Annotated in this window: 51 protein-coding genes and 1 tRNA gene; 29 read left to right on the top strand and 23 right to left on the bottom strand. The window is 62.7% G+C overall.

Annotation, left to right across the window (positions count from 1 at the left end):
* The first annotated feature begins 78 nt into the window (after positions 1-78).
* Positions 79-1,644, top strand: a complete 1,566-nt coding sequence (locus tag AO692_RS11555; protein WP_054310213.1) for an FGGY-family carbohydrate kinase — start codon at positions 79-81, stop codon at positions 1,642-1,644.
* A 133-nt stretch (positions 1,645-1,777) separates the two neighbouring features.
* On the opposite strand, the gene AO692_RS11550 is transcribed toward AO692_RS11555, so the two are convergent.
* The 5 genes from AO692_RS11550 to AO692_RS11535 form a co-directional block, all read right to left on the bottom strand.
* Positions 1,778-2,134 (bottom strand): cupin domain-containing protein, encoded by a 357-nt coding sequence (locus AO692_RS11550; RefSeq protein WP_054310212.1) that lies wholly within the window; start codon positions 2,132-2,134, stop codon positions 1,778-1,780.
* Between the two features lie 369 nt (positions 2,135-2,503).
* On the bottom strand, positions 2,504-3,430 hold the full coding sequence (gene dapA / locus AO692_RS11545) for a 4-hydroxy-tetrahydrodipicolinate synthase (RefSeq protein WP_054310211.1): 927 nt from the start codon (positions 3,428-3,430) through the stop codon (positions 2,504-2,506).
* Positions 3,431-3,514: 84 nt separating this feature from the next.
* Complete coding sequence (locus tag AO692_RS11540; RefSeq protein WP_054310210.1) at positions 3,515-3,736, bottom strand: hypothetical protein; 222 nt, start codon at positions 3,734-3,736, stop codon at positions 3,515-3,517.
* 6 nt (positions 3,737-3,742) lie between these two features.
* Positions 3,743-3,904 carry a hypothetical protein gene (locus AO692_RS33130; RefSeq protein ID WP_161808064.1) on the bottom strand — a complete coding sequence of 54 codons (162 nt, stop codon included), beginning with the start codon at positions 3,902-3,904 and terminating at the stop codon, positions 3,743-3,745.
* Positions 3,905-4,061: 157 nt separating this feature from the next.
* Complete coding sequence (locus tag AO692_RS11535; RefSeq protein ID WP_054310209.1) at positions 4,062-4,781, bottom strand: type 1 glutamine amidotransferase; 720 nt, start codon at positions 4,779-4,781, stop codon at positions 4,062-4,064.
* 181 nt (positions 4,782-4,962) lie between these two features.
* Here AO692_RS11535 and AO692_RS11530 point away from each other — a divergent pair, with 181 nt between their 5' ends.
* A complete protein-coding gene (locus AO692_RS11530) occupies positions 4,963-6,273 on the top strand; it encodes an NAD(P)H-dependent oxidoreductase (RefSeq protein ID WP_054310208.1) in 1,311 nt (436 codons plus the stop codon).
* 7 nt (positions 6,274-6,280) lie between these two features.
* Here the strand turns inward: AO692_RS11530 and AO692_RS11525 are convergent, their stop codons facing one another.
* Together AO692_RS11525 and proC are read right to left on the bottom strand one after the other, a co-directional pair.
* Positions 6,281-6,613 (bottom strand): hypothetical protein, encoded by a 333-nt coding sequence (locus tag AO692_RS11525; RefSeq protein WP_054310207.1) that lies wholly within the window; start codon positions 6,611-6,613, stop codon positions 6,281-6,283.
* 13 nt (positions 6,614-6,626) lie between these two features.
* Positions 6,627-7,442: a pyrroline-5-carboxylate reductase gene (gene proC, locus AO692_RS11520; RefSeq protein WP_054310245.1), complete on the bottom strand. Its 816-nt coding sequence runs from the start codon at positions 7,440-7,442 to the stop codon at positions 6,627-6,629.
* A gap of 266 nt (positions 7,443-7,708) precedes the next feature.
* Here proC and AO692_RS11515 point away from each other — a divergent pair, with 266 nt between their 5' ends.
* On the top strand, positions 7,709-8,470 hold the full coding sequence (locus AO692_RS11515) for a WecB/TagA/CpsF family glycosyltransferase (protein ID WP_054310206.1): 762 nt from the start codon (positions 7,709-7,711) through the stop codon (positions 8,468-8,470).
* A gap of 59 nt (positions 8,471-8,529) precedes the next feature.
* On the opposite strand, the gene AO692_RS11510 is transcribed toward AO692_RS11515, so the two are convergent.
* A complete protein-coding gene (locus tag AO692_RS11510) occupies positions 8,530-8,796 on the bottom strand; it encodes a hypothetical protein (protein WP_054310205.1) in 267 nt (88 codons plus the stop codon).
* Positions 8,797-9,186: 390 nt separating this feature from the next.
* On the opposite strand from AO692_RS11510, the gene folD reads away from it, so the two are divergent.
* Together folD and AO692_RS11500 are read left to right on the top strand one after the other, a co-directional pair.
* On the top strand, positions 9,187-10,077 hold the full coding sequence (folD, locus tag AO692_RS11505; RefSeq protein ID WP_054310204.1) for a bifunctional methylenetetrahydrofolate dehydrogenase/methenyltetrahydrofolate cyclohydrolase FolD: 891 nt from the start codon (positions 9,187-9,189) through the stop codon (positions 10,075-10,077).
* A gap of 61 nt (positions 10,078-10,138) precedes the next feature.
* Complete coding sequence (locus tag AO692_RS11500) at positions 10,139-11,101, top strand: GlxA family transcriptional regulator (protein ID WP_152979812.1); 963 nt, start codon at positions 10,139-10,141, stop codon at positions 11,099-11,101.
* Between the two features lie 12 nt (positions 11,102-11,113).
* On the opposite strand, the gene AO692_RS11495 is transcribed toward AO692_RS11500, so the two are convergent.
* On the bottom strand, positions 11,114-11,866 hold the full coding sequence (locus tag AO692_RS11495) for a glucose 1-dehydrogenase (protein WP_082407327.1): 753 nt from the start codon (positions 11,864-11,866) through the stop codon (positions 11,114-11,116).
* Between the two features lie 126 nt (positions 11,867-11,992).
* Between AO692_RS11495 and AO692_RS11490 the strand changes: the two genes are divergently transcribed.
* Both AO692_RS11490 and AO692_RS11485 read left to right on the top strand, forming a co-directional pair.
* Positions 11,993-12,445 (top strand): MarR family winged helix-turn-helix transcriptional regulator, encoded by a 453-nt coding sequence (locus AO692_RS11490; RefSeq protein ID WP_054310201.1) that lies wholly within the window; start codon positions 11,993-11,995, stop codon positions 12,443-12,445.
* Positions 12,446-12,555: 110 nt separating this feature from the next.
* The gene (locus AO692_RS11485) at positions 12,556-14,208 is read left to right on the top strand and encodes a VWA domain-containing protein (protein WP_054310200.1); all 1,653 of its coding nucleotides are present in this window, start codon (positions 12,556-12,558) and stop codon (positions 14,206-14,208) included.
* Between the two features lie 340 nt (positions 14,209-14,548).
* Here AO692_RS11485 and edd read toward each other — a convergent pair whose 3' ends face one another.
* From edd to zwf, 3 genes are all read right to left on the bottom strand, one after another.
* A complete protein-coding gene (gene edd / locus AO692_RS11480; RefSeq protein WP_054310199.1) occupies positions 14,549-16,366 on the bottom strand; it encodes a phosphogluconate dehydratase in 1,818 nt (605 codons plus the stop codon).
* Between the two features lie 142 nt (positions 16,367-16,508).
* The gene (gene pgl / locus AO692_RS11475) at positions 16,509-17,204 is read right to left on the bottom strand and encodes a 6-phosphogluconolactonase (protein WP_152979811.1); all 696 of its coding nucleotides are present in this window, start codon (positions 17,202-17,204) and stop codon (positions 16,509-16,511) included.
* 2 nt (positions 17,205-17,206) lie between these two features.
* Positions 17,207-18,679 (bottom strand): glucose-6-phosphate dehydrogenase, encoded by a 1,473-nt coding sequence (gene zwf / locus AO692_RS11470; protein ID WP_054310197.1) that lies wholly within the window; start codon positions 18,677-18,679, stop codon positions 17,207-17,209.
* 258 nt (positions 18,680-18,937) lie between these two features.
* Between zwf and AO692_RS11465 the strand changes: the two genes are divergently transcribed.
* Positions 18,938-20,413, top strand: a complete 1,476-nt coding sequence (locus tag AO692_RS11465; RefSeq protein WP_054310196.1) for an aldehyde dehydrogenase family protein — start codon at positions 18,938-18,940, stop codon at positions 20,411-20,413.
* 183 nt (positions 20,414-20,596) lie between these two features.
* Positions 20,597-21,343 carry an SDR family oxidoreductase gene (locus AO692_RS11460; RefSeq protein WP_054310195.1) on the top strand — a complete coding sequence of 249 codons (747 nt, stop codon included), beginning with the start codon at positions 20,597-20,599 and terminating at the stop codon, positions 21,341-21,343.
* Positions 21,344-21,394: 51 nt separating this feature from the next.
* On the opposite strand, the gene AO692_RS11455 is transcribed toward AO692_RS11460, so the two are convergent.
* On the bottom strand, positions 21,395-22,231 hold the full coding sequence (locus AO692_RS11455) for an SH3 domain-containing protein (protein ID WP_054310194.1): 837 nt from the start codon (positions 22,229-22,231) through the stop codon (positions 21,395-21,397).
* 488 nt (positions 22,232-22,719) lie between these two features.
* Between AO692_RS11455 and AO692_RS11450 the strand changes: the two genes are divergently transcribed.
* Genes AO692_RS11450 through AO692_RS11440 form a run of 3 tightly spaced genes read left to right on the top strand, consistent with a single transcriptional unit; the run spans position 22,720 to position 25,271 of the window.
* A complete protein-coding gene (locus tag AO692_RS11450; RefSeq protein ID WP_054310193.1) occupies positions 22,720-23,103 on the top strand; it encodes a hypothetical protein in 384 nt (127 codons plus the stop codon).
* Positions 23,104-23,142: 39 nt separating this feature from the next.
* On the top strand, positions 23,143-23,817 hold the full coding sequence (locus tag AO692_RS11445; protein ID WP_054310192.1) for a response regulator transcription factor: 675 nt from the start codon (positions 23,143-23,145) through the stop codon (positions 23,815-23,817).
* Entirely contained in the window at positions 23,814-25,271 is a 1,458-nt protein-coding gene (locus tag AO692_RS11440) for a HAMP domain-containing sensor histidine kinase (protein ID WP_054310191.1), read from the top strand. The genes AO692_RS11445 and AO692_RS11440 overlap by 4 nt, the downstream gene beginning before the upstream one ends.
* An 18-nt stretch (positions 25,272-25,289) precedes the next feature.
* Here AO692_RS11440 and AO692_RS11435 read toward each other — a convergent pair whose 3' ends face one another.
* From AO692_RS11435 to AO692_RS11425, 3 genes are read right to left on the bottom strand one after another with little or no spacing between them, the layout of a single operon-like run.
* Positions 25,290-26,576: an FAD-binding oxidoreductase gene (locus AO692_RS11435; RefSeq protein WP_054310190.1), complete on the bottom strand. Its 1,287-nt coding sequence runs from the start codon at positions 26,574-26,576 to the stop codon at positions 25,290-25,292.
* A gap of 49 nt (positions 26,577-26,625) precedes the next feature.
* A complete protein-coding gene (locus tag AO692_RS11430; protein ID WP_054310189.1) occupies positions 26,626-26,994 on the bottom strand; it encodes a four helix bundle protein in 369 nt (122 codons plus the stop codon).
* Between the two features lie 51 nt (positions 26,995-27,045).
* Positions 27,046-28,479 carry a glutamine synthetase family protein gene (locus AO692_RS11425; RefSeq protein WP_054310188.1) on the bottom strand — a complete coding sequence of 478 codons (1,434 nt, stop codon included), beginning with the start codon at positions 28,477-28,479 and terminating at the stop codon, positions 27,046-27,048.
* A 140-nt stretch (positions 28,480-28,619) separates the two neighbouring features.
* Between AO692_RS11425 and AO692_RS11420 the strand changes: the two genes are divergently transcribed.
* Positions 28,620-29,348, top strand: coding sequence for an HAD family hydrolase (locus AO692_RS11420; protein ID WP_054310244.1), 729 nt, complete (start codon positions 28,620-28,622; stop codon positions 29,346-29,348).
* 130 nt (positions 29,349-29,478) lie between these two features.
* On the opposite strand, the gene AO692_RS11415 is transcribed toward AO692_RS11420, so the two are convergent.
* From AO692_RS11415 to aceA, 3 genes are all read right to left on the bottom strand, one after another.
* On the bottom strand, positions 29,479-29,907 hold the full coding sequence (locus AO692_RS11415; RefSeq protein WP_054310243.1) for a hypothetical protein: 429 nt from the start codon (positions 29,905-29,907) through the stop codon (positions 29,479-29,481).
* A 277-nt stretch (positions 29,908-30,184) separates the two neighbouring features.
* The gene (locus tag AO692_RS11410) at positions 30,185-30,427 is read right to left on the bottom strand and encodes a hypothetical protein (RefSeq protein WP_024926069.1); all 243 of its coding nucleotides are present in this window, start codon (positions 30,425-30,427) and stop codon (positions 30,185-30,187) included.
* A gap of 92 nt (positions 30,428-30,519) precedes the next feature.
* Entirely contained in the window at positions 30,520-31,809 is a 1,290-nt protein-coding gene (gene aceA, locus AO692_RS11405; protein ID WP_054310187.1) for an isocitrate lyase, read from the bottom strand.
* A gap of 253 nt (positions 31,810-32,062) precedes the next feature.
* Between aceA and AO692_RS11400 the strand changes: the two genes are divergently transcribed.
* The gene (locus AO692_RS11400; protein WP_054310186.1) at positions 32,063-33,505 is read left to right on the top strand and encodes an XRE family transcriptional regulator; all 1,443 of its coding nucleotides are present in this window, start codon (positions 32,063-32,065) and stop codon (positions 33,503-33,505) included.
* Between the two features lie 158 nt (positions 33,506-33,663).
* On the top strand, positions 33,664-35,091 hold the full coding sequence (locus tag AO692_RS11395; RefSeq protein WP_054310185.1) for a hypothetical protein: 1,428 nt from the start codon (positions 33,664-33,666) through the stop codon (positions 35,089-35,091).
* 42 nt (positions 35,092-35,133) lie between these two features.
* Here AO692_RS11395 and AO692_RS11390 read toward each other — a convergent pair whose 3' ends face one another.
* A complete protein-coding gene (locus tag AO692_RS11390) occupies positions 35,134-35,706 on the bottom strand; it encodes a TetR/AcrR family transcriptional regulator (protein ID WP_054310184.1) in 573 nt (190 codons plus the stop codon).
* A gap of 71 nt (positions 35,707-35,777) precedes the next feature.
* Here AO692_RS11390 and AO692_RS11385 point away from each other — a divergent pair, with 71 nt between their 5' ends.
* The 6 genes from AO692_RS11385 to AO692_RS11360 all read left to right on the top strand — a co-directional run bounded on the left by AO692_RS11385 (position 35,778) and on the right by AO692_RS11360 (position 41,833).
* The gene (locus tag AO692_RS11385) at positions 35,778-36,155 is read left to right on the top strand and encodes a nuclear transport factor 2 family protein (RefSeq protein ID WP_054310183.1); all 378 of its coding nucleotides are present in this window, start codon (positions 35,778-35,780) and stop codon (positions 36,153-36,155) included.
* Between the two features lie 151 nt (positions 36,156-36,306).
* On the top strand, positions 36,307-37,233 hold the full coding sequence (locus AO692_RS11380) for a DMT family transporter (protein WP_280138604.1): 927 nt from the start codon (positions 36,307-36,309) through the stop codon (positions 37,231-37,233).
* Positions 37,234-37,605: 372 nt separating this feature from the next.
* The gene (locus tag AO692_RS11375; protein WP_054310181.1) at positions 37,606-38,706 is read left to right on the top strand and encodes a polyamine ABC transporter substrate-binding protein; all 1,101 of its coding nucleotides are present in this window, start codon (positions 37,606-37,608) and stop codon (positions 38,704-38,706) included.
* A 189-nt stretch (positions 38,707-38,895) separates the two neighbouring features.
* The gene (locus AO692_RS11370) at positions 38,896-40,035 is read left to right on the top strand and encodes an ABC transporter ATP-binding protein (protein ID WP_054310180.1); all 1,140 of its coding nucleotides are present in this window, start codon (positions 38,896-38,898) and stop codon (positions 40,033-40,035) included.
* Positions 40,036-40,044: 9 nt separating this feature from the next.
* Positions 40,045-41,013, top strand: a complete 969-nt coding sequence (locus tag AO692_RS11365; RefSeq protein WP_082407326.1) for an ABC transporter permease subunit — start codon at positions 40,045-40,047, stop codon at positions 41,011-41,013.
* Position 41,014: 1 nt separating this feature from the next.
* On the top strand, positions 41,015-41,833 hold the full coding sequence (locus AO692_RS11360) for an ABC transporter permease subunit (RefSeq protein ID WP_054310179.1): 819 nt from the start codon (positions 41,015-41,017) through the stop codon (positions 41,831-41,833).
* Between the two features lie 31 nt (positions 41,834-41,864).
* Here the strand turns inward: AO692_RS11360 and AO692_RS11355 are convergent, their stop codons facing one another.
* Positions 41,865-43,844, bottom strand: coding sequence for an AsmA family protein (locus AO692_RS11355; protein WP_054310178.1), 1,980 nt, complete (start codon positions 43,842-43,844; stop codon positions 41,865-41,867).
* A 171-nt stretch (positions 43,845-44,015) separates the two neighbouring features.
* Here AO692_RS11355 and AO692_RS11350 point away from each other — a divergent pair, with 171 nt between their 5' ends.
* Positions 44,016-45,974: an acetoacetate--CoA ligase gene (locus AO692_RS11350; protein ID WP_054310177.1), complete on the top strand. Its 1,959-nt coding sequence runs from the start codon at positions 44,016-44,018 to the stop codon at positions 45,972-45,974.
* Between the two features lie 352 nt (positions 45,975-46,326).
* Here AO692_RS11350 and AO692_RS11345 read toward each other — a convergent pair whose 3' ends face one another.
* On the bottom strand, positions 46,327-50,253 hold the full coding sequence (locus AO692_RS11345; RefSeq protein ID WP_054310176.1) for a histidine kinase dimerization/phospho-acceptor domain-containing protein: 3,927 nt from the start codon (positions 50,251-50,253) through the stop codon (positions 46,327-46,329).
* A 267-nt stretch (positions 50,254-50,520) separates the two neighbouring features.
* On the opposite strand from AO692_RS11345, the gene AO692_RS11340 reads away from it, so the two are divergent.
* The 7 genes from AO692_RS11340 (at position 50,521) to AO692_RS11310 (ending at position 55,997) form a co-directional block, all read left to right on the top strand.
* Positions 50,521-50,973, top strand: a complete 453-nt coding sequence (locus tag AO692_RS11340) for a phasin (RefSeq protein ID WP_054310175.1) — start codon at positions 50,521-50,523, stop codon at positions 50,971-50,973.
* A gap of 544 nt (positions 50,974-51,517) precedes the next feature.
* Positions 51,518-51,594 (top strand) — tRNA-His (locus AO692_RS11335).
* Between the two features lie 273 nt (positions 51,595-51,867).
* A complete protein-coding gene (locus tag AO692_RS11330) occupies positions 51,868-52,125 on the top strand; it encodes a DUF768 domain-containing protein (protein WP_054310174.1) in 258 nt (85 codons plus the stop codon).
* Between the two features lie 554 nt (positions 52,126-52,679).
* Positions 52,680-53,222 carry a helix-turn-helix transcriptional regulator gene (locus AO692_RS11325; protein ID WP_054310173.1) on the top strand — a complete coding sequence of 181 codons (543 nt, stop codon included), beginning with the start codon at positions 52,680-52,682 and terminating at the stop codon, positions 53,220-53,222.
* A gap of 77 nt (positions 53,223-53,299) precedes the next feature.
* A complete protein-coding gene (locus AO692_RS11320; protein WP_244483336.1) occupies positions 53,300-54,451 on the top strand; it encodes an adenosine deaminase in 1,152 nt (383 codons plus the stop codon).
* Between the two features lie 127 nt (positions 54,452-54,578).
* Complete coding sequence (locus AO692_RS11315) at positions 54,579-54,959, top strand: OsmC family protein (RefSeq protein ID WP_054310171.1); 381 nt, start codon at positions 54,579-54,581, stop codon at positions 54,957-54,959.
* A gap of 51 nt (positions 54,960-55,010) precedes the next feature.
* On the top strand, positions 55,011-55,997 hold the full coding sequence (locus tag AO692_RS11310; protein WP_054310170.1) for an NAD(P)-dependent oxidoreductase: 987 nt from the start codon (positions 55,011-55,013) through the stop codon (positions 55,995-55,997).
* A gap of 50 nt (positions 55,998-56,047) precedes the next feature.
* Here the strand turns inward: AO692_RS11310 and AO692_RS11305 are convergent.
* A partial coding sequence (locus AO692_RS11305) for an exodeoxyribonuclease VII large subunit (RefSeq protein ID WP_280138603.1) occupies positions 56,048-56,504 on the bottom strand: 457 nt, incomplete at its 5' end.

Below are 56,504 nucleotides of genomic sequence, written 5' to 3'. Positions count from 1 at the left end.
TTTGCCACAGCCGGAACGGGCCTGTGGGTCCTTGGAAACATTGGCCCCGACGGCTACGCGACGGGTCCAGTCGCGCTGATGGCGCCGGTGCTCGCCGCCATCGATGTCGGCACCGGCAGCGCGCGCGCCGGCCTGTTCGACCGCGACGGCCAGTTGCTCGCCCGCGCCGAGCGGCCGATCGCCATGAACCAGGCCAGTGCCGGCCACTACGAGCAGGACTCGGAAAACATCTGGGCCGCCGCCTGCGAGGCGATGCGTGCCGCCCGGCAGGCTGCCGGCGTGGCGGCGGAAGATGTCGTCGGCATCTCGTTCGACGCCACCTGTTCCAACGTGTTCCGTGGCCGCAACGGCGAACAGGTCGGCGTCTCGAAGAAAGGCGGCGAGCGCTGGGACACCATCGTCTGGATGGACCATCGCGCCTTGGCCGAGGCCGACGAATGCACGGCCACCGGTCACCGCGTGCTCGACCACGTCGGCGGCGTTATGTCGCCGGAGATGGCGACGCCCAAGCTGATGTGGGTGAAGCGGCATCTACCGGAGGCCTGGGCGCGCACCGGCCAGCTTTTCGACCTTGCGGATTTCCTCACCTTCAAGGCCTGCGGCTCGCTTGCCCGCTCGCAGTGCACGCTCACCGCCAAATGGACCTTTCTTGCCCACGAAGAAGCCGGCTGGCGTCCGGATTTCTTCGAGGCTGTGGGCCTGGCCGACATTTTCGAACACGGTTCCCTGCCGGACCGCGCCAGCGCGGTCGGCAGCGATCTCGGCCCCTTGACGGAGGAGGCTGCCGCCGCGCTCGGCCTCACGGTGAATTGCCGTGTCGGCGCAGGTCTCATCGATGCCTTCGCCGGCGCGCTCGGCGTCATTGGCGGCCTCAACGATATCGACCGGCATCTCGCTCTGATTGCCGGCACCTCGAGCTGTGTCATGGCGATGTCGGCCGAGCCATGCGGTTTCGCCGGTGTCTGGGGGCCTTATTTCGGCGCTGCCCTGCCGGGCCTCTGGCTGAGCGAGGGCGGCCAGTCGGCGACGGGGGCGTTGCTCGACCACGTCATCCGCTGGCATGGCGGCGAACCCGATGCGGCCACGCATAGGCGCATCGTCGAACGCGTCATGGCCCTGCGTGCCGAGGAGGGGCTGGACCTCGCCTCCCGGCTGCACGTGCTGCCGGATTTCCACGGCAACCGTTCACCGCTGGCCGACCCGCATGCGCTGGGCGTCATCAGCGGGTTGACGCTGGACTCCTCCTTCGACAGCCTGACCCGGCTTTACTGGCGCAGCGCCGTGGCGATCGCGCTCGGCGTGCGCCACGTGCTCGAAGCCCTCAACGCCAACGGCTATGTCATCGACACGCTGCATGTCACCGGTGGCCACACCCGCAATCCGCTGCTGATGGAACTCTACGCCGATGCCACCGGCTGCACGGTGCTGGAATCGGAAAGCGGTGATGCCGTGCTGCTCGGCACGGCGATGTCGGCCGCGGCAGCAGCCGGACTTCATCCGAGCCTGGCCGAAGCCTGCGCCGCCATGCGCCAGCCCGGCCGTGAGCGGCGGCCGAACCCGGCTTCACGCAACCGTTTCGACCGCGACTACCGCGTGTTCCTGGAGATGCACCGGCAGCGCCAGGCACTCGACGCGCTGGGTTGAAATGTCAGAACTGCACACAAAAAAGCCCGCCCAGCCTAAGCTGAGCGGGCCTTGATGCCTGAGAGCGCTCGCTGACAGCCAAGCGCGGAGGGCCAGATAGCGTCGGCCGGCGGGCGGCGCAAGCCTGCTGTGCTTACGATCCGACAGTGACGACGAAGTGCTTCGTCACCGGCTCGATGATCTTCCAGGTTCCCTTGAAGTCGGCTTCCACGACGAACGCATCGCCTGGCCCGACTTCAACTGGCTCGCCTCCATCCGGAGTGATGATGATGCGGCCAGCGATCATGTGGACGAATTCGTAATCGGTATAGGTTGCATGATAAGTGCCTGGAGTCGCTTGCCACGTACCTGACAGAACCTTGCCGTCCCCGGTGGTGTGCTGGACGGCGGTCTTCATCGTCGGCTTTCCTTCGACCACCACCCAGCCCGGCAAGTCGCTGGCATCGGCGTTTTCCACCTTTCCGAACTTGATAACCGTCTTGCGTGTCATGGCGAGCCTCTCCCAATTGGATTTGCGGGCAAAGTGCCCAACGTTCGAATATCCGATACATCAATATCAGGCAACTTCGTTTCCTGTCGGTAAGCGAAACTCGGCGCGCTCAGAGGCCCTCGCGGACCATCTGTCCCGGCTCCGGACCAAGGTTTTCATTTCCGGTCATAACGCGAAAAAACCCGCCCAGCGTCAGCTGAGCGGGGGACCGTTGGGGCCAGAATGTGACATCGGTCCGCCGAAACAGTCGCAACGGCAGCCCTCACGTTTCATCGGGCGGATGGCCTGATGAGGCAAGGTCCGGATTCTGATATTTTTCTGAAATTTGCGGTCTTGAGTTGTGGGTAAAACACCCTGCTGCCTCGCCCTTTAGCGGCGCGTGGCGACGCGCTGGGGCTGGTCGAAATCGAACGGGAACAAAGCGGTGATCGCCTGTTCGACGGCGGCTTCGGTTTCCGGCTGTGCTGCCGTCAGCGGCAGGCGCACTTCCGGGCTCAGCCCGAGCAGGCGGTGCAGCGCGTATTTCACCGGCACCGGGTTGGTTTCCCGCTCCAGTGCCGCGATCAACGGTTCCAGCCTGCGCCGGATTGTCTTCGCCGACAGCAGGTCGCCGGTGCGGCAGGCACGGTGCATCTCGGCGCAGAGGCCGGGCGCCACATTGGCGGCGACCGAAATCGTGCCGGCGCCGCAGATCGTGTTGAAGGCAAGTGCGGTGGCATCGTGCCCGGAAAACTGCAGGAATTCCGCGCCGGCGAGCCTGGCGGTGCGCTCGGGCCGGTCGAGGTCGCCGGTGGCATCCTTGATGCCGATGATCGCCGGGAAGGCCGCCAGCCTGCGCACCGTGTCCGGCAACAGGTCGACGCCAGTGCGTGACGGCACATTGTAGAGGATGACCGGGATCGTCGCTGCCTCGGCGATCGCCGCGAAGTGGCGATAGAGGCCCTCCTGGCCGGGCTTGTTGTAATAAGGCGTCACGACAAGGGCGGCATCGGCGCCGCAGGCCGCGGCGGCGAGCGTCGCGGCGACCGTCTCTTCGGTGTTGTTCGAGCCGGTGCCGGCGATCACCGGGACCTGGCCGGCGACGGTTTCGACGCAACGGCGCGTTACGGACAGGCGTTCGTCATGCGTCAGCGTCGGCGCTTCGCCGGTGGTGCCGCAGACGACGACGCCGTTTATGCCCTGGTCGATCTGCCAGCGGATCAGGAAATCGAAAGCGGCCATGTCGACCGTGCCTTTGCGGAACGGGGTCGGCAGCGCCGCGATGGCGCCTTTGAAGCGGGTTCTGTCGATGTGCATGGGAGTTCTCTTTTGCTGGCCCGGTTTCGGGCCGGCCGGCGGCGAGCCTTTCTCGCGGGGCGCAGCGTCGCCGGCCGGTCCCGTTCAGTTGAAGAGCGAAAGCCGGGCGCTGTCCGGGGCGAGGCTGACGCAGCCGGCCTTGTGATCGCTTTCGGTCTCGGCGAAATGGATCGCCGATGCCCTGTCGGCGAAGACGCCGCCGGTCAGGCCGAGTTCATCGCGGGCGATCCAGCGCCCTTCGCCGTCGCGTCCGACCAGGAAACGGTGGGCCGCGGAAGGAGGCTCCGAAATCAGGGAATTGCGCATCGCCGATCACCCGATGAATTGATGGAAACAGGCAATCGCGGCAAAGAAGATCGCGATCACCAGGAAAAGCCGCACGAACATCAGCGGCTCGTCCCGCCTGTTCTGCATGCTGCGGGCGACGGCATGGGGCATGCGGTCGTCGTCATCGGGGATGTAATAGCTGTACATGTCTCGTTCCTTTCGCACCGCGCCTTGGAGCGTGTGCAGCCGGGAAGTTAGGAGCCTCGGCATAAGGGTTCGAGAGAGAAGGCGATGGCAAAAAATAAGGATTTCATAAGGGCCGCCGACAGCGGTCAAGGGGTCGTCCCTCTACGGCGATGACGCCTTACGATGCGGCGACAATGGCCATCAGATTGTCGTTCAGCCTTTTCGCCGCCTTGCGGAAATCGCCAAGCCGTGGCGCCATCTCCGCCTCCAGCTTCGCGGCGGCGCCGGCGCCCATGACCTTTTCCAGGCTCTGCTTGTATTCGGGGATCGCAGCCCAGTCGGCCACTGTCGTTTCCATGGCTTCCAGATGATACTGGAAACCATAGGCGTGCCGGCCCCAGCGGATCGCCTGCGTCGTGCAGGCGGCATTGCTGGCCAGGATCTCAGCGCCTTCGGGCAGGCGCGCAATTTCCGCGCCGTGCCATTGCAGGCAGTCGACCGAGGGCCCGAGCCCCGCAAAGATTGGATCGTTGCGGCCGGTCTCCGTCAGCTCGACCGATGCCAAGCCCACTTCCGGCTTGCCCATCAGGCCGACCGCGCCGCCAAGTGCTGCACCCAGCAGCTGGTGGCCGAGGCATATGCCGAGATAGGGTCGTCCGAGCTCGATCACCCAGCGCCGGATCGCCGCCTTCTCGGGCACCAGCCAAGGATGCGCCTCTTCCTGCCAGACATCCATCGGTCCGCCGAACACGGCGAGCAGGTCGAAACCATCGAAGGGAGGGATCGGCTCGCCGATATCGAGTTCAACCGGCACCCATTCATGCCCTTGCTCGGCCCAGAAGTCGCGGAAGATGCCGGGATGTTCGACATCGACATGCTGGAAGACGAGAATGCGCATGGATCGCTCCGTCAGGCTCACTCGGCGGGATTATTCCATAGACCGGCGGCGTTGGTTTCCCAATGATCCAGACTCAAGGTTCGGCAATCACAATGCGTGCAGCGGACTCGACGCCACGGCGGTTTGTTGACAAGGTCTGGCCGTTTCCGGCAAGAGCCCTGCGACCCATCGGAACCTGTTCATGACCAATGTCGCCCTGACCGGACTTGCCCGCGATCTCGCCAGGCGCGCCGACGAGGGCAGGCCCGTGCGCATCGGCGTCATCGGCTCCGGCGAAATGGGCACCGACCTGGTCACGCAAGGCATGCTGATGCCGGGCATCGAGGTCTGTGCCATCTCTACCCGGCGCCCCCACACGGCGCGCGAAGCGATCCGCATCGCCTATGGCGACGAGGCGATGGCGCGCGAAGCCGAAAACCAGGCGCAGGTCACCGCGGCGATCGAGGCTGGCAGGATCGCCATCACCTCCAACGACATGCTGGTCACCAACCCGCTGGTCGACGTCGTCATCGACGCCACCGGCAAGCCTGGCGTCGCCGCCGATTTCTGCCTGTCGGCGATGGAACACGGCAAACACCTGGTGATGATGAATGTCGAAGCCGACGTCACCATCGGCTGCCTGCTGAAGAAGGAGGCCGACCGGCTCGGCGTCGTCTATTCGCTCGGCGCCGGCGATGAGCCGTCTTCCTGCATGGAGCTGATCGAATTCGTGTCCGCGCTCGGCTGCACGGTCGTCGCTGCCGGCAAGGGCAAGAACAATCCGCTCAACCATGACGCCGTGCCGGACGACTATCGCGCCGAGGCCGAACGCCGCAACATGAACCCGCGCATGCTGGTCGAGTTCGTCGACGGCTCCAAGACCATGGTCGAGATGTGTGCCATCGCCAACGCCACCGGCCTTGTCCCGGACAGGCCCGGCATGCACGGCCCCGCCGCCAACCGTGACGAACTGGCCAAGGTGCTGATCCCGCGCGCCGATGGCGGCGTGCTGTCGAGGAAAGGCGTGGTCGATTACACCATCGGCAAGGGCGTGGCGCCCGGCGTCTTCGTCATCGTCGAAGCCACGCATCCGCGCGTCATCGAGCGGCTTGACGACCTGCATGTCGGCAAGGGGCCGTATTACGGTCTGTTCCGGCCCTATCACCTGACCTCGCTGGAAGTGCCGCTGACGGCAGCCCGCATCATGCTTTACGGCAAGCCCGATATGGTGCCGCTGCCGCGCCCCGTCGCCGAGGTCTGCGCGGTCGCCAAGCGCGACCTCGCCGCCGGTGAGACGTTCGATGCCATCGGCGAGACCTGCTATCGCTCCTGGACGATGACGGTCGAGGAAGCGCGCGCTGAGCGCGCCGTGCCGGTCGGCCTGCTCGAGGGCGGCAAGGTGTTGAAGCCGGTGAAGAAGGGCGAGCTGCTCACCGCCGACAACGCAGCTTCGGACAGTTCGACGCGGCTTTATGCCTTGCGCAGGCAGCAGGACCAGATGCTCTACGGCTGAGTTCCGCTCAGAGCCCCGTCAGTCGTTCGCCCGGCCTCCCAAGCCGCTCGGCGCCTGGGACATCCACGACATCCACGCGGCGCGGATGCCATGCCACGGCACGCGCGATTTCTGAGATGGCATGCAGGTCTTTCGCGTTCGTGCTGGAATCCAACAGCACGAGCTGTGACCAATAGGCAGCGGAAACATTCATCACCACGTCCAGCCAGAGGCGGCCGTCATCCGTCTGCACGAGAATCCACTGCCAATCGGCAAGCGCCAGCACCTGTCCCGGGATTTCCGTTTCGTCGATCAGGATCCTAACCGGATCGCCGACCTTCAGTGGTTCGGGTCTTGTCATTCTGCTGCGGAGGTCACTTCCCCAGTTCCACCGAGCGTGCCCGCGCCGCCTCGACGGCTTCGGTGACGAGGTCTTTCAGCCGGTCACCGCCCATCAAGACGCCAAGGGCTGCCGCTGTGGTGCCGTTGGGGCTGGTGACCTGCTGGCGCAGCAGACCGGGCTCTTCACCGCTTTCGGCGGCGAGCGTGGCGGCACCGTAGACGGTCTGCATGGCAAGCAGCTTCGCTGTTTCGGCCGGCAGGCCGGCATGTTCGCCTGCGGCGGTCAGGCATTCGATGAAGTGGAAGATGTAGGCAGGGCCGGAACCGGACACCGCCGTTACCGCATCCATAAGAGCCTCGTCGTCGATCGTTGCGACCGCGCCGCTGGAGGAAAGCAGGTCGGCCACAACGCTCTTCGCAGCCTCGGAAACCAGGCTGTTGGAAAACACCACCATCATGCCCTTACCGATGGCGGCTGGCGTGTTCGGCATGCAGCGCACGATCGGCGTGCGATCACCCAGAATGCCGGCAAAGGTGGCGACAGGCGTGCCTGCGGCGACGCTGAGAAAAGTCGTCTCTCCATTGCCGAATTTTGTGTAGGCGGCCGTCACCTCGCGGATCACCTGCGGCTTCACGGCCAGTACGACAAGCGTCGGCTTCGTATCTGCCGGAATGCCCTCTGCACCCGCTACCGCCGGGCAGCCCAATGCTTCGGCGCGGGCGCGCAATGCGTCGGCGGGCTCCACCACCAGCACTTCCGCCGCGTTCAGCTTGGCGGATTTCAACCAGCCGGCCAGCATGGCGTAACCCATATTGCCGCAGCCGGCGAGAACAAGCTTGATGGTCATCGAAAGCCTCCCGAAAGCCCTTCCATAGACGGTCATGCGGGGTGGTGGAAGAGCTTGCCGCTTGCCTCGATCCTCTTAATCATCGCTTCACGGACCCTTGTTAATGCTGGCTGCGGAAAGATAATGGGGCTTCTCCTGTCTGCGTCATCGCTGGGTCACGATGCCCGTGCCGAAGACGGGAACGCTTCAGATGTTCGCACTGGCGGCGGTGCGGGCCATGATCAAGCGGCAGGGCAGCCGAGAGGCCTGCTATCAGGGACTCCGGCATGGGGTGCACAAAATCGATCCTGGGAATTCCGGTGGCGAGTCTCAGCTGGGATGAGGCGTTGTTGTCGCTCACCCAACTGGTGCGCGACAGGCAGTTCACCAAAATCACCTTCCTCAACGCCCACAATGCCAACATCGCCTGCGCGGACGACGGTTTTGCCGCGGCGCTAGGTGATTTCCTGGTTTTGCCGGACGGCATCGGTGTCGATATCGCCGCCAAACTGCTCTATGGCGAGAAATTCCCGGCCAATCTCAACGGCACCGATCTGGTACCGGGGCTGCTCAAGGCGATCAAGGAGCCGCTGACCGTCGGCCTGCTCGGCGCTACGCGCGAAAACGCTGAAGGTGCCTGCAAAAGGCTTCGGGAACTGGCACCGCAGCACAAGATCGTTGTCGTTCATGACGGCTTCTTTTCCACTGCGGAAGAGCCCCAGATCATCGAACGACTGGCGGAGCTTCGGCCGGATATCCTGCTGGTCGCCATGGGCGTGCCGCGCCAGGAGTTGTGGATTGCCGGAAATCTCGACCAACGTCACTGCACGCTGCCATTCGCCGTCGGCGCGCTGCTCGATTTCCTGAGCGGTTCGGTGCCGCGCGCGCCGCTGTGGGTACGCAAATCCAGGCTCGAATGGGTGTTCCGGTTTGTGATCGAGCCAGGCCGGCTGTGGCGCCGCTATGTCGTCGGCAACCCGCTTTTCTTATGGCGTGTCATGCGTCAGAAGCTGACGGGTAAGGAAATCCTTGCCGGGGCCAGCCGCTAGCAAGGCTTCGGCCGCGAAAGCGAGGTGCTTCCGCGGCCGCTTGGAAAACGAGTGGCAGCTTATTTGCCGCAATACTGATCGTTGACGTTGATGCCGGCATTCGCGTCAGGGCCCATGCCGGTGTCTGCACAGGGGCCGTTCGCGCCAGTCGTTACCGGAGCGCCAGGCGCAGTCGGCGACACGCTGTTGATGCTGCCTGTTGTCGTGGTGTCGGTGTTGCCGTGCCACCACGACCAGTCGCCCCACTGGCTATCACTGCCTTGGGCCATTGCGGAGGTCGCCAGCCCTGCAGAGAGAACCGTGGCGACGAGGATGGTTTTGAACATGGGAGGTCTCCGTGCTTGGAGCAATTCCAGCAAAAGTGCGCAGCGGTTTTGCGTCCGGAATTGCGTAAAAAGAACCAGAGCGTTTCCGCGAAAAGCGGAAACGCTCTAGCGGTGCAACTGCGTGGAAACCGCGCACGTGCTGGAAAGTTCGATCACAAGTCTGTGAGGCTGGCCTAATGGATCGAAAACATATTCTTTATCAGTGGCTTGGAAAGTGCATGGTGCGACTGTGCCTCCGCTCGCAGGGAGGATCGATAAAAACGTTACACGGCGTGCGGGTTTCGAGTTTACGGCATGTGACGGCGTTTTGACGGGATTGCAGCGGCCGATTTTCGTGAGAATGTCGCGCCGTCTGTTTTGGCGCGAATGTGATTTGGCTACGGGTGAAGCATGGCTGATGTGATCGACGGAAAGAAGGTGGCCGAGGATGTGGTCGGCAAGGTCAAGGCGCTGACGGCAGCCCTTGCCGGCACCAAGCCGGGGCTCGCAGTGGTCATCGTCGGCGAGGATCCGGCAAGCCAGGTCTATGTGGCCTCGAAGTCGCGCACCGCCAAGGAATGCGGTTTCCATTCCGTGCAGCACACGCTGAAGGCTCAGACAAGTGAGGCCGAACTGCTCGGCATCATTGCCGACCTCAACGCGGATTCGGCCATTCACGGCATCCTGGTGCAATTGCCGCTGCCGGACCACATCGACGCCGGCAAGGTCATCCAGGCCATCGCGCCGGAAAAGGATGTCGATGGCTTCCACTTCATCAATGTCGGCAAGCTCGGCGCCGGCGAGCTTGAAACCGCCTTCGTGCCCTGCACGCCAGCCGGTTCGATGCTGCTGATCGAGCGCGTGCGCGGCAAGGACCTCTCGGGACTGAACGCAGTGGTCGTCGGCCGCTCCAACATCGTCGGCAAGCCGATGGCGAACCTGCTGCTTGCCGCCAATTGCACAGTCACCATCGCGCACAGCCGCACGAAGAATCTACCAGCACTTGCCCGCACGGCCGACATTCTGGTGGCCGCCGTCGGTCGGCCGGAAATGATCAAGGGCGATTGGGTCAAGCCGGGTGCCACCGTCATCGACGTCGGCATCAACCGCATTCCCGCACCTGAAAAGGGTGAAGGCAAGACGCGCCTCGTCGGCGATGTCGCCTATGCGGAAGCTGCGGCCGTTGCGGGTGCCATCACGCCGGTGCCGGGCGGCGTCGGCCCGATGACGATCGCCATGCTGATGGCCAACACCGTCATTTCCGCCTATCTTGCCGCCGGTCTCGACCGACCATCCTTTTGATCGCTGCCATTAAAAGAGCCGAGCTTTGCCGACGCCTCCTGTTCCTATAGAACGGCCCATCATGACGGACGCCGTTCAAGGCGGCAGGCGCTTCGCCTTCCTGCTGGTCGACAAGTTTCCGATGTTTTCCGTGGCGGCGGCGATCGATGTCGTGCGCTCGGCCAACCGCTTGCTTGGTCATGATTTCTACGGCTGGACCACCGTCTCGCCGGACGGCGATGCCGTTACCGCTTCCAACGACCTGCCGCTGAAGGTCGATTATGCCGTGGCCGACGTGCCGCCGGTCGATATCCTGTTCGTCTGTGCCGCGCTCAACCTGGAATTCCCCGGCAAGTCGAAGGTGCTCGGTGCCCTGCGCGCCTGGGGTCGGCGCGGCGGCGTGCTGGGTGCACTCTCGGTCGGCTCCTATGTTCTGGCCGAAGCCGGTCAGCTCGAGGGTCATCGCTGCACCATCCACTGGGAGAACCGCGCCGGCTTCATGGAGCGTTTCCCGGACATCGAATGCACCGGCAATGTCTTCGAGATCGACCGCAAGCGCTATACCAGCGCCGGCGGCACCACTTCGATCGACCTGATGCTGGAGATCGTGCGCACGGATTTTGGCGCCAACCTTGCCAACGCCGTGGCCAACCAGTTCCAACACGAGCGCATCCGCTCGGCCGGCGACCGCCAGCGTGTCGGACCGGAGCGCGACCTGACCGGCAAGTCGGAGAAGCTGCGCAAGATCGTCGAGCTGATGGCCGACCATCTCGACGAGCCTTTGTCGGCGGTACAGCTCGCCAAGTCGGCCGGGCTTTCTGTGCGCCAGGTAGAACGGCTGTTCCTCAGGCACCTGACCGTGACGCCGGGGCGCTACTACATGCGGCTGAGACTCGAGCGCGCCCGCGAATTGCTGCGCCAGACCAACATGCCGATCCTCGACGTGGCGATCGCCACCGGCTTCACCTCGCATTCCTATTTCGCGCAGAGCTACCGACTGCAGTTCGGCCGTCCGCCAAGCGAGGAGCGACGCACGACATATTGATGCGAGCGTCTCTCAAGTCGCCAGGAAACCGCCATCGGCGGCCAGGACATGCCCGACAATGTAAGCGGATTGGTCGGAGGCGAGCCAGACAACCGCTTCGGCTACGTCCTCGGGCTGGCCCATGCGGCGCAGCGGCAGGCCCGCAGCCACAGCTTCCATGCTTCCGACACCGGCCGCAGCCTTCATCATCATGTCTGTCACGACGCGGCCCGGCGCGACGGCATTGATGCGCACGCCGTGGGGAGCATAGGTCATGGCGGCGGAGCGCATCAGGGAAATCGTGGCCGCTTTGGATGCCGAGTAGAGCGCAAAGCCGGGATTGGGATTGCGGATGCCGCTGACCGAGGCGTTGATGACGATCCTTCCGCTTTGTTGTGCCAGCATGACGGCAAGTTGATGTTTGAGAGACAGGAAGACCGAGCGTACATTGGTGTCGAAGACAGCGTCGAAGACATCGGTGTCCTGCTCTTCCAAGGGCGCGGGCCGTTCCTGGTAGCCCGCATTGTTGAAGGCCGTGTCCAGCCTGCCGAACCGCTCGACAATGGTCTGTATGAGATGCCTGATGTCTTCTTCCCGTGTTACGTCCGTGCGAAGAAAAAGGCCTTCGGCCCCAGCCGCGCGGCAGGCCTGTGCGACAGCTTCTCCTTCTTCATCGCGACGGCCCGCGACAATGACAGCTGCTGCTCCGGATTCCGCCATTCGAAGCGCTGTCGCTCTCCCGATGCCGCTACCGCCTCCGGTGACCAGGCAGATCTGTCCTTCCATCTGGCCCGCTTCTCTCCTGGTGCTGAAATTCGGGGCGTTGGGTGACATGATGATCCCGCTTTGCCGGTTTGGATCCAGAGAATAAAGTTGTATCATACAACCAATAAGACGCAAGGAAGCATCGTGGTGAGCGAAAGCGAAACGTCGGAAATCCGGAAGGTGCGCGATTCCTCGCGCCGGATCGTGCGGGAACTTGGCTTCATGAAGCCAACGGTGGCGGGTACAGACCTGCCTCCGTCAGCAGTCCATTCCATCATCGAGATCGGCGCTGATGACGGTTTGACGGCAGCTGCGCTGGGGGAAATCCTCAACCTTGAAAAATCGAGTGTCAGCCGGATGCTGCGCAAATTGATCGATGCCGGCGAGATCGAAGAACGGACGAACCCGGGTGATGCCCGTTCTAAGCTCCTGAGGTTGACCGAGCGCGGCAAGGCGACGCTGGCGGCGATCAACCGTTTTGGGCATGGCCAGGTAGCGGCGGCTTTTCTGCATCTGTCCGACGATCAGCGTCAGGTCGTCGTGGCTGGCCTCTCCGCCTATGCGGAGGCACTGCATCGCGTCCGTGCCGAAGAGCGCTAGCGCCTGCGCACTTACCGCTTATTTCATCGCCTATTGCAGATTCCCTTCCTCTCGACGAACCGCTATCTTCGCCGCTTCGTCGGATCGAGCCAGGCTCACGAGGGGATACCATGTCGATTTTTGCCAGATGGATCGCGGCTGTCGTGACGGCGCTTTTGTTTGCGGCGCCTGTGCTGGCGGCCGATCGCACCATCATCGTTCTCGATGCGTCCGGCTCGATGTGGGGCCAGATCGACGGCAAGCCGAAGCTGGAGATCGCGCGCCAGTCACTGCGCACCGTGCTGCAGTCGCTTCCCGCCGACAGGGAACTCGGCCTGATGGCTTATGGCCACCGCGAGAAAGGCAGTTGCGAGGACATCGAGCTCGTCGTTCCGCCGGCTGCCGGCACGGCAAGTGCCATCACCGCTGCCGCCGATTCCATGAAATTCCTCGGTAAGACGCCGTTGACGGCGGCCGTTCGCAAGGCGGCCGAGGCGCTGAAATACACCGAAGAGAAGGCAACCGTCGTGCTGATCACCGACGGCCTCGAGACCTGCAATGCCGACCCATGTGCGCTCGGCAAGGAATTGAAGGCGGCGGGTGTCGATTTCACCGCGCATGTCGTCGGTTTCGGCCTGACGGCGGATGAGGGCAGGGGGGTGGCGTGCCTCGCCGAAAACACCGGCGGCAAATATATCCAGGCGACCGACGCGGCTGGCCTCGAAGACGCGCTCAAGCAGACCGTCGCCGAGAAACCGGCGCCCGAACCCAAGCCGGCGCCCGCGCCCGAGCCGGAAAAGGTGGAATTCAACCTGATGCCGACGCTGACCCTGGCCGAAGGCAGCTCCGACATCACCACCGATATCGGCCAGTCCTGGGTGCTCTACAAGGCGAATGCCGACGGCAGCCGCGGCGACTATGCCTCGACCGACTATGGTGCGTGGAAAGGCAATGCCGAACCTGGCAAATACGTGCTTGTCGCCAAGGTCGGCCATGTCGAACGCGATCAGGCGGTCACGATCGAAGCCGACAAGGTCGCCGCGCCGCGCTATGTGCTGGACGCCGGAACGCTGATCGTTCGTGCCCACGCAAGCGAGGGGGCGGAAATTGCCGATGGCGCTGCCATCCAGGTCAGGTATCCCGGTGATGGCACGACCACTTACTACGGGCAGATGAAGGCCGTCTTCCCGGCCGGCGAACAGGAAATCACCGTCAAGGTCGGCGAGGGCACGGCGACCGAAAAGGTCACTCTCAAGGCCGGTGAGACGATTGAGAAGGACATTGCCGTCGGCGTTGGCAAGGTGGTGACCAACGCCTTCTACGTGGAAGGCAAGAAGGTGGATTCCGGTGGCCTCGTCGTGCGCGTCTTCAAAGCCGAGAAGAACCTCGACGGCCAGCGCGACGATGTCTCGACTTCGTACGGACCGGACCAGAAGTTCGACCTGCCGCCCGGCAACTACGTCGTCATGGCCAAGATGGACGAGGCGACCGCCGAAACGCCCTTCACCGTAAAGGTCGGCGAAAAGACCGACGTCAATGTCGTGCTCGATGCGGGTGTGCTGGCGGCCGATGCGAAGGGTGCCAAGGAAATCGAGGTCTACGCCGCCAAGAAGGACATCGAAGGCAAGCGCCAGGCTTTCGGTAATTCATACGGCGAAACGCACCAGGCGACCTTGCCGGCCGGCGACTATGTCGTGGTGGCGATCCGTGGCGATGATGATGTCAAGACCGAGGTTCCGGTGACGGTGAAGGCCGGCGAGCGGGCCGAGGTGACGGTGCCGTAGAAGCGCGCGCGCCCTTATCTCCCCCCTGCGGTGGAGAACGGATTTTCACGATCTTAGCCGGAGCAGGCCAAAGGCCGCCGCGAGGCTAAGTCGTAGAAAATCCAAGAGAGGGGATTTTCAGCTGGGGTTTCGCAAGAGAGGCGTTTTTTCTTTCCTTTAGGGGGCTCGAAACAGCAGACCGTCAACGCAGCGGCTGCAAATCCCATCTCTTGCGATTTCTAGCACTTAGCTGTGCCGCCCTAACGGGCGTGCTCGCTAAGATGCTGAAATCGCTTTCTCCCCCGCAAGGGGGAGATAAGAGGCGCCGCGCCTTCGCAAGGAAGATGCGGCAGCGCTTAATTCACCCAAACGCGCTCGCGCCATGGTCAGCGCGGCCGGCCATCTGGCGGAAGCCCGCGAACAGCTCGCGGCCAAGTCCGAATTCGTGTTCGGACAGGTCGGCGGAGGCTGCGGGCCGCACGGCGAATTCTCCGGCCGGAACCAGCACTTCCAGCGTGCCAGCCTCGCCGTCGAGCCTGACGATGTCGCCGTCATGCACGCGGGCGATCGGGCCGTCTTCGAGAGCCTCCGGGGTGACGTGGATCGCAGCCGGCACCTTGCCGGAAGCACCCGACATGCGACCGTCGGTGACCAGCGCCACGCGCTGGCCGCGGTCCTGCAAGATGCCGAGCACCGTGGTCAGCTTGTGAAGTTCCGGCATGCCATTGGCCTTCGGGCCCTGGAAGCGGATGACGGCGACGAAATCGCCGGTCAGCTCGCCGGCCTTGAAGGCGTCGTTCAGCCCCTGCTGGCTATGGAACACCCTGGCCGGCGCTTCGATGATGCGCCGCTCCGGCTTCACGGCCGAGGTCTTGATGATGGCGTGGCCGAGATTGCCGGCAAGCACCTTGAGGCCGCCGGTCGACTGGAAAGCCTGGCTGACCGGCACCAGCACCTTCTCATCGCCGCTTGCCGCCGGCGCGGCTTCACGCATGACGGAACCATCGGTACCGAGCTTTGCCTCGACCGTGTAAGGACGCAGGCCCTCACCCCACACCGTCTGCACGTCCTCATGCAGCAGGCCGGCATCGAGCAGTTCGCGGATCATGAAGCCGAGGCCGCCGGCGGCGTGGAAATGGTTCACGTCGGAAAGCCCGTTCGGATAGACACGGGCGAGCAGCGGCACGGCTTCGGAAAGGTCCGAAATGTCCTGCCAGGTCAGCTTGATGCCGGCCGCCGCCGCCATCGCGATCAGGTGGATGGTGTGGTTGGTCGAGCCGCCGGTAGCGTGCAGGCCAACGATGCCGTTAACGAAGGAGCGCTCGTCGATCATGCGGCCGACCGGGGTATAGGCATTGCCCATCGCCGTCAGGCTCAGCGCCCGCTTGGTGGCTTCGCGGGTCAGCGCGTCGCGCAGCGGCGTGCCTGGATTGACGAAGGAAGCGCCCGGCGTATGCAGGCCCATGATCTCCATCAGCATCTGGTTGGAATTGGCCGTGCCGTAGAAGGTGCAGGTGCCTGGGCCGTGATAGGACTTGGACTCGGCCTCGAGCAGTTCAGCGCGGCCGCATTTGCCTTCGGCGTAAAGCTGGCGCACGCGCGCCTTCTCGTCGTTCGGGATGCCGGAGGTCATCGGGCCCGCCGGAATGAAGACAGCCGGCAGATGGCCGAAGGTGAGGGCGGCGATCACCAGGCCGGGAACGATCTTGTCGCAGACGCCGAGATAGACGGCAGCATCGAACATGTTGTGCGAAAGCCCGATCGCGGCGGCCATGGCAATCACGTCGCGCGAGAACAGCGACAGTTCCATGCCGGGCTGGCCCTGGGTGACGCCGTCACACATGGCCGGCACGCCGCCGGCGACCTGGGCGATGCCCCCGGCCTCCGTCGCCGCCTGCTTGATGAGCTGCGGGAACGTCTCGAACGGCTGATGCGCCGACAGCATGTCGTTATAGGAGGTGATGATGCCGAGGTTCGGCACGCGGTCACCACCCAGCGCGACCTTTTCAGACGGGCTGCAGACGGCGAAGCCGTGCGCGAGGTTGCCGCAGGACAGTACCCCGCGATTGGCGGCGCGGCCCGACGCTTCGCCGATGCGACCAAGATAGGTCTCGCGGCTGGCCCGGGAGCGCTCGCGGATGCGGCTGGTGATGGCTTCGATGTCGGATCTGGCTGTCATGGCTGGTTTCCATTCGGGTAGGGTGGAAGACCCCCACCCCTAACCCCTCCCCTCAAGGGGGAGGGGAAGCTGCCGCGCGCCAAGTCCCCCTCCCCCTTGAGGGGAGGGGTTAGGGGTGGGGGTGTCGTCGCGCTGCGTCGCATCAGGGGGCCCAGAAGATTTCGACCGGGCTTGTCGCTGCGTCGATGACGCGGCGGATCGGCAGCGTCGACCCCGGCGCCAGCGCCTTTTCCAGTGTTGCCAGCTTTTCGGCGCCTTCTATATGCAGGGCGAGGAAGCGCGCCCGGCGGATCAGAGAAAGCGTCAGTGTCAGTCGCAACTCACCGGCGCTGTCGGCGTGGACGGCGGCGATCTCGTCGCGCGATGCCGGGTCGAGCAGGTGCTCCAGCTCCTTCGCATCCGGGAAGAACGAGGCCGTGTGGCCGTCATTGCCCATGCCGAGGATCGCCACGTCGGGCGGATTGAAGAAGGTCGTCAGGAAATGTTCGGCGTTCTTCAAATCCGCATCGAGCTCGCCGCTGGCGTAGAGCGGCAGGAAACGGGCGTTGGCTGCTCTGTTCTGCTTGAGTCTGGCCTTGACCAGCCCGGCATTGGAACGCGGCGAGGTGTCGGGGACATAACGCTCGTCGATCAGGGTCAGGTTGACGCTGTCCCAGGCGATGTCGGTGTTTGACAGCACTTCGAAGAAGCGAGCGGGCGTCGAGCCGCCGGAGACGGCGAGGCTTGCTGCCTGCGTGGCACGGATTTCAGCCGACAGTCTGCCGGCGACGGCCTCGGCAAGAGCGGCGGCCAGGCTTTCCCTGTCTGCGAAGTCGTGGCGGCGATAATTCCCGGCCATCGTCAAATGCTCTCGTGCCAGGTGCGGCCGTCACGCTCGATAAGCGCGATCGAGGCGGATGGTCCCCAGGTGCCGGCGGTGTAGCCCTGCGCGTCCTGGCGGGCATTTTCCCAGGCGTTCTGGATCGGATCGATCCATTTCCAGGCCGCCTCGACCTCGTCACGGCGCATGAACAGCGTCTGGTTGCCGCGGATCACGTCCATGATCAGGCGTTCATAGGCATCGGGTGCGCGGCCCCTGAACTGCTGCGCGAAGCTCATGTCGAGCGAGATCTGGCGCAGGCGCATGCCACCCGGGCCCGGATCCTTGATCATGATGTACTGCTTGACGCCTTCGTTCGGCTGCAGGCGGATGACCAGCTGGTTGGCGAAGATCGGTCCGGCATTGTCGCCGTTGAAGATCGAATGCGGGATCGGCTTGAACTCGATGACGATCTCGGAAACGCGCGATGCCAGCCGCTTTCCGGTGCGCAGGTAGAACGGCACGCCGGCCCAGCGCCAGTTGGCGATCTCGGCCTTGATGGCGACGAAGGTCTCCGTGTTGCTCTCGGCGCCGAGTTCCTCGACATAACCCTTCACCGGGCCGCCGGCGGAAGCGCCGGCGCGGTACTGGCCGCGCACGGTCTGCTTCGGCGCCTCGGTGCCGTTGATGCGCTTCAGCGCGCGCAGCACCTTCAGCTTCTCGTCGCGCACGGCGTCCGCATCCATCGAGGAGGGCACCTCCATGGCGACGAGGCAGAGCAATTGCAGCATGTGGTTCTGTACCATGTCGCGCAGCGCGCCGGCCTTGTCGTAATAAGTGACGCGGTCTTCCAGGCCGACGGTCTCGGCCACCGTGATCTGCACATGGTCGATATGGGCCGAATTCCACAGCGGCTCGTAGAGCGCGTTGGCGAAACGCAGCGCCATCAGGTTCTGCACCGTCTCCTTTCCGAGATAGTGGTCGATGCGGAAGATCTGGCTTTCGTCGAAGTCGTCACCGACCAGGTCGTTCAGCGCCTTGGCCGAAGCGAGGTCGCGCCCGATCGGCTTTTCCACGACGATGCGCGAGGTCGGCGTGATCAGCTTGTGCTGCTTGAGCTGGTCCGAGATCGAGCCGAACAGCGACGGCGAAACCGCCATGTAGAAGGCGCGGATCGCCTTGGAATCGCCGATCGCCTTTTTCAATGCGTCGAAGCCGGTGCCGCTGGTGGCATCAGCCGGCACGTAGGAAAGCCGGGCAAGGAAGATGTCCAGTTCCTTGGCGTCGATATCGGCCGCGGCGACATGGCTCTCGATCGCCTTCTTTGCGAAAGCGCGGAATTCGTCGTCGCTCATCTTGGTTCGCGATGTACCGATGATCCTGGTCGGCTCCGAGAACTGATGGTCTCGCTGGCGATAATAGAGCGCCGGCAGGAGCTTGCGTTCCGACAAATCGCCGGTGCCGCCGAAAATGATGAAGTCGAACGGGTCGACGGGGATGATCTGGCTGGTCATGCTTCGTCCGATCTCGCGCTACCTGCGCTCAGCAACCTTCGGGGGTCGGGGGCGTTGGTCATGATGCGCTAACAACACTGCCGCAATGCGACGGGAGCCGATATAATCTAATCGATTTAATTTTTCCAGTGCTATGGTGTCACAGCATCGTGTTTGAGACTGGTCCAGCACGGGCACTGTTCATTGCGCGATAGTGCGGCCACTATCACGCCCTGCCAACTAGGGCGCATTTGGCGGAAGGCCACGGGAGAAATCGGAATGGACGGACATCTTTCGAGCACGGTTGCGGAAGGCCGCAGCTTCCGCCAGATCATCGGCGGCAAGGCGCTTGATGCCGTTTCCGGCTTGCGCATCGATGTCGCTTCTCCTTCCGACGGCCAGGTTTTCGCATCCATCCCGGCGTCCGGCCAGGCCGATGTCGATCTGGCGGTGGCAAGCGCACGCCACGCGTTCGAGGACGGCCCCTGGGCGAAAATGCCGGCGGTGGAACGTGGCCGCTGTCTGAGCAGGCTGTTCCAACTGGTCGAGAAGCACGGCGCCGAGTTGGCCGCACTGGAATCGCGTGACACTGGTAAGCCCGCGCGCCAGGGCAAGGCCGATGTCGCAGCCACCATGCGCTACTACGAATTCTACGGCGGTGCTGCCGACAAGATCCATGGCGCCACCATTCCTTTCCTCGATGGTTACACGGCGCTTACGCTGCGCGAGCCGCATGGTGTCGTCGCTGGCATCATCCCCTGGAACTATCCGCTGCAGATCCTGGCGCGTGTCGCCGGTGCGGCACTCGCCATGGGCAACACGCTGGTGGTGAAGCCGGCCGAAGATGCTTCGCTGACGGCCATCCGCATGGCGGAACTCGCGTTGGAAGCGGGAATCCCGGAAGGCGTGTTCAACGTCATCACCGGCTACGGCCGCGAAGCGGGCGCGCTTTTGTCAGGCCATCCCGATGTCGACTACGTCACTTTCACCGGCTCGCCGGCCACCGGCACGGCGATCCAGCAGGCGGCGGCGATGAACAATCGTGGTGTCACCATGGAACTCGGCGGCAAGTCGCCGCAACTGGTGTTTGCCGATGCGGACCTGGAAAAGGCATTGCCCGTGCTGGTCAACGCCATCATCCAGAACGGCGGGCAGACCTGCTCCGCCGGCAGCCGCGTGCTGGTCGAGCGACCGGTCTATGACGAGGTTGCCAGGGCGCTCGCCGAACGTTTTTCGAAACTGGTCGCCGGTCCGCATGATGCCGATCTCGATCTCGGCGCATTGATCAATCCACGCCAGCAGGCGCGCGTCGCCGGCATGGTGGCGGATGCCGAGAAAGCCGGGATTCCGGTACTGGCGCGCGGTTCGATTGCCAAGGATGCGCCGGCCAGCGGTTATTATTTCGCGCCCGCCCTGTTCGGTTCCGTCGATCCTGCTTCCACCATCGCGCAGGAGGAGGTGTTTGGCCCGGTGCTGACCTTGTTTGCCTTCGGCAGCGAGGATGAGGCGGTCAAGCTCGCCAACGGCACCGAATTCGGCCTCGTCGCCGGCATCTGGACCAAGGACGGTGCGCGCCAGCACAGGTTGGCGAAACGCGTGCGCTCGGGCCAGGTGTTCGTCAACGGTTACGGAGCCGGTGGTGGCATCGAACTGCCCTTTGGCGGCTTCAAGCGCTCCGGCCATGGCCGCGAGAAGGGTTTCGAGGCGCTCTACGACATGTCGGCGACAAAGACGGTCGTGTTCAATCATGGGTAAAGCGCGTTCCGCGCTTTAGAGCAATTCCAGCAAAAGTGCGTAGCGGTTTTGCGTCTGGAATTGCGTAAAAACAAAAAGTTAAAGCGTTTCCGCGTTTCCGTGAAAAACGGAAACGCTCTAGTATCGGCGGTTACAGGGGGCGGCCATCTCCCGCTGACGGGAATTTCTGCATAAGGACAAAAGATGCGTTTGAAGGACAAGGTTGCGATCATCACCGGCGCTGCTTCCGGATTCGGCGAAGGCATGGCCAGGCGCTTTGCCGAGGAGGGGGCCAAGGTGGTGGTAGCCGACCTGAACGCAAAGGGCGCCGAACGCGTGGCGGGCGAGATCGGTTCCTCCGCTATCGCGGTGGCAAGCGACGTCTCCAGCCGCTCGGAAGTCGAGGAAATGGTCTATGCCGCCAAGAATACCTTCGGCCGCGTCGACATCATGGTCAACAACGCAGGCTACACCTATCGAAACGGCGATATGCTGGCGGTGGACGAGGCCACTTTCGATCTGATCACCGCTGTCAACATGAAGGCGATCTACCACGCCGCCGTCGCCGTGGTGCCGATCATGGAGCGGCAGGGCGGTGGTGTCATCCTCACCACGGCCTCCACGGCCGGCTTGCGGCCGCGTCCGGGGCTGACCTGGTATAACGCCTCGAAGGGCTGGGCGATCACCGCCACCAAGTCGATGGCTGTGGAGTTGGCGCCGAAGAACATCCGCGTCAACTGCCTCTGCCCGGTTGCCGGGGAAACCGGAATGCTGGCCCAGTTCATGGGCGAGGACACGCCGGAGCTTCGCGCGAAATTCCGTGCCTCCATCCCGCTCGGGCGCCTGTCGACACCACTCGACATCGCCAACGCCGCGTTGTGGCTGGCCTCCGACGAAGCCGAATTCATCACCGGCGTCGCGCTGGAGGTGGATGGAGGAAGGTGTATTTGAGGGACGGTAATTCCCTTCTCTCCTGGGGGAGAAGGGAGGGCCGCAAGGCACTCATCCGCGGTTGAGGAAACTCTGATAGATCCAGCCGCGCTTGTTCTGGTAGACGATCTCGCACCATCGGTGCTTGCCGCAGGAGATCACGTCTACGCTGGACTTGGCTGGCACCGTGGTGATGGCGCCGGCGCCTTTCTTGGGGCCCGAGCGCATCGTCACCGAACGCAGGATCGTTCCGTTGCCGCTTGCCTTGGCCGGCTCTGCGTTCTGCCGGGGTTCCTCCACGACTGGGATGCCCGCGGTCGCGGCCTTGTCCGGCTTTGCCTGCGGCACCGGCGGATCGACTATCGCCGCGTCGGCCGGTGAGCCTCCATTTTCCGGTTCCGCATAGGCGAGTTCAGTCGCGTCCGGATCGTCCTGGCCAGGCTTGGCAACGGTCACGGCCTTGGCGGCTTCCTGGATCGCCGCGGCTGTCTGAGGCTTGGGCTTGCCGTCCGGGTTGGTCCAGCGCGGATCGGTCTTGGAAAGCTCGTCATTGGCGGCTGCCGTTTGCACGGAGGCGGGCCTGACTTGCGGCCCCTTGGCTGCAACGCCTGCCGGTTCGGAAGCGACAGCCGGCTTCTGTTCCGCAACCTGCGCGGGTTCAGGGCTCTGTTCGGAGGCCGAAGCTTCCTGGGCAACTGGATGTTTGGCGAAGGCCTGCCGCTCGCCCGAGGGCAGCGCCAACCATAACGCGGTTCCGGCAACGCTGAGCAGCGCGACGGTGCCGACAGCGGCAATCACGAGATGGGATTGTGCTTGTACCTTCTGCCAGAAGGACGGACGCGTGTTATAACCGAACTGCATCGAGATGCGGTGCGGCTTGGGCGCTCGGAAACCGAGCGGGCGTTTCAAAACGGCCTCCGCTGAGCGCCTTGTGGCGGATTGTTTGTAGCGTCGACGGTCCCGCCGTCCGCGAAACAGAACTGGACCAACTTGAGCATCTGAGGTTCTGGTTACCCCTGAACACGGCCGACGTTCTTCGATCAAGGGCAGCGCCTGATCAGCGTCGGTCCCGAAATCCCTCCAGGCGATACGAAGCTCTAGTTTCGCAATGCCCAGCCTGGATCATTTGGCAGACGATTGTGGCATCTATGCGCCTTTCAAGCTTAAACGACAACCATTCGACCAAAACTTATGCGCAAATTTTATTGTCACGGCTCGTAAAAATGCTTTTTGCAAGGGTTTTGTAAGTGTCAACTTACTTTAACGGGGCGGCTGGCGAATCAGTTGGATATCGCGATTCGCGTAAGGCGTGCGGGCGATCGCCCCGTCTTTTCCCGCAATGTCCGGGTAATCTAGCAGGGCTAGCAGCGGGGCAGGGACACTACACGGGATCCATCATGCCTTCTCATACCATTCGTGCCGCATGCAGCGTTACGGCGCTTGCCGCAGTGGCCTTTCTTGTCGGCTGCGCCTCCGACATCATGAAGAACTATGTCGGCCGGCCGGTCGAGGAAGTCATCGTCGATTATGGGCCGCCCTCCACCGTGCTCGATCTCGCCCGCGACGAGCGCGCCTATCAGTGGCGCAAAGTCTCGACCAATGTCGTGCCAGGTTCCACGAGTGGCGAGATCAAGGACACCCGGCGTGGCACGCGCTACGAAGAGACGGTGACGCCTGGTTATGTCGAGGAACAGGAGTGTTTCTACACATTTTACGCGCGCCGGTGGGGGAAGGGCTGGTATGTGACCAGCTTCCGCAAGCCGAAGCTTGAGTGCGAGTGAGGGAAAGCCGCCTCGGCGGCAATCTGTGGGCGAAGGGCAATGCGAATTCTGCTGCTCGAAGACGAGCCGGAGATGGCTTCGGTGCTGAAGACGGCGCTGGAGCGCCGGCATGTCATTGTCGATCATGTCGCGACCATCGCCGACGCTGAGGCCGCTGCAGCCTTCGGTCCTTATGATGCACTGGTGCTCGACCGACGCCTGCCGGACGGCGAGGGGCTCGATCTGATCCCGAAGCTGAGAGCCAGCCGCGTCGACGCGCCGATCCTGATGCTGACGGCGCTCGGCGGACTGGACGACCGTGTTGCCGGCCTCGACGGCGGCGCCGACGATTATCTGGCCAAGCCCTTCGCCGTGGAGGAACTGATGGCGCGGCTGCGCGCCTTGCAGCGCCGTCCGGCGGTCTTGCGTTCCGACCTCGTAGCGGTTGGCCGGCTGACCTATGATTTTCGCCATCGCGAGGCGCTGGTGGGCGACAAGCCGCTGGAATTGCTGCGCCGCGAACAGCTGGCGCTGGAAGCCCTGATCCGCCGTCCTGGCCGAGCGGTACTGCGCTCGACGTTGGAGGAATCAGTCTACGCCATGGATGACGAAATCGGCTCCAATGCGCTGGATTCCCATCTTTCCCGGCTGCGGCGCAAGCTCGATGAAGTCAATGCGGGAGTCGAGATAAGGGCGATCCGCAATCTCGGCTACCTTCTGCGCGCGGTGACATGAAAAAGCCGCGTCCGCGTTCGCTGCAATGGGTGCTGGTGCGCAGGCTTATCCTGCTGCAGGCGGCCATGCTGGTCGTTTTCCTCGGTCTGCTCACCCTGGTTCTCTTCATAGCGCAGCCGCGCCTTCTGGTGGACAATGAAGAGGCGGCTGTTCTCGTTGGTGAAGCGTTGAGCCGGGACAGCAAGGGGCAGCTTGTGCTCAGGGAGACCGAGGAGCTCAACAGCTATCGCCGGAGTTTTCCGAACCTCTGGTTTGTCGTGCGTGACCAGAACGGCCAGGAATTGCGACAGGGCAACGTTCCTCCGGTTTACGCCGGTGGCGGCGACGGGTTGCTCAGGAACATAGATCGCGCTGCTCTGGATTTCGCACAGAGCGACCTGCGCCCCGCGGCCTCCTATGCCAATCTGGATACGCCGGCCGGCCGTGTCGGTGTGCTCGCCTCCACCCTGTCTTCGCGTAACGAGAACGACGGTGTCGAAGTCAACATCGACCTGCAGATCGAGCTTGCCCGCAATCCCGACGGCACGATCAATTGGCTTCGCGTTGGGCCTATCCTGGTCATCCTCACCATAGTCATGCTGCTGCCGATCATCATCGTGATGGGCTTCACCACGCTGGTGACGACACCTGCGGTCGTGCGCCGTTCACTCGCCGGGCTCGTCGCCACTGCCGATGAAGCCAGCGCTATCGACATCGACAATCGTGCCGTGCAATTGCCGACCGAACGGGTGCCGCAGGAGGTTGCGCCGCTGGTGCAGGCCTTCAATCGTGCGCTTGCCAGGTTGGGTGAGGGCTACGAGAAGCGTAATCGTTTCCTTACGGATGCGGCGCACGAATTGCGCACGCCGATCGCCATATTGCGCACGCGTGCGGAATTGTTGCGCGAGGATCCGGAGAGCCGGCGCCTTTTGAAGGACATCGAGCGCCTGTCGCATCTGGCGCAGCAATTGTTGGATCGACAGGTGCTCGACCATTCGGCCGGTCCGCGTGAAGTGGTCGATCTGGTCGGTCTGGCAAGGACGCTTGCCGTCGATTTCGCGCCGCTGGCGCTGGAGGCGGGCTACGAGCTTTCTTTCGAACCGGCCGAGGGCAGGGTTCCGGTCAGTGTTCGGCCGCAGCAGATCGAGCGCGCCGTGGCCAATCTTCTGCGCAACGCCATCGAGCATGGCGGCGGTTCGGGCACCATCACCGTTCTGGTCGACGATAAGGGCGGGCTGGAGATCCAAGACGAAGGGCCGGGCATTCCGCCGGAAGAGCGCGAACGCGTGTTCGACCCATTCTACCGGCTGCGCCCGCGTTCGACCGGCGCGGGGCTGGGTCTTAACCTTGCCCGCGAGATCGCGCGCCTGCATGGCGGCAGCATCGAAATCATCGACGGCGCCTGGAAAGGCACGCGTGTCCGTTTGCAGTTGCCTTTGGCGAATGCTGTCGGACCGAAGGCCGGGAGTGCCTAGCGGACCGGGTTTGGTGCTCTAGATCCGGTCGCGTAGCGCGAACCAGTTGAGTGCCAGGAACAAGAGCGGCGCACGGAAGCGGCGCCCTCCGGGAAATGGCGGTATCTTCAGGTCTTCGATCAATTTCAGCCGATCGCGATTGCCCGCCACCGTCTCGGCATAGAGCTTGCCGAAGAAGTTCGACAGCATGACGCCGTGGCCGGAATAGCCGCCGACGGAGATGACGTTCGGCATCACTTCGCGCACGAAGGGCTTGCGCGGCACGGTGATGCCGACATAGCCGCCCCAGCCATGCGTGATCTCGACATCTTTCAGAGCCGGATAGATTTCGGCGATCTGCTTGCGGATATGGATGTGGATGTCCTTCGGATCGTTGACGGCATAGACTTCGCGCCCGCCGAACAGCAGCCGGTTGTCTTTCGATTTGCGGAAATAACGCACCACGAAACGGGAATCATCGACCGACTCGCCTCCGGGTAGCACCTTCAGTTCGTCGCCCAACGGCACGGTGGCACCGATGAAGGAACCGATCGGCATGATATGGGATGCGCTGACGGGTTCCAGATTGCCACCGTAGGCGTTGGCGGCAATCAGGCACTTGTCGGCGGTGACGGTGCCGCGCGCCGTCGTCACCTTCACCTTGCCGCCTTGCGCCGAGATGCCGGTGGCCGGTGTCTTTTCGAAGATATTTGCACCGGCAGCGGCTGCTACAAGCGCCGTGCCGATCACCAGTTTCAGCGGATGGATATGGCCGGTGCCTGTGTCGCGGCTGCCGCCGTAATAAAGCGTGGAGCCCAGCCGCTCGGCGGTTTCCCCGGCGTCCATGAACTTGATGTGAGGATAGTCGAAGCGCGTCGCCATGATCTCGGCATGCGCCTTGTAGTCATCGACGTAGCGCTGCTTGTGCGCCACCGACAGCTGGCCGGGCATGTAATCGATCTCGATGCCGTTGGCCGAGGAGAATTCGAGAAGATGCGCCTTGGCTTCTTCGGCGAGATCGAACAGCGCCTTGGCTCGGGTAAAGCCATATTCGCTCTCCATCTCTTCGGCCCAGGCACGCTGGCCGGTGCCCATCTGACCGCCATTGCGGCCAGATGCGCCATCGCCGAAACGATGGCTTTCGATCAGCACGACATTGCTGCCGGCCTTGGCCAGATGCACGGCGGCCGAAAGGCCGGTGAAGCCACCGCCTATGATGACGACGTCGGCCTGCCGGTCGCCGTCCAGCGAAGGATACTCAGGACGCGGCCCGGCGCTATCTTCATACCAGGAGCGGCCGGGGGAGACGGGGGATTGGTAGGGCATGGGGGCTTTTCAGAAGGGAGTATGGGAATAGGGGCTATGTGAGCAGGCGCTAATCGCTTGAGAGCTTGCGGATTAACAAGCGCAATAGTTTCCCCACGCTCTCAGCACTTACCAACAGTGAATCTGTCGTGGACTCGGAGGCGATGCCGGTTCGCTCGGCGATGAGAAGCTGGGTTTCCAATTCTTTCAGAGATCCTTGGGCGATGCGGAGAAACTGCAGATAGGAGCCGCGTATCTCCCTCCCATAACCCTCGGCAATATTCGAAGGTACGGATGTGGCCGCGCGCCGCACCTGACCCGTCAAGCCATACAGTTCCTCCTTTGGCCAGGTTTTCGTCGTGGCGTAAACGGCTACGGCAAGGTCCATTGCTTGCTGCCAAACGACCAAGTTCTTGTAGGAACCGGTCTTTTCGTTCATCCCCTACTCCCCTACTCCCCTACTCCCCTACTCCCCTACTCCCCTACTCCCCTAGACATTCAGCAACAGATACTCCCGCTCCCACGGACTGATCACTTCCATGAAGGTCTCGAATTCCGCACGCTTGATCGCCGCATAGGTGGCTGCGAATGGGCGGCCGAGCATGGCGGCGAGTTCCTCGTCGCTCTCGAAAAGATCGACGGCTTCGAGCAGGCCGCGCGGCAGGTCGATCTCGTCCTCATTGGCGGTGGTCAGCACCGGCGGTTCGGCCGGCACCTTGTTGTTGATGCCGATCAGGCCGCAGGCAAGCGATGCGGCGAGCGCCAGATATGGGTTGGCGTCCGACGACGGGATGCGGTTTTCAACGCGGCGCGCATTGGGGTCCGAACGCGGCACGCGGAAAGCCGTGGTGCGGTTGTCGTAGCCCCATTTGTTGTTGACCGGGGCGGATGCCGCCTGTGTGAGGCGCCTGTAGGAGTTGACGTAGGGCGCGAACATCACCAGCGCATTCGGCACGTGCTTCTGCATGCCGCCGATGAAATGGAAGAAGGCCTCTGTCTCGGTGCCGTCCTCCGCCGAGAAGATGTTCCTGCCGGTCTTCTTGTCGACGATCGACTGGTGGATATGCATAGCCGAACCCGGCTGCCCCTGGATCGGCTTGGCCATGAAGGTGGCGTAGACGTCATGCTTCAGCGCCGCTTCGCGCAAGGTGCGCTTGAACAGGAAGACCTGGTCGGCCAGTTCGATAGGGTCGCCATGGCGCAGGTTGATCTCGAGCTGACCGGCGCCTTCCTCGTGGATCAGCGTATCGATTTCGAGGCCCTGAGCTTCCGAGAAATGGTAGATGTCGTCGATCAGTTCGTCATATTCGTTGACGCCGGCGATCGAATAACCCGAGCCACCGGCGATCGGCCGGCCCGAGCGGCCGACCGGAGGTGTCAGCGGATAGTCCGGGTCCGGGTTCTTGCGCACCAGATAGAACTCGATCTCCGGCGCAACGACTGGCCGCAAGCCATGCCGGTCATAGGCGGCAACCACGCGCTTCAGCACGTTGCGTGGCGTGAATTCAACCGCGCGGCCGTCCTGATGAACGAGGTCGCAGATGACGGCAGCGGTCGGGTCTTCCTCCCATGGCACGACGGTCAGCGTCGAAAGGTCGGGCACCAGCTTCAGGTCGCCATCGTCTTCCGGATATTCGAAGCCATTGCCGTCTTCCGGATATTGTCCGGAAATCGTCATCATGAAGGGTGCCGAAGGCAGTGCCAGCGAGGTGTTCGAGGTGAATTTGGAAGACGGCATCATCTTGCCGCGGGCGACGCCGGCCTGGTCCGGCGTGATGCATTCGATGTCTTCGATGCCACGCGATTCCAGCCAGATGCTCGCCTCCTTGAAGCTCTTCACTCCCCTGAGGTTTTTCAGAAAGGCAGGCGCGCGGGTTCGCGTCCCCCGGCTCGACGGACGGACTTCCTTCTTGGCAGGCGGCATCAATCACCAGATTGTGGTTGCAGATTACCGAGTATAGCCGTGGCCCCGGAAGGAAGAAAAGGGGGGATCATGGGCGTTTTTGCTGGCACAAGCGTTCCAAAGCGCTGGTTTTGGGCCGTTTTTCGCCCTAGATGCTCCGCATGACCACGTCGCCGAACACCCTGACCATCATCGGTTTCGATGCCGACGACACGCTCTGGCAGAACGAACAGTTCTTCCGGCTGACGGAGCGCCATTTCGCCGACCTGCTCTCCGAGCATGCCGAAAAGGAGCACCTTCTGGAACGGCTTCTGGAGGCTGAAAGACGCAATCTCGGCACCTACGGTTTCGGCATCAAGGGCTTCACGCTGTCGATGATCGAAACGGCGATCGATGTCACCGGTGGGAAGGTACCGAGCGAAGTCATCGGCAGGATCCTGGCTGCCGGGCGCGAGATGCTGAGCCATCCGATCGAGACGCTGCCGCATGTGCACGACACGCTGGAGGCGCTGGCCGGGCGCTACCGCTTGGTGCTGATCACCAAGGGCGATTTGTTCGATCAGGAACGCAAGCTCGCCCAATCAGGCCTCGGCGACTTCTTCCAGGCCGTCGAAATCGTGTCCGACAAGTCGCGCCCGACCTATGAACGCATCTTCGCGCGCCATGGCGACGGCGCCGAGCATGCGATGATGGTGGGCAATTCGCTGAAATCGGACGTCGTTCCGGCCATCGAGGCGGGCAGCTGGGGCGTCTTCGTGCCGCACGAACTGACCTGGGTGATCGAGCATGTGGAAGCGCCGACAGGCGCGTCGCGTTTTCGCGAGATCGGCCATCTCGGCGAATTGCCGGGGCTGCTTTCGGATATCGGCTCGGTTTCCGGCAAGACCTGAGGCTGTCCGCCGCCTCCTGGAGCATTCCAGGAAAAGTGCGTAGCGGTTTTGCGTCCGGAATTGCTTAGAAACAAAGGGCTGGAGCGTTTCCGCGGTGGAGAGAAAGCGGAAATGCCCCGGGCGGCCGGCGCTACGTCCTGGTGCCGCTCTTAAGGCGATCGATGATCTGCTGCAGCCGATCGGGCGTGATCGGCTTGGCCACCACGAAATCCACCGCGCGCGGCAAGGCAAGGCTGTCGATCGTGCCTGTGCGGTTGGAAAGGAAGACGATGCAAGGCGCCGACCTGCCGATCATTCCGCGAATTGCCGCAACACCTGAAAGCACTGTGTCGCAGTCTCCGTTTTCAGGCCCGCCATCCAGAATCACGGCTCCGGGAATGACATCCGTCAACGCCGCCGGGGCCGTCTCGGGCGATTCCGCGATCGCCTTCAGTCCGCTTTGCTCGATGATCCTGGAGACGACGATACGGTTGATCGGAGACCGGCTCACGACCAGCACCTTGCTGAAGTCCAGCCTGGGTCCGTCACGTGCTGGTGGGGTTTCGTCAGCAACCGTCATGTCGTTCTCGTCGTGTTTCAGAAAAATGGGCTTGCGCTGCTTGTCCACAATTCAATGCTAGGTTGTATTCACGCCGGACAATGGGTTGAGGCCATCGCCTATGTCAAGCGTGCGGCTGTACTAGCCGGCCCGTTTGCGGATCACAATAATATTAGTGGCAGCTATGCAACTAAAGTCGCAGGCGGTCGTCCGGTAAAAGCACCTGCAAAACAAAAAACCGCCCCGCGGCTGCCCGCGGGGCGGTTTTTTGCTTTTAGTCGGTAAGTATTGACTTTCGTTAGCCGTGACTTTGCTGCGTGACGATCACCGGGATCAAAAGATCACCCCAGTTGCCATCGCCGCCATGATGGCGGGCCGAACGAACCAGTTCGACCGAAACGCCCGCCTCGACCGCCTTCATGACCGACTGGTTGAGGCGGTGCAGATCGTTGGCCACGATCCGGATCACGGCCTGCTGGTCGGCACTCATGGTGGTGGCCTGTTCTTCGGCTCTTTCCTTGACACGGGTACGCGGTGCCATCGTTTTTCTCCTCGAATGTTCCTTCGCCTTCTCAGGCGGTTCCTCTGTTGCCGCCCCGGCGCGTCCGCGCCGGGGATGATATGCGGTCCGGCTTACTCGGCGGCCGGGCGGAACTGTTCGTGCTCGGTCGAGTCGTGCATGGCAGTCGTCGACGACTTGCCGCCGGTGATCGCCATCGAGACGGCATCGAAATAGCCGGTGCCGACTTCGCGCTGGTGCTTGGTTGCGGTATAGCCGTTGGCCTCGGCCGCGAATTCCGCTTCCTGCAACTCCGAATAGGCCGCCATCTGGCGATCCTTGTAGCCGCGAGCCAGTTCGAACATGCCGAAGTTGAGCTGGTGGAAGCCAGCCAGCGTGATGAACTGGAACTTGTAGCCCATCGCGCCCAGTTCGCGCTGGAACTTGGCGATCGTGGCGTCGTCGAGGTTCTTCTTCCAGTTGAACGACGGCGAGCAGTTGTAGGCCAGCTTCTTGCCCGGATGTGCCTTGTGCACGGCTTCTGCGAACTTCCTGGCCTGGGCGAGGTCCGGCTTGCCGGTCTCCATCCAGATCAGGTCGCAATGCGGCGCGTAAGCGATGGCACGGGCGATGCAGGGCTCGATGCCGTTCTTCACCTGGTAGAAGCCTTCCACGGTACGACCGGCATCCTTGTCGACGAAAGGCTGGTCGCGCTCGTCGATGTCGGAGGTGAGCAGCTTGGCGGCCTCGGCGTCGGTACGGGCGACGATCAGCGTCGGCACGCCCATGACGTCGGCGGCAAGCCGTGCGGCGTTCAGGTTGCGGATATGCGCGGCGGTCGGGATCAACACCTTGCCGCCGAGATGGCCGCATTTCTTTTCCGATGCCAGCTGGTCCTCGAAGTGGACGCCCGCGGCGCCGGCTTCGATGAAGGCCTTCATGATCTCGAAGGCATTCAATGGCCCGCCGAAGCCGGCCTCAGCGTCGGCGACGATCGGCGCGAACCAGGTATCGACCGAAAGGCCCTTGCCTTCGGAGGTCTCGATCTGGTCGGCGCGCTGCAGCGTGCGGTTGATGCGCTTGGCCAGTTCCGGTGCCGCGTTCGCCGGGTAGAGCGACTGGTCCGGATACATGGCAGAAGCCGTATTGGCATCCGCCGCGACCTGCCACCCCGACAGATAGATCGCCTTCAGACCGGCACGGACCATCTGCATGGCCTGGTTGCCGGAGAGCGCGCCGAGCGCGTTGACGAAGTCTTCCTCCTGGATGAGCTTCCACAGGCGGTTCGCGCCCATTTCGGCAAGGCTGTACTTGATCTGCACGGAGCCGCGCAGCCGCTTTACATCCTCCGGCGAATAGGGCCGTTCGACGCCGTCGAACCGGCCTTCTGCGGCCGAGGGGACGAGGTTGTAAAAATCGGTCATTGTCTGCTCCGCTTGTCAAATTGCGTTTCGTGAAACCGCCGTGCGTTCTTCGGTTTGTAGCGATTTCCTGTGACTTGATTTACATTGCGGTGCGAAAACTACCCAATGAATTCACGATTTTGACTGGAAAATAAGGGAAAATCTGTGTTGTGCTTGACAATGCAGAGCTGTAAACTTGTAAATTATGTAAAAAGTGGAAATATCGGAATCGGGGTGATTTCGATGTCAAGTTTTGTAAAGGAGTGCCGTTCTCGTGGCTGAGCAGAAGATATTCGCCGGGCCGCGCATCCGCCGCATCCGCAACCAGAAGGGGCTGACCCAGACGGCGATGGCGGAAGGGCTGGGCATTTCGCCTTCCTATCTCAACCTGATCGAGCGGAACCAGCGCCCCCTGACGGTCCAGCTCATCCTCAAGCTCGCTTCCGTCTACAAGGTCGAGCCGGATGAACTGCAGGGCGAGGCGCGCGGTTCGATCTCGGCATTGCGAGAAGTCTTCACCGACCCGCTTCTGGCCGGCGAATTGCCGGGTGACCAGGAACTGGTCGAGATCGCCGAAGCCGCGCCCAATGCGGCGGCTGCGGTCATCAAATTGTTTCGCGCCTATCGTGAGCAGGCCGAACGCCTGTCGGATCTTACGGAACTGCTTGCCCGCGAAGGCCATACCACCGCGCTTTCCGGCGCGCGCCTGCCCATCGACGAGGTGCATGAGGTGTTCGAACGCCGGCAAAACCATTTTCCGACGCTCGAAGAGGAAGCCGAAGCCTTCACGACGTTGCTTGGTCCCGGCGACGACCTATTCGGTGCGTTGAAGGAATGGCTGCGGCGCGAGCACGGCATCGTCGTCAAGGTGCTTCCCGTCGCCACCATGCCCAACTGGCGCCGCCGCTATGATCGCCATTCGCAGCGCCTGTTCCTATCCGAGCGGCTGTCGCCCTTCGACCAACTGCGCGAGGTAGCGATGGAGGCGAGCCTCATCCGCATGCAGGTTGCGGTGGCGGCTGAGATCGCAGCGCTCAAGCTGTCGTCCGACGAAGCCAGGCGGCTGGCCCGTTTCGAACTCGGCCGCTATGCCGCGCATGCGCTGATGATGCCGTACCAGGCCTTTCTTTCCGCCGCCCAGCGCGCCCGTTACGACGTCGATGTGCTGCGTTCGCGCTTCGGTGTCTCCTTTGAGCAGGCGGCCAACCGGCTGACCATGCTGCAGCGGGCGGGTGCTTCCGGCGTGCCATTCTTCATGCTGGAAGTGGACAATGCCGGCAACCGCTTCCGCCGTGCCGGCGCGCAGGGCTTTCCGCATAGCCGCTTCGGCGGCGGTTGCCCCAAACTTCCGGTGCATGCTGCCTTCACCCAGCCCGGCCAGATCTTCGTCGAGGCCGTTGAAATGCCGGACGGCGCCGAATTCCTCACCGTTGCGCGTACTCTGGAGGGCCCGCAGGGTGCTTTTTCGGAGCGACCGCGCCGCACTGCCATCCTGCTCGGCTGCGACATCGCCTTCCGTGACGAGATCGTCTATGGCGCAGCGCTTCCGGCATTGGCTCTGGGCGGCAAGGCGGGCGCCGTGAAGGCGACGCCGGTTGGACCGGCGTGCCGCCTGTGCGAGCGCTCCGGCTGCCTGTCGCGAGCCGAGCCGCCGGTGACGCGTCCGCTGGGTCTCGACGAGATGGTGACGGGCCTGAGCGCCTTCGATTTTCAGTAAGGACCCGGCTGCGGTTGCAGAGCAGAGCCTCGCCGGCAATGGCAGTTGTCGTCAGGATCGCTTCAGCAGAGATGGCATTTTAGCCGTCACTGACATTGACGCCTCCGGGCTCTGTCATCATCTTGCCGCGCGACGTTGCGTAACCGGTGAGGGCGCCGATGGCTGGTACCGATCGTCCCATGCGACGCTGGCTGAAGCGCGTCGCTATTGTTCTGGCCGCTGTTCTGATCCTTGTGGTCGCTCCGGCCGCCTTCATTCTCTATCCGACCTTTAAGTCCTACCCGGCGATGACGTTCTCGCCGGCTGCATCACAGGCCGAGAAAAACCAGCAGGACCTTGATCTGCTGCGGCGCTTGCCTGAAGTCGAGCGCAGTTTCACCAACGAAACCCGTGCGGCGTTCAACACGGCAATGGGTGAGCTTTCCGCCCGTGCGCCCGATCTTGACCGCGCCGGCTTTGCGATGGGCGTCGCGCGCGCCGTGGCACTGGCCGACAATGGCCACACCAGCGTCATGGCGCTGGTCGGCGGTCGCGGCTTCAACGCCTTGCCGCTGCGCTTCGGATGGTTTGCCGACGGGTTGTTCGCGGTGTCGGGTCGTCCGGACCAGCGTGATCTCCTGGGGGCACAGGTCATGACGCTCGGAGGCCATTCGGCAGAGCAACTGGTAGAAGGATTGCGCGCCTACGTCGGCGGGCCTGCCAATCTGGCGCGCGAGCTTTCGCCGAACCTGCTTGCCTCGCCGGAACTGCTTCATGCCGCGGGCCTTGCCGAAAAGGCGGACTCCGCTGCGTTGGTCCTGCGCCTGCGCGACGGAACGCAGGCGTCACATACACTCGCCGCTGAGCCTGGCACGCCGGAGCCGCTGACCAGGACATTCTGGCCGAAGCGTTATCTGAGCCCCGTTCCCATGCCGGATGACAGCGGTTCCTGGACCCATGTGTTGCAAGGCGTTCAGGTTCCACCGGCGTTCGCGCGGCCCGATCAGTTTTTCTGGCATGACTATCTGGCCGATGGCAGCATCCTCTACATCCAGATCAACCGGGTGCGCGACCAGGACGGCAAGTCCCTCCATGGCTACCTCGCCGATGTCCTGGCCGAAGCGAAGACGCGGCCGATCAAGAACGCCGTGGTGGATCTGCGGTTCGACCCGGGTGGCGACTACACGCTGAGCGTCGATTTTGCGAAACAACTGCCCGAGCTCGTGCCGCGGGACGGTAAGGTCTTCATCCTCACCAGCGGGAACACCTTCTCCGCGGCTCTCAGCACCGCGGCGATGTTGAAGTATCATGCCGGCTCGCGCGGTATCCTGATGGGCGAGCCCATGGGTGACAGGTCCAGGTTCTGGGGCGAGGGCGGCAACGTCACCTTGCCGAATTCCAGGCTGACCGTCCGCTACACCACCGCCTACCACGACTGGGAAGATGGCTGCAGCCTGGCGCAGGTCACGACGTGTTTTTTCCTCAACTATGTCTATGGCACCCCGTCCGGATCACTGGCGCCCACCATCCCCGTTGCCCAGACATTCGCAAGCTATGCTGCGGGCGAGGATGCGGTGCTGTCGGAGGCATTGAAGCAGGCGAAGTAACGGCCCTCTTTGCCCGTCGGCGGAAGATCGGCGGCGGCCCGGTCAGGCTTTGGGCAGGAGTTTGGCGAGGGCTTCTTCGATCAGCGAAGGGATCCTGGCCGGATCGTCCAGATAGGCCCCCTCCAGCAGGCCGTCCGACAGCGCCACAAGCAGACCGGCCGTCATCGCGGAAGATGGATCGCCGCTGGCGGCACAGAGTTTCTGCAAGCTGTCGCGATACCACATACGGCGTGCATCGATGGCACGCCGCGCCGGGCTGGCCGGGTCCGGGTATTCCGCCGCCGCATTGAGAAACACACAGCCCCGGTAGTCGGCATCGGTCGCCGCGTTGCCGATGCGCCCTAGGATCGCAGCGATCATCTCGCGCGGTGGCCTTGCCGGTAGTGCCGCGACATAGGCGCGGCCAAGCCGGTCCTGCTCTTCGATATGGGCGACGACGAGATCGTCCTTCGAGGGGAAGTGCTTGTAGAATGTCGCCTTGGCCACACCCGCCTCGGCGATGATGCGGTCTATGCCGACGGCATGGATGCCCTCGGCATAGAAAAGCCGGCTCGCCGTATCCAGCAGGCGGCGGCGGGCGGGGGAACTGTCGTTGGTGTCAGGAGTCTTCTGCATGGGATTGACGCTAACAGACAGGTCTGTATATTTCAATTCATAGACAGACCTGTCTGTTCAGGGAGGAAGACATGCAATCGAATGACACATTTGAAATCATGCAGCGGTTCAACCAGGCATTCCAGGAACATCAGCCCGCGATTCTCGATGACCTGATTGCCGAGGACTGCGTCATGGAATCGATCCAGCCTGCGCCCAACGGCACCCGCTATGAGGGGCGCGAAGCTTGCCTTGCCTTTTGGCACGCCATCGCCACCGATCGTGTTTCCTATTTCGAACTCGAGGATATCACGGCAATGGGCGACAACGCCGTCATCCGTTGGCGCTTCAATTTCGGCGATGGTGGCTCGGTACGCGGCGTCAACCTGATGCGCGTCAGGGGTGGCCTGATCGTGGAAGCGCTCGGCTATGCCAAGTCGCCTGGTCAGGCTGCCCCGCTGCCGGAGTGAGCCTGGATTGGCTCAAGCGATGCGGGCGATCCGGCTCTTGAATGCCCGCGTCGTTTCTTCCACGCTCGGTCGCCTGGAAATCGGCAAATTCTGTCGTCTCCCGCACGATGCATCGCCTTAAGAAGGGCAATAGTGGGCCATGAACGCTACCGTGTCCGCTCTACCATCGGCATCGCGCGAGGAGCGCATCGGCTATCTGCTGGTGTTCCTGTCCGCCCTGATGTGGAGCCTCGGCGGCACGATTGCGCGTTTCATTGCTGTCGATGACAGCTGGGCGGTGGTGTTCTGGCGCTCGATCTGGGCGGCGGCTTTCCTGATCGCCTTCATGGCGTGGCGCGACGGTCCGCGCGGAACCCTGAAACTGTTCCGCGACATGGGCCTGCCGGGTCTTGCGGTGGCCGTCTGTTTCGCCACCGCTTCGACCTGTTTCGTGGTTGCGCTCGCCTACACCAAAGTCGCCAATATCCTGCTCATGCAGGCCGGCGTGCCGCTGCTGGCAGCATTGCTCAGCTGGCTGCTGTTCCGCGAAAAAGTCTCGGCTGCCACCTGGGCAGCGATCGCCGGTGTGATCGTCGGCGTCGCCATCATGGTTTCGGAATCGCTGGGCGGCGCGGTGTCGCCGATCGGCGACGGGCTGGCGCTGCTCATCGCTTTCATGTTTTCGGTCGCCACCGTGATAACCCGCCGTTTCGCCCAGGTGCGCATGACGCCGGCCACATGTCTCGGAACGATCTTTGCCGCCCTTTTCGCTGCATCGCAGGTTACGCAGTTCGCGGTTTCTCCACGCGACATGGGCTTTCTTTTCGCCTTCGGCGTCATCAATCTCGGCGTGGGCCTGGCCTTCTTCGCCACCGGCGCCAGGCTGGTTCCGGCCGCCGTGGCGGCGCTGCTCGGCACGTTCGAGCCGATCCTCGGACCGATCTGGGTCTGGCTTGTGCACGACGAGGTGCCTTCGGCCCGCACCATGATTGGCGGTGTCGTCGTCGTTGCCGCGCTGCTCGTCCATATCGGCCTGGAGCTGCGGCGTCAGTCGCGGCCGGCGCGACCCGGCACCACCGGAATCCCGTCGCCCACCTGACATGCAAATCAGATTTGATTGTCAGGTGGGGTTGGAACATCTTTGCCCATTGACAAGCCTGCTGCGCGACGGGCAGGCTGGGAATACGGCAACAACAAGACAGGCGCATCTTGCCACGTGACACAGCCGGCCAAACCAGGACCGAGCCCCACCGCCATGACCTGCCAGTCAGGCAGCAACGGGCGGTAATATCTCCAGGCAGCCTGCGCGCTGCGGCGCCTCTTTTTTCCATCGCACACGTTCCCGGCCCCGTCGCTTGGGCAGGCCGTTGTCGTCGTGCGTTGCCGGGACACCGTTCAACAATGCATGCCGGACGATGGCCGTGATGCCATCTGTCGGCAAAGGAAAACTGACAAAGGGAGTGTGAAGAAAATGATCCGCAAAGCGATCTGGCTGGCGGCTACGGCCGTCCTGTTGACGTTGCCCGCGGCGGGGACCCAGGCACAGGAGCGTGTCGTCAACGTCTACAACTGGTCGGACTATATCGACCAGTCGATCATTGCCGACTTCACCAAGGAAACCGGCATCAAAGTCGTCTACGATGTCTACGATTCCAACGAGATCCTGGAGACCAAGCTGCTGGCCGGCGGCTCAGGCTATGACGTTGTCGTGCCGACCGCCACGCCGTTCCTGGTCCGCCAGATCGCGGCCGGCGTCTACCAGAAGCTCGACAAGTCGAAGCTGCCGAACCTGAAGAACATGTGGGACGTCGTTCAGGAACGCGTGGCTGCCTTCGATCCGGGCAATGAGTACTCGGTCAACTACATGTGGGGCACCACCGGCATCGGCTACAACACCAAGAAGATCAAGGAAGCGCTCGGCGTCGACACGATCGACAGCTGGGATACGGTGTTCAAGCCGGAGAACCTCGAGAAGCTCAAGGGATGCGGCGTGATGATGCTGGATTCGCCAACCGACATCCTGCCGACCGCGCTCAACTATCTGAAGATCGATCCGAGCTCGAACAAGGCCGAGGACCTCGCCAAGGCGGAAGAGCTGATGCTGAGCATCCGTCCGTCCGTCCGCAAGTTCCATTCGTCCGAATACATCAACGCGCTCGCCAATGGCGACATTTGCCTGGCCGTCGGCTTCTCCGGCGACCTGTTCCAGGCTCGTAATCGCGCCGAGGAAGCCAAGGCCGGCGTCGAGATCGCCTATACGATCCCGAAGGAAGGCGCCGAGATGTGGTTCGACCAGATGGCCATCCCGGCCGACGCCAAGCATCCGGCCGAAGCGCTCGAGTTCATCAACTACATGATGAAGCCCGAGGTGATCGCCAAGTCGTCTGACTATGTCTTCTACGCCAACGGCAACAAGGCCTCGCAACCGCTGATCAACAAGGAGATCACCGGCGATCCCACGATCTATCCCGACGAGGAGACGCTGAAGAAGCTGTTCACCGTCAAGCCATACGACCCCAAGACCCAGCGCACCATCACGCGCATCTGGACCAAGGTCATCACGGGACAATAAGCACTCCAGAGAACCCCGGCAGTCTGGCTGCCGGGGTTCTTTTAGAGCTGCGCCGTCCATTCGGACGCGCAAAGAACGCTCTGACACTTTGAGTTGGCGCATGACGGGCGGCGGATGCCGACCCTCCTTCCCGAAGATCGATACCGATTTTCGGGGTCACGCCAGGGGACACGAGAACGGGAGTGGGACATGAAATCGCTGGGCAGCATCCGCAGAGACTTTGCGCCGTGGAACGATCCGAACGCGAAGCCCTATATCCAGTTCGAAAACGTCACCAAGCGGTTCGGTGATTTCACCGCCGTCAACAATTTGTCGCTGACCATCTACGAGCGCGAGTTCTTCGCGCTGCTCGGCGCATCGGGCTGCGGCAAGTCCACGCTGCTGCGCATGCTGGCAGGCTTCGAACAGCCGACCTCGGGCCGCATCCTGCTCGACGGCGAGAACCTTGCAGGCACGCCGCCTTACCGGCGCCCGGTCAATATGATGTTCCAGTCCTATGCGCTGTTCCCGCATATGACGGTGGAAAAGAACATCGCCTTCGGCCTGAAGCAAGAAGGCATGCCCAAGGCCGATGTCGAAAAACGCGTCGCCGAGATGCTGAAACTGGTCAAGCTCGAGCCTTTCGCGAAACGCAAGCCGCACCAGCTTTCCGGCGGCCAGCGCCAGCGCGTCGCGCTCGCCCGTTCTGTCGCCAAGCGCCCGAAGGTGCTGCTTCTCGACGAACCGCTCGGCGCGCTCGACAAGAAGCTGCGCGAGGAAACCCAGTTCGAATTGATGGATCTGCAGCAGCAACTCGGCCTGACCTTCGTCGTCGTCACCCACGACCAGGAAGAGGCCATGACCATGGCCGACCGCATCGCGATCATGGACAAGGGCGAGGTCATGCAGGTGGCCACACCCGCGGAGGTCTATGAGGCGCCGACCTCGCGCTTTGTCGCCAACTTCGTCGGCAATGTGAACATGTTCGAAGGCAAGGTCGCCGAGCGTACCGAGAAGACTGCGAGAATTACCGGCTCGACCGGCGCGCAGATCCTGGTCGAGAATGCCGGCGACGCGACCGCCGGCGCCGATGTCTCCTTCGCCATTCGCCCCGAGAAGATCCGCATCTCCTCGGCCAAGCCGGAAGGCTCGACCAACGCGCTGGAGGGCGAGATCTACGATATCGCCTATCTCGGCGACATGACCGTCTATCACGTCAAGCTGAGCGACGGGCAGATCGTGCGCGCGCAGAGCATGAATGCCGCGCGTATCTCGGACGACCCGTTGACCTGGAACGACCGCGCCTGGGTTTCTTTCCGGCCCGACGCCGGCGTCGTGTTGACACGGTAGGGGGCGACCATGGCGGGTGCTACACTTTCTGCCCCAACCGCAACCGGCGCTGCTCTGGCGCAGGCTGCTCCCCAGCAGGCGACCAGCTTCACGGGCAAGTTGGTCATCATCATTCCTTATGTCTTCCTGCTGGTCTTCTTCCTCGTTCCCTTCTTCATCGTCTTCAAGATCTCGCTGTCGCAGACGGCCATCGCGATGCCGCCCTATACACCGGCGCTCGATTTCAGTGGCGGCATCTCGGGCATCGTCGGCCAGCTCAGAGAACTGAACTTCGACAACTACCTCTTCCTCACCGAGGATCCACTTTATCTCAACGCCTATATCACCAGCGTCATTGTCGCCGGGATATCGACCCTCCTTACCCTGCTTGTCGGCTATCCGATCGCCTATGGCATGTCGCGGGCGCCGGCCACACTCCGGCCGACACTGCTGATGCTGGTCATCCTGCCGTTCTGGACCTCGTTCCTGATCCGCGTTTATGCCTGGATCGGCATCCTGAAGCCGGAGGGCCTGCTCAACCAGCTTTTGATGAGCACCGGCATCATCAGCGAGCCGCTGATCATCCTCAACACCTATACGGCGATCTTCATCGGCATCGTCTATTCCTATCTGCCATTCATGGTGCTGCCGCTCTATTCCGCGCTGGAAAAGATGGACTATTCGCTGGTCGAGGCGGCCCAGGACCTTGGCTGTCCGCCCACCACCGCCTTCTGGAAGATCACCTTCCCGATGTCGCTGCCCGGCGTCCTGGCCGGCTGCCTGCTGGTCTTCATTCCGGCTGTCGGCGAATTCGTCATTCCGGATCTGCTCGGCGGCTCGCAGACGCTGATGATCGGTCGAACGCTATGGAACGAGTTCAACGCCAATCGTGACTGGCCAGTGTCGTCGGCGGTGGCGGTGCTGCTGCTTCTGGTGCTGATCGTGCCGATCGTCATCTTCCAGCACGCCCAGGCGCGCGCACAGGAACAGGGGCGCTGACATGAACACGACCTGGAGCCGTTTCAACATCACTTCGGTCACGCTGGGCTTCGCGTTCCTCTACCTGCCCATCGTGCTTCTGGTGATCTTCTCCTTCAACGAATCGAAGCTCGTCACCGTCTGGGGCGGCTTCTCGACCAAATGGTACGTGTCGCTGTTCCAGAACCAGGCGCTGATCGACGCGGCCTGGGTGACCATTCGCGTTGGGCTGATTTCGGCAACCGTGGCGACTGTGCTGGGAACGCTGGCAGCGCTTGCGCTGACCCGCTACACGCGCTTCCGCGGCCGTGTGCTGTTTTCGGGCATGGTGTTTGCGCCGCTCGTCATGCCGGAAGTCATCACCGGCCTGTCGCTGCTGCTCCTGTTCGTCGCGGTCGGCCTCGACCGCGGTTTCTTCACGCTGACGCTGGCGCACATCTCCTTCACCATGTGCTTCGTCGCGGTCGTGGTGCAGTCGCGCCTCGTCACCTTCGACCGGTCGCTCGAAGAAGCGGCGATGGATCTCGGTGCCTCGCCGGTAGCCACCTTCTTCCAGGTGACGCTGCCGGTCATTCTGCCGGCCATTGTATCGGGCTGGATGCTCGCCTTCACCCTGTCGCTGGACGACCTGGTGACCTCGTCCTTCACCTCGGGGCCTGGGGCGACGACCCTGCCGATGAAGATCTACAGCCAGGTTCGCCTTGGCGTGACGCCGGAGATCAACGCCGCCTGCACGATCCTGATCGCGATCGTGGCCACCGGCGTCATCATCGCTTCGGTCGTCAACAAGCGCCGCGAAGTGCAGCGCCTGCGCGACGAACAAGCGGCGTTGCGTGGGTAGCGCAAACGAAAGGCGGTCTCGGCTGCCTCTTCTATTCGCCAGCCTTGCGCCGCGCGATCGGCGATACGAATGGCGTGGTCCAGGTTCCGCCGACGAAGAAGGTCGCCTCGTTTCCATCCTTGCCCGGTGTGGTTGGCGCCGGCGGCGTGGCGGGAGGCGGCGTAGCAGCCGTGGTCTGGCCGGTCTCTGTCTGACCGTCGGGCGCGGTGCCCGATTGGGCTTGGTCCGGCTGATCAGTTGATGTTGGCTGGGGCGCCGGTGCCGGCTGGGCCGCCGGCTTTGGCTGGACGATACCGCCAGAAAGCGCCAGACCGCGCCCCGCATAGGGCACGATGCCCGACAACCAGATCTTGGTCTGGCCCGACTTCGCTTCCGCGCGGTCGATACGGGCCACACCCTTGGCAATGTTGGCCTTGAGCTCGGCGCCGTCGATCGGCAAGGTGCCGTCGGACACTTCGTCGAGCGCGAAGAACCCGCCTTCATCGGTGCGTTTCAGGAAGGCCGGCAGGTTCAGCGACGTCAGATTGCCCGGACCGAAGGTGGCGGAAGCGGACCCGTCGGCGTTCTGCAGGATCGAGTTCCACGATTTCCCGGGACCTTTCAGGATCAGCGATACGGTGCCGGTTCCCGTCGGCATCAGCCGTGTCATGCCGGCCGCGGACGCGAACTCGGCGCCGTTGACGTCGGATGCCAGCAGCTTCATCTCCACCTGCGTGCCTTCCGGGCGCAGGTCGAAGCGCACGCCGGCCTGGATGTTGCCGCCAAAGGCGGCGGCATCGGAAATATCGAACACGGCGAGGCCGGTTTTCACCTGCGCCGTGGCGGCGACGTCGGCAAGCTGGATCGGTCCGGCCGTTGCGTGCGCCGCCGACAGCCTGAGGTCGAGATTGAACCGGTCGGCGAAGGACGTGTCGATCGCATCGAGATCGCCGGGTGTGGCTGCGTTGGTGGTGAAGGCGGCCAGGAAGGCGGCAAGGTTCACCGTGTCGAAGGCCAGCGTACCGGAAATAACCGGCAATCCCTCGGAAAAGGAGAGGTCGAGCGCGCCGGTCCCCGGGTTCTTGTCGAGATTGATCTCGGCATTGTCGAATTTCACCCGGTCGGTGTTGCCCGTGACCTTGCTGGTTACCGAGACGGGTCCGGTGGTGGCGCCGGGGGCAATGCCGGCTCGCAGCCACCACAGCGCCCGACGCAGCGACGGAGCCGAGAATTTTGCCTGGCCGTCGAAGAACGACTTTGCCGAAAAATTGCCGTTGCCTTCGAACGAGAAGTTGGCTGGCGGTGCCTTCAGCGACACGGTGAAGGGCGCGGCCCCCCCGGCGAGCAGCAGCATCGGTTGCGGTGAATTGGCCTCGACGGACACGTTTTCGCCGCGCCAGGTGCCGCTGGCCGAGACCGAACCGGAGGTGTTGAGTGCCTCCCAGTCGACCATGCCGGACAGGCCGGTCACCACGTCTTCCTCGGCCCCGTCGATGCTGGCTATGACACGGCCGTCACGGAATTCGATGCTGCCGAAGCCTTCGGTTGGCAGCCTGACGGCATTGGGCTTGTCAGGATTGGCTTTGACGGTTTCCCTGGCTGCGTCGATGGCGCGGGCAACGCGTCCACCGGATGGCGCTGGGGGCAACAGCAACCCGTGCTCGGCCGGCTGGATTCGGAAGATCGGCTTGATCAGCTGCACGCCGGAGAACACGACATCGCCACGCAGCGCTGCCATTGCCGAAAGATCGATGTCGACCCTTTCGGCCTGCATGACCGGCGGGGCCTTGTCGTCGCTCCATTTCGACAGCGTGACGCCCGACAGTGTGGCGCGGAACTGCGGCCAGATCGCGATCTCGGGCGTACCCTCGATGGTGACGCGAAAGCCGCTCCAGGCGCTCATTTCCCAGGCGATGCGGTCGCGCACGATGCGGTTGGACGCAAAATAGGGTACGGCCACGAACGCCACGACGGCGACGATGACCGCAATCGAAACCGCCCAAATGGCCCGCCAGATCAGGGGTGATGGCATCTGGTCCTTAGCGTTTTAGTTCAACCGCATTGAGGGGTGTAAACCCTGGCGGCTGCATTTCAAGTCTTTGTGACCATGCGATGGCGATAGCACACATGCTGTCGCAATACGCTGATCTTGCGCTGTTGCAATGCAGTATGCTTAACGGGTGACGCCACGGGAGGAACATTCATGGTCGCAGATACGCCCCTTTGGACCCCATCGGAGGCACGGATCGCCTCGGCGCCGCTGACGGAATTCACGCGCGCGGCGGAGCGGGTGAGCGGGCTGGAATTCGCCAGCTATCGCGATCTGCACAGCTGGTCGGTTGCCGACCGCGAGGCGTTCTGGGAGCTGGTGTGGAAATTCTGCGACATCGTCGGCGACAAGGGCGAGACGGTGCTGGCCGATGGCGACAGAATGCCGGGTGCCAGGTTCTTTCCCGATGCCCGGCTGAATTTTGCGGAAAACCTGCTGAAAAAGACCGGTTCCTCCAATGCGATCGTCTTTCGCGGCGAGGACAAGGTCGAGCGGCGCCTGTCATGGGATGAACTGCACGCCAGGGTCTCACAGCTACAGCAACTGTTCGTGAAGCTCGGCGTCAAGCAGGGCGACCGCATCGCCGCGATGATGCCGAATATGCCCGAAACGGTTGCCGCCATGCTCGCCGCCACCTCCATCGGCGCGGTGTGGTCGTCCTGCTCACCCGATTTCGGCGAACAGGGTGTGCTCGACCGTTTTGGACAGATCGAACCGGTCGTCTTCATCGTGCCGGACGGCTACTGGTACGCCGGCAAGGCCATCGAGGTTGCCGACAAGGTGGTTGCGGTCACTTCGAAACTGAAGAGCCTGCGCAAGGTGCTGGTGGTCGATTATCTCGGTACGGCGGAAGATGTCGCCGCCATCATCGAGGGGGCGGAAGCGCTGGACACGGCTTTGCAGCCCTTCGCGGCCAAGGCCGTCACTTTCGAAAGGCTGCCTTTCGCGCACCCGCTCTATATCCTGTTCTCCTCCGGCACGACTGGCATCCCGAAATGCATCGTGCATTCGGCGGGCGGCACGCTGATCCAGCACGTCAAGGAGCTGCGCCTCCATGCCGGCCTCACCGATGGCGATCGCTTCTTCTATTTCACCACCTGCGGCTGGATGATGTGGAACTGGCTGGTTTCGGGCCTGTCCTGCGGCGCCACGCTGCTGCTTTATGACGGCTCGCCCTTCCACCCTTCGGGCAATGTGCTGTTCGACTTCGCCGATGCCGAGAAGATGACCTATTTCGGCACCTCGGCGAAATTCATCGATTCCGTGCGCAAGGCGGAGCTGAAGCCGATCACCACGCATGATCTTTCCTCCGTGCGCACCCTTTCCTCCACTGGCTCGCCGCTGTCTCCGGAAGGCTTCCGCTTCGTCTACGAAGGCATCAAGCAGGATATCCACCTCGCTTCGATCTCCGGCGGCACCGACATCGTCTCCTGCTTCGTGTTGGGCGTGCCGACCGAACCGGTCTGGGAGGGTGAGATCCAGGGGCCGGGACTTGGTCTTGCCGTCGATGTCTGGAACGACGATGGCCAGCCGGTGCAGCAGGAGAAGGGCGAACTGGTCTGCGCCAGGGCATTCCCGGCGATGCCGATCGGTTTCTGGAACGACCCAGATGGCAAGAAATACCACGGCGCCTATTTCGAGCGTTTCGACAATGTCTGGTGCCATGGCGACTTTGCCGAATGGACGGCGCATGGAGGCATGATCATCCACGGCCGCTCGGACGCCACGCTGAACCCTGGCGGGGTGCGCATCGGCACGGCCGAGATCTACAACCAGGTCGAGCAGATGCCCGAGATCGTCGAGGCGATCTGCATCGGCCAGGATTTCGACGACGATGTGCGTGTGGTGCTGTTCGTGCGGCTGGCTCCGGATGTCACGCTCGACGAGGAACTCGAAAAGAAGATCAAGGCCAAGATCCGCACCGGCGCCAGCCCGCGTCATGTACCGGCCAGGATCGTCGCCGTCACCGACATTCCACGCACCAAATCAGGCAAGATCACCGAGCTCGCCGTGCGCGATGTCGTCCACGGCCGTGCCGTCAAGAACAAGGAAGCGCTCGCCAATCCCGAGGCGCTCGACCTGTTCAGGGATCGACCGGAATTGCGGAACTGAGCCAGCGGCTCGTGGCGGAAAACAAGGTAAATAGAGCGTAACGCCTAAATTTACCGCGTTTTCAGGAATGGTACACTTTCGTAAATTTTTCCGGGACCGGGTAAGGATTTGTTTACGACCCGGCCCTGATAGTCGCGGGTAACTTGAGGGAGAAATCCCATTCCCATTAGAGCGTTTCCGTTTTTTACGGAAACGCGGAAACGCTCTAATTTTTGTTTCTACGCAATTCCGGACGGAAAACCGTTACACGCTTTTCCTGGAATTGCTGGAGGCGGGAACAGTATCGCTCAAGCCCGTTGTGACATTCTTTTCAGGCGCCCGAGGGGCGCCTTTTTTCTTGTTCTATTTGCTGTCAGTCAGCCAGAACGCGTGTCGACGGGAAAGCGACTTCCACAAGCGTGCCTTCACCTGGAGTCGAGTTGATGGTGAACCTGGCGCGGTTGGCTTCCACCATCGCCTTGGTCAACGGCAGGCCGAGGCCGGTGCCGTCGTTGCGTCCGCGCTTCAACGCGTTGACCTGCTTGAATGGCTTAAGCGCATGCTCGATTTCGGCCTGGGTCATTCCGACGCCGGTATCGCGCACCCGCATCACAACATCGCCAGAGGTTTCATAGGCTGTGGAGACGATCACCTGGCCGCCGGCCTGCGTATAGCGCACGGCGTTGGACAGGACGTTGAGCGCGATCTGGCGGATCGAGCGCAGGTCGGCCACCACCTCCGGCAGGCGCGAGGCGAAGGAGGAGCGGATGATCACCCGTTCGCGATTGGCTTGCGGCTGCATCAGCGCGACGGCTTCGGCGAGCGTGTCGTTGAGCGACACCGCCTCATAGTCCATCTCCTGCTGGCCGGCCTCGATCTTGGAAATGTCGAGCAGGTCGTTGACCAGGTCGAGCACATGGTTGCCGGAGCGATTGATGTCGCGCAGATAGTCGCGATAGCGCTCGTTTGCGATCGGCCCGAATTTTTCGTCCACCATCAGTTCGGAAAAGCCGATGATGGCGTTGAGCGGCGTGCGGATTTCGTGGCTGATGCGGGCGAGGAAATCGGTCTTTTGCGAGGACGCCCGCTCGGCCACGGCACGCGCCTGGGTGAGTTCTTCTTCGGCTCGCTTCCACTGGGTGATGTCTCGCACGACCGCGCAATAGCCGCTGTCGCCTGGGAGGCGGCCAATGGTCATGAACAGCGGAATGAAACGCCCCTCGGCTTCACGGCCGATCACTTCGCGGCCGTCGTTGAGCACGCTGGCGACGCCGTGGTCGGAAAGCCCGGCGAGGTAATCGCGCGCTGCCTTCTGGCTTTCGATGGCGAACAGCGAGGCGAACTGCTTGCCGGCGACGTCGTCGCCGTCGAAGCCGAACAAGGCTTCCGCCGGCCGGCTGATCGAACGGATGGTGCCGTCGCGGTCGATCAGAACGACGCCGTCGGTGGCGGTATCGATGATGGTCCGCATTTCCGCGATGCGTGCCTTGAGTTCGGCATTGTCGGGCTCGGCGGACGGAAATGGCACGACCCGTGCCGGCTGGCTTTCCGCGGCGCCATTCAGCACCAGCATCAGCGCCTTGCCTTTGCCCCAGGGCACGGAACGCAGCACCGCATCGACCGGGACTTCCTCGCTATCGGCTTTCTTGAGCCGCAGCTTATGGTCTGAATGATCGGGCGCGTCGTCGCTGGCGTAGGCGTCGGCAAACAGTGCATCCAGTCCGCCAGCTGTTTCGAGAGCGGCAAGATCGGCATAGCCTGTCAGGGACAGGAATTCCGCATTGGCATAATGCAACTTGTCGCCGGAATGGATCAGCAGCGGCACAGGCAGCCTGCCCACAAGCGAGGTGTCGGGCACCGTTTCGCCGGTGGAGAAGGCAGCGGGCAGGAAGCCGCCGGCCTGCAGCGGCGGTGCGACGCGGTGGGCTGGCGAGAGCGTTGGCGGCGCGGGAACCGGCTGCACGGCCTCTGCGGCAATGGGCACTTCCGTTTCGTCGCGTGGATGCGTCAGGTCGCCATCGTCTTCCAGGCGGGCCAGGTCGGCTTCGTCTTCAGCCGGTTCTTTTGTCTCTCCATGAGCCGCGTCGCGGCGCTTTTGTGCCGCCTTCGCGGCTGCCGCCCTGACATCGCCGGCGTCGTCCAGCGCATGCGCTGGTCTGTTATCTCCATCCGCCTTGCCTTCGTCGGGGGTAGCAAAGGCCAGCAGCGAGCGCGCCGGCTTGGCTGCGGGCTGAGCGGCGGGGCTCGACGATTCGCCGGAAATTGCAGCTTGCGACTCGGATTCTGCCCATATCTCGGACGTCGCAACGGCGTCCTCGATTTCGGAAATCTGCTCGGCATCCGCGCCGTCGAGTCGGGCAAGGTCTTCGATGTCTTCAGCTTCCTGCGCTTCGACCAGCGCGGCGCTGTCGTCTTCGGCGACAACCGTCTCATCCCCCGAACCCGTCTCGCCTTGCGCGATGGAGGCTTTCGGCTCCACCGCGTTTGTCCTGTCATCGTCCAGCGGCGGCTGCCACTCGCCAGTGGACGCAACGGCAGGCGGGGTCTCGGCTTCGATCTTGTGTTCCGGCGGAGCAGCTTCGGCAGGTTTCGCGGCTTCGGCGTCACGATCGGATGCCGCCGTCGTTTCGATCTTGTCCGTCTGTGGCGCCGTAGCGCGGATATCCGTCTCAGGCGCGGATGGAGCGGCGTTTCCCGGAACAGTCCTGGCTTGCGGGGCCTTGCCGGTTTCCGCAGCACTGTCCTTCTTCAGGCGCTCGCCGATCTCTCGGAAGGCGGTTCGCTCGACGCTCGACAGCCCCTTATCGTTGGCAGGCGTCCGGTGTTCGGCCAGCCGTATCACCTTATCGGTGAAACGACGCTCCGGTGTCGGAGCGATGGCCAGTGCCGGCGCCTCGCCATGGAACGGATGGTCCTGGGTCGCGTCTTCGTTCGACGAAGGCTGCTTCGCTTCCGGCACGGCCGGCTTGGTCGGTACGGCGGAAGCGGATGCCGTTTCGGACGGCGTCCAGCCCGGTGTCAGTGCCTCGCCGACCTTTTCGTGATCTTCGGTGGCGTCCGCCAGCCGGGCGACGCCGAAGCCGCGAAACCCTTCGAAGTTGCGGTTGCGGTCGTAGACGGGCAGGGCAGCGAGATCGACCGGCACTTTCAGGCTGCTGCCGGCGATCGGCCAGGCAACCGAACGGCCGGACCAGGTATCGCGTCGCTCCAGCAACCCGGCGATCTCGCCGGAGGGGTCGAAGCCGAAGGTTGTTGCCACGTCCTTGAAGCGGCGGCCGATGACGTCGGCCGCCGCTTCCCCGACAACGGCGGTGAATTCCGGTGAAATCGCACTGAAGCGGCCGGCTTCGTCGGTACGCCAGACGAAGCGTACCGGGGCCGCGCCGCGGTCGATGGCCGGCTTGGTGGTCGGCGTCGTCTCGGCAGATTCGGATGGCGTACGATCCTCGCCGCCTTCCTCGGTGTCGCTGAAATACCAGCCATCATGATGCTGGTCGCTCGATACCGCGTTTGTGGGAGCGCTGTCATCGGCCGCGCGCCAGCCTTCCGCTGCAGTGGCTGCAGGGTGCTCCGCCGAGGGCGATACAGTGTTGGCGGAGTTCGTAACGGCAGGAGCCGTCCCAACCTGGCCAGCTTCCCCGTCATCGATCACCACCAGGAGATGGCGTGTCGGATCGTCCGTCAGCCTGGCCATGCCGGCGGGCAGGGTACGCGTTCCCGCCTGCAGGCGCCGCTTCAGCGTGCGGTCATGCTCACGGCTGGTTTCCGTTGCCAGCGAACCAAGCGTTTCGGTGGTGATGCCGAGCGCTGAAAATCCTTCCGATGCGGCTTCGATGTTACCGTAGCCGTCGACGAAGGCGAGGAACTGGCCATCGGCGGTGAAGCCGCTGATGGCGCGTTCGGCGATCTCGGCCGTGCTGCGCGAGCCGCTCTGTGCGGCCGGCACCGAAAGCAGGATCGCAGCTTCGCCGTCCGGCATGGTCACGGCGCTGGCCTGGAAGCCGATCGCCTGCGTTGTCATGCCTCTGGAAAGCCGCACCAGCAGGGCGCGGTTGCGGCCGATGGCCGGGAAGCCGGTGGTCGCCGAGATCTGCCGCTTCGCCACCGGCGGCAGATCGGCCGGCGCGCCGATCGCAGCCTCGATATCGGCATGGCCGAGCAGGGCGGCACCCGGGCCGTTCGCCCATAGCACCTGGTCGAGGTCGGCCGACAGGATGAGGAGCGCGTCGCCGGCGGCGAAACGCGTCCGCACCTCGTCGAGGACGGCAACATCGAGGAACGAATAGTTCTCGGACGGCATGCGCTCTGGCGATCCTCCAGGAGATGGCCGCGGTTAATGCTTCGTTAATAAATGGGTGCCGCCGCAAGGTCCACAAGCCAGAAGCCAGGCCACTTGAAAAGTGAGGCTTTTGGTTAACGCGGCATCCCATTGTTTCTCTTCGGAAATGTTGCGACGCAACATAAATATTGCACTGCACAATAAGAAATGCTAGGGTGCTAACAGAAATGAACGAGACGGCACGGCGCCAGAGACGGTGAATGTGCCCGTCCACCATGAGGATGGAAAATGTCCAAGACCAAGACCGCTGAGACCACCGAATTCCCGACCTTCGATGCTTCGCAGGCCGCTGATCAGGTTCGCGCTTTCGCCGAGAAGGGCGTCGAGCAGTCCAAAGAGACCTTCGCCAAGCTGAAGACCGGCGCCGAGGAAGCCAAGAAGGCTTTCGAGACCAGCTACGAGACCGCCAAGACCACGTCGAGCGACCTGTCGCTGAAGGCGATCGCCACGCTGCGCGCCAATGCCGAAGCCAATTTCTCGCACCTTGAGGCCCTCGTCGGCGCCAAGTCGCTGTCGGAAGTCGTCGAGCTGCAGACCTCGTTCCTGCGCAAGCGTGTCGAGACCGCCGTCGAACAGGCCAAGGAATTCCAGGCTGCTGCTTCCAAGGCCGCAGAAGACGTTTCCAAGCCGTACAAGGCCGCGTTCGAGAAGGCTTTCAAGGACGTCTCCAAGGCTGCCTGATGCATCGAACTGAAAATCGGGATCGATTTTCGGAAAGCACGATGCATGCCGGAAAGTGCGGCAAAATGGCAAGGGCCCGCCGGTGATCTTGTAAGCATCACACCGGCTTCCTAGCTTTATCGGACAAGAGATACCTGGGGTGGTTCCTCCTCCCTCCGCTCCAGGGAAAAGCCGGTTCCTCCTCCCACCGGCTTCATATTGGAAAAAGGCCGGCTCCTCCTCCCGCCGGCCTTTTTTCTTAAGTGCATGACCCCGAAAATCGGATTTTCGGAGAGGATCATGAACTGAATAAAAGAGAGGTGGGACCTCTTCCGAAATCGGTATTGCGTGTCGGGAGAGGCTTGGGTTCGAGTGGAATGCGTCGGCAACCCCTTTGTAAGGTCGGGGTTCGGGCGTCCTGGTGAACACGGATGTGGGTGATCGGGCCTTTGCCTTCGCAAGAGCCTTGAATTACGATCCGATTGCCCGTATGGACGCTTCGCCGGATGACGGAGCGCGGCTGACACGAGTGGAGCTGGTGTTGCGATCATCGACGGGCATGAGTGCCGTTGTAGCTCAGATGGTTAGAGCGCCGGATTGTGGATCCGGAGGTCGCTGGTTCGATCCCAGCCAACGGTACCACTCCTTTTTCGCCGGGTGGATGCCCCGCAAACCAATCACTGAAATCAGGTCTTGTTCTTTGGTGCCGTTACGGTTGCCGTGAGCTTGCGACTCGGTTTCAATTGAAACAGAGCAATTCCAGCAAAAGTGCCTAGCGGTTTTGCGTCCGGAATTGCAAAGAAAAAGATAGAGCGTTTCCGCGTTTCCGTGAAAAACGGAAACGCTCTAAGGACACCGGCCCGCCGCGCTGACAGCGCTGGCAAGCCGGAAAGAACCGAAACGGGTAGTTCAATTATGAGCGAACACGCGATCGAATTTCTGCAGGACTGGATCGGCAAGGAATGCTGCGCTCCGTCCGAAGCGGTGAAGATCGAAAAGCATGCCGAAGTCCTGGCCAAGCAGTGCGCCGCCAAAGCCGCCGAAGCGGGCATCCCGCTGGAAGACCTCCAGGAAGAGGTCGGCGATATCCAGGAACTGATCGCCTCCCGTCTCGAAGAGGCCGTCGAGGCCGAGACGGACACCGACAAGGCGGCCGCCGACAAGGCCGCTTGATCTTCGCTTCCCGGCAGGCCGTGCCGCGTTCGGTATGATCGCGGCCACGAAACACCCGGGTCAGCCACCAGCCAAGCCGTTTGCCCATCACGAGCCAGAAGCCTTGCAGTTTCGCTCTGGCAAATGACGCTGCCACAGGCAAAGCCCTGAACAGCCCGTCTTGTTGGCGTGCCCTGAGGGCGCGCGGGCTGACATATCCCCACCCAATCCTCTCCAAAGGAGGAGAGCTTTGCGGGCGCCATGTCGTGCGAAGCACCGACGATTTTTGCCAAGCGTCTATTAAAGCCAATCCCTCAGGGGAGAGGTCGGAGGCTTTCAACCCAATCCGCGCCGGCCAGATTGGTCTTGCGATATTATTTATCACTGATAAAGAAGCGGTAGGCTGGGTTCCTAAGGAGCGGATGCGCATGAGCGCCGTGCCACCAAATCAGGTGGATCATCGCCGCCGCTGCCCTTTCTGTCGGCGGCCATACGAAATGCTCATGGCCCCGCCGTCGTTGTCGACGTCATTGGAGAGAAAGAGCTTCCCGCAGGAAAAGTGGATGAATTGAGAGATGCTACCGAATGATCAAGGCCGCAGGCTGCGGAGAATGCGGCTGCTTCGCCAGATGAAGCAAAGCCACCTCGCTGAACTGATGGACGTGGATCAGGCGACCGTGTCACGCTGGGAACGCGGAATTCTCGACTTCTCCGAAGCACAGTGGGTTGTGGCGTGTCAGTTGCTCACGGCTCCATTCGGTTCAGCACAAGATGCCTGGCTGAAGCGTCTTGTGGAATCCTCCACACAAAAGGTTCACCTGGTTTGCGACCAGACGCATCGCCTGCTTGCCGCGTCCCGGCCAAGACAGGCCGAATGGCGAGCCGACCTGTCCATGTTCCTGGGCAAGTCATTGCTTGTCTATGCCTCGCCGGAAATTCTGGCGGCAGACACCGCTCTCGACGATCTTGGATGGCATGATGGGCGGGTCGGTTCTCTTGAGGTCGTTACAGGCCCAAACCGTGATGAGGACCTAACCATCCTGCCGGGGCGGGTGCTCTGGGAACGTATCATGCTTGCTGACGGTACTCCCGCACGTCTTGCCACCACCATCGCTTAGCGTCCGCGTGGCGGTCGCCTTGCCCCGTCATCTTTCGCATATTTTATGCGTCGTCGTTTTTCGTCGAGGGCTGTTAGTTGAAGCCCACCTTGCCGGGGAGCTTTGATGGCTCCTCCGCATGGTCAAGCGTGAAAACGCTGAGGCGAAACGTGCGTGGCGAAAGAGTGTTATCGATGAATTCCCAGCAGTTTGACATCAAGGCCGTTCCGAAAGCCGAACTGCATGTGCATGTGGAGGGAACTCTGGAGCCGGACATGCTCCTCGATTTCGCCCGCCGTAACGATGTCGCGATCCCTTACCGATCCATGGCCGATGTTCTGGCGGCTTATCGCTTCTCCGATCTCCAGTCATTTCTGGAAATCTACTGGGCTGGGCTGACCGTCCTGCGCACCGAGCGCGATTTCTACGAATTGACGCTTGCTTACCTCTCCCGTGTCCGGGAGGACAACGTCGTGCATGCGGAAGTCTACATCACCCCTGCCGACCATACCGAGCGCGGGGTGCCGTTCGAGGCGATCATGGAAGGCATCAGCGGCGCCTATGCGGACGCCCGGTCGCAGCTCGACATTACGGGTGGCATGATCCTCTGTGTCAGGCGCCACAAGCCCCTTGATGAGGCCTTCGCCGCCATCGAGGCGGCGCGTCCATGGCGAGATGGTATATTGGCACTCGGGATGGGTGGACCGGAAAAGGGCTATCCACCCGGACCGTTCGCGGAAGTGTTCTCGTCGGCCCGTGCACTTGGCTGGAGGACGACGGCACATGCCGGCGAGGAAGGGCCGTCGGACTATGTGGGCGAAGCGATTGACAGGCTGCGCGTCGACCGCATCGATCATGGCGTCCAGTGTGAAACCGATCCGGTCTTGATGCAGCGCCTTGCCGATAGGGGAATCCCGCTGACGGTATGCCCGCTCTCGAATGTCGCGCTGAAAGTGTTTCCCAGCCTCGAACAGCACAATCTGCGCCGACTCCTGCATGCAGGGCTCTGTGTCACCGTCAATTCCGATGATCCGGCTTATTTCGGTGGACATGTGAATGAGAATTTCATCCACACGGCTGCGGCCCTTGGCCTGACCCCGGAGGAGCAATTGGTGCTGGCAGACAACAGCCTCCTGGCCGCGTTCATGGATGAGGAAAGGCGTGGAAAGTGCCGGGACATCATCAGGGACCTGAGAGCGCCCGGTGCTGCAACGGTCTCTGCGCGCCCATCAAACCCGCCGCCGAGATAGAGGAGGTTGTCTGGGTGGATCCGTTCAGACCAATTGGCCTGCAGCCGGCGCAGCTTACGCTCGAGCATGTCCTGCCTGTCGCCAAAGGACGCCTGCGAAAGATCGAAGTGAACGAGGAAGAGCCAGAATGATCACCGCGGTAAATGGCGAGGCATCGACACAGACTCGCATTTCGAACGACGTCTATTCTTTTGAAGCAGACACCACCGAACCAAAGGGGATGGGCCAGGGATTTCGACCGCACGAACTCCTCGAAGCGGCGCTGGCGAGTTGCACGGCAATCACCTTGAGACTGGTGGCGAAAGAACGCGGCATTCCACTGAAGCGTATCCGTATCCAGATCGAACTCGACAGGAAAGACCCCGGCAGCGCTATTTTTCGGTCGAAGATTGACCTGGGCGATGAGATTACCGAAGTCGACCGCAAGACCCTCTTGGCGGCGGCGCGGCTTTGCCCGGTTCGCAAAACGCTTGGACGACAACTTGTCTTTGAGGAAGCCGGTGCGTGATCGGCAAGGATGCGCGCCGTTAAAAAGGAAACGCTCTAGGGTCAGGCAGCAATGACGATACTCGTGACCGGCAGTGCCGGGCATCTGGGCGAAGCGCTGATGCGAAGCCTGCGTTCCGCGGGACGTCCGGTGCGCGGCGTAGACATCAAGCCGTCGGCGTTCACCGATCACGTTGGATCCATTGGCGATCGTGCGTTCATCAAGCAGGTGATCCACGGCGTGCATGCGGTCCTTCACGCGGCGACGTTGCACAAGCCGCATGTCGCGACCCACAACTACCAGGCGTTTCTCGATACGAACCTTGCCGGTACTCTTGCCTTGCTCGATGAAGCGGCCGCAGAGGGCGTCGGCTCCTTCATCTTCACCAGCACGACAAGCGCCTTCGGCTCGGCTCTGACGCCGGCCGACGGAGAGCCAGCCGCCTGGGTTACCGAGGATGTCGTTCCAGTCACCAAGAACATCTACGGCGCCACCAAACTCGGCGCTGAAGCCCTGTGCGAGCTCTTCGCGCGCAAACATGGACTGCCTGTCATCATATTGAGAACGTCACGTTTCTTTCCGGAAGTGGATGACGATCCCGCGATCCGCGACAATTATGGAGCGGCCAATGCCCAGGCAAACGAACTGCTCAATCGCCGCGTCGATCTCGAAGACGTGGTCGGCGCGCATCTGCTGGCCGTGGAAAGAGCGCGGAGCATCGGTTTTGGGCGCTATATTGTTTCTGCGACCACGCCGTTCACCCGGGATCATCTAGCCGCACTGCGTAAAAACGCGCCGCAGGTGGTCCATCAGCTGTTTTCCGATTGTGAAGCGCTGTTTGGAAAGCGCAGTTGGTCCTTGTTCCCACATATCGACCGCGTCTATGTCAACGAACGGGCAAGGGTCGAGCTGGGCTGGCGACCAAAGTACGATTTTCGCCATGTGCTCGACTGTCTTCGTGCTGGAAAGGATTTTCGCAGCCCGCTGGCGCGGGATGTCGGCAGCAAAGGATATCACGACACGATTTTTGAAGACGGGCCTTACCCGGTTGCCCAATGACACGCCATGCAGGATGATCTGCCGGGCGCGCTCTGCCTTGCATAGGCAATTTAGAACAACGACCCCTGGCTGCTGGTGCCTTTCTCCTTTGGCGATGTCCTGGCTGGCCTGGGCGTAGCAGGGCCGGGTGCCGGGCCGCCACCCTCAGCCGTCGCATGAGCCGAACCGTCGGCAAAGCGCAGTTCCAGCGCCGCACCCGGGGTCACTTCCGCCGCCCGCTTCACCAACGTTCCATTGGCATCCAGCACCAGCGCGTAGCCGCGCTCCAGGATCGCCTGTTCCGACAGTTTCAGCGTCGAAAGCAGGCGGTCGGCCTGTGTGAGGCGCGCACGCAGTCGGTCCAGCCGCACCGTCATTGCCTGGTCCTTGCGGCGTGCAAGGATCGCAAGCGCGTCGCTCTGCAGTTTCTGCCGGCGAGCGATGGGTGCGGGTGTCAGCCTTGCCGCTGTGCGCATGAAGCGCGCGCGTCGCTCGCGCACGATGCCGAGGAATGCCGCCTGCGCGCGG

The sequence above is a fragment of the Mesorhizobium sp. 1M-11 genome (assembly GCF_001303895.1).
In the GTDB taxonomy this organism is placed as follows: domain Bacteria; phylum Pseudomonadota; class Alphaproteobacteria; order Rhizobiales; family Rhizobiaceae; genus Mesorhizobium.
The sequence above is the reverse complement of the archived record's forward strand: the minus strand, read 5'-3'. Positions and strand labels throughout refer to the sequence as shown.

What these genes read in the sequence shown, in the direction of transcription:
- AO692_RS11555 (WP_054310213.1), top strand. Translation starts at nt 79, where the DNA reads ATGGCGCCGGTGCTCGCCGCCATCGATGTCGGCACCGGCAGCGCGCGC.
- AO692_RS11550 (WP_054310212.1), bottom strand. Translation starts at nt 2,134, where the DNA reads ATGACACGCAAGACGGTTATCAAGTTCGGAAAGGTGGAAAACGCCGAT.
- dapA (WP_054310211.1), bottom strand. Translation starts at nt 3,430, where the DNA reads ATGCACATCGACAGAACCCGCTTCAAAGGCGCCATCGCGGCGCTGCCG.
- AO692_RS11540 (WP_054310210.1), bottom strand. Translation starts at nt 3,736, where the DNA reads ATGCGCAATTCCCTGATTTCGGAGCCTCCTTCCGCGGCCCACCGTTTC.
- AO692_RS33130 (WP_161808064.1), bottom strand. Translation starts at nt 3,904, where the DNA reads ATGTACAGCTATTACATCCCCGATGACGACGACCGCATGCCCCATGCC.
- AO692_RS11535 (WP_054310209.1), bottom strand. Translation starts at nt 4,781, where the DNA reads ATGCGCATTCTCGTCTTCCAGCATGTCGATGTCGAACATCCCGGCATC.
- AO692_RS11530 (WP_054310208.1), top strand. Translation starts at nt 4,963, where the DNA reads ATGACCAATGTCGCCCTGACCGGACTTGCCCGCGATCTCGCCAGGCGC.
- AO692_RS11525 (WP_054310207.1), bottom strand. Translation starts at nt 6,613, where the DNA reads ATGACAAGACCCGAACCACTGAAGGTCGGCGATCCGGTTAGGATCCTG.
- proC (WP_054310245.1), bottom strand. Translation starts at nt 7,442, where the DNA reads ATGACCATCAAGCTTGTTCTCGCCGGCTGCGGCAATATGGGTTACGCC.
- AO692_RS11515 (WP_054310206.1), top strand. Translation starts at nt 7,709, where the DNA reads ATGGGGTGCACAAAATCGATCCTGGGAATTCCGGTGGCGAGTCTCAGC.
- AO692_RS11510 (WP_054310205.1), bottom strand. Translation starts at nt 8,796, where the DNA reads ATGTTCAAAACCATCCTCGTCGCCACGGTTCTCTCTGCAGGGCTGGCG.
- folD (WP_054310204.1), top strand. Translation starts at nt 9,187, where the DNA reads ATGGCTGATGTGATCGACGGAAAGAAGGTGGCCGAGGATGTGGTCGGC.
- AO692_RS11500 (WP_152979812.1), top strand. Translation starts at nt 10,139, where the DNA reads ATGACGGACGCCGTTCAAGGCGGCAGGCGCTTCGCCTTCCTGCTGGTC.
- AO692_RS11495 (WP_082407327.1), bottom strand. Translation starts at nt 11,866, where the DNA reads ATGGAAGGACAGATCTGCCTGGTCACCGGAGGCGGTAGCGGCATCGGG.
- AO692_RS11485 (WP_054310200.1), top strand. Translation starts at nt 12,556, where the DNA reads ATGTCGATTTTTGCCAGATGGATCGCGGCTGTCGTGACGGCGCTTTTG.
- edd (WP_054310199.1), bottom strand. Translation starts at nt 16,366, where the DNA reads ATGACAGCCAGATCCGACATCGAAGCCATCACCAGCCGCATCCGCGAG.
- pgl (WP_152979811.1), bottom strand. Translation starts at nt 17,204, where the DNA reads ATGGCCGGGAATTATCGCCGCCACGACTTCGCAGACAGGGAAAGCCTG.
- zwf (WP_054310197.1), bottom strand. Translation starts at nt 18,679, where the DNA reads ATGACCAGCCAGATCATCCCCGTCGACCCGTTCGACTTCATCATTTTC.
- AO692_RS11465 (WP_054310196.1), top strand. Translation starts at nt 18,938, where the DNA reads ATGGACGGACATCTTTCGAGCACGGTTGCGGAAGGCCGCAGCTTCCGC.
- AO692_RS11460 (WP_054310195.1), top strand. Translation starts at nt 20,597, where the DNA reads ATGCGTTTGAAGGACAAGGTTGCGATCATCACCGGCGCTGCTTCCGGA.
- AO692_RS11450 (WP_054310193.1), top strand. Translation starts at nt 22,720, where the DNA reads ATGCCTTCTCATACCATTCGTGCCGCATGCAGCGTTACGGCGCTTGCC.
- AO692_RS11445 (WP_054310192.1), top strand. Translation starts at nt 23,143, where the DNA reads ATGCGAATTCTGCTGCTCGAAGACGAGCCGGAGATGGCTTCGGTGCTG.
- AO692_RS11440 (WP_054310191.1), top strand. Translation starts at nt 23,814, where the DNA reads ATGAAAAAGCCGCGTCCGCGTTCGCTGCAATGGGTGCTGGTGCGCAGG.
- AO692_RS11435 (WP_054310190.1), bottom strand. Translation starts at nt 26,576, where the DNA reads ATGCCCTACCAATCCCCCGTCTCCCCCGGCCGCTCCTGGTATGAAGAT.
- AO692_RS11430 (WP_054310189.1), bottom strand. Translation starts at nt 26,994, where the DNA reads ATGAACGAAAAGACCGGTTCCTACAAGAACTTGGTCGTTTGGCAGCAA.
- AO692_RS11425 (WP_054310188.1), bottom strand. Translation starts at nt 28,479, where the DNA reads ATGCCGCCTGCCAAGAAGGAAGTCCGTCCGTCGAGCCGGGGGACGCGA.
- AO692_RS11420 (WP_054310244.1), top strand. Translation starts at nt 28,620, where the DNA reads ATGACCACGTCGCCGAACACCCTGACCATCATCGGTTTCGATGCCGAC.
- AO692_RS11415 (WP_054310243.1), bottom strand. Translation starts at nt 29,907, where the DNA reads ATGACGGTTGCTGACGAAACCCCACCAGCACGTGACGGACCCAGGCTG.
- AO692_RS11410 (WP_024926069.1), bottom strand. Translation starts at nt 30,427, where the DNA reads ATGGCACCGCGTACCCGTGTCAAGGAAAGAGCCGAAGAACAGGCCACC.
- aceA (WP_054310187.1), bottom strand. Translation starts at nt 31,809, where the DNA reads ATGACCGATTTTTACAACCTCGTCCCCTCGGCCGCAGAAGGCCGGTTC.
- AO692_RS11395 (WP_054310185.1), top strand. Translation starts at nt 33,664, where the DNA reads ATGGCTGGTACCGATCGTCCCATGCGACGCTGGCTGAAGCGCGTCGCT.
- AO692_RS11390 (WP_054310184.1), bottom strand. Translation starts at nt 35,706, where the DNA reads ATGCAGAAGACTCCTGACACCAACGACAGTTCCCCCGCCCGCCGCCGC.
- AO692_RS11385 (WP_054310183.1), top strand. Translation starts at nt 35,778, where the DNA reads ATGCAATCGAATGACACATTTGAAATCATGCAGCGGTTCAACCAGGCA.
- AO692_RS11375 (WP_054310181.1), top strand. Translation starts at nt 37,606, where the DNA reads ATGATCCGCAAAGCGATCTGGCTGGCGGCTACGGCCGTCCTGTTGACG.
- AO692_RS11370 (WP_054310180.1), top strand. Translation starts at nt 38,896, where the DNA reads ATGAAATCGCTGGGCAGCATCCGCAGAGACTTTGCGCCGTGGAACGAT.
- AO692_RS11365 (WP_082407326.1), top strand. Translation starts at nt 40,045, where the DNA reads ATGGCGGGTGCTACACTTTCTGCCCCAACCGCAACCGGCGCTGCTCTG.
- AO692_RS11360 (WP_054310179.1), top strand. Translation starts at nt 41,015, where the DNA reads ATGAACACGACCTGGAGCCGTTTCAACATCACTTCGGTCACGCTGGGC.
- AO692_RS11355 (WP_054310178.1), bottom strand. Translation starts at nt 43,844, where the DNA reads ATGCCATCACCCCTGATCTGGCGGGCCATTTGGGCGGTTTCGATTGCG.
- AO692_RS11350 (WP_054310177.1), top strand. Translation starts at nt 44,016, where the DNA reads ATGGTCGCAGATACGCCCCTTTGGACCCCATCGGAGGCACGGATCGCC.
- AO692_RS11345 (WP_054310176.1), bottom strand. Translation starts at nt 50,253, where the DNA reads ATGCCGTCCGAGAACTATTCGTTCCTCGATGTTGCCGTCCTCGACGAG.
- AO692_RS11340 (WP_054310175.1), top strand. Translation starts at nt 50,521, where the DNA reads ATGTCCAAGACCAAGACCGCTGAGACCACCGAATTCCCGACCTTCGAT.
- AO692_RS11330 (WP_054310174.1), top strand. Translation starts at nt 51,868, where the DNA reads ATGAGCGAACACGCGATCGAATTTCTGCAGGACTGGATCGGCAAGGAA.
- AO692_RS11325 (WP_054310173.1), top strand. Translation starts at nt 52,680, where the DNA reads ATGCTACCGAATGATCAAGGCCGCAGGCTGCGGAGAATGCGGCTGCTT.
- AO692_RS11315 (WP_054310171.1), top strand. Translation starts at nt 54,579, where the DNA reads ATGATCACCGCGGTAAATGGCGAGGCATCGACACAGACTCGCATTTCG.
- AO692_RS11310 (WP_054310170.1), top strand. Translation starts at nt 55,011, where the DNA reads ATGACGATACTCGTGACCGGCAGTGCCGGGCATCTGGGCGAAGCGCTG.